Origin of the sequence: Chitinophaga sp. (genome assembly GCF_039596155.1) — a bacterium.
In the GTDB taxonomy this organism is placed as follows: domain Bacteria; phylum Bacteroidota; class Bacteroidia; order Chitinophagales; family Chitinophagaceae; genus Chitinophaga.
The window spans coordinates 1-57,671 of the sequence record NZ_JBCNKF010000033.1 but is presented as its reverse complement, the minus strand read 5'-3'; the positions used below and the strand labels follow the sequence as shown (position 1 = coordinate 57,671).

Below are 57,671 nucleotides of genomic sequence, written 5' to 3'. Positions count from 1 at the left end.
GATGATCCGCAGGATCATCACAGGCATATTTCTCATTTATATGGTTTGTTCCCTTCCTCACAGATCTCACCTTACAGACATCCTGAATTATATAGTGCTGCCAATACTACCCTGCTGGAAAGGGGCGATGTTTCCACCGGGTGGAGTATGGGTTGGAAAGTAAACTGGTGGGCACGATTACAGAATGGTGAACATGCGTTGAAACTGATCAATAGCCAGTTGTCACCGGTGGGTGAACATGGTGGTGGTACTTATACCAATCTTTTTGATGCACATGCGCCTTTCCAGATCGATGGCAATTTCGGGTGTACATCAGGCATCACGGAAATGCTGATGCAGAGTCATGATGGGGCGATCCAGTTATTGCCTGCGCTGCCGGCTGAGTGGAAACAGGGACATGTGAACGGATTGCGGGCGAGAGGTGGCTTTACCATCACGGCACTGGAGTGGAAAGATGGGAAGGTAGTGAAGCTGAAGATCCATTCTACACTGGGCGGTAATTGCAGGATCCGTGTGCCGAATGAGTTGAAAGGAAAGGGCCTGGTTGCTGCCGGTGGGGATAATTCCAATCCTTTTTACCAGGAGGTGCAGATAGCGCAGCCTATTGTGAAGGATGCTTCAAAGCTCATGAAAGTGGCAATAACGCCTACCCGGTTATATGATTTGCCCACGCAAAAAGGCAAAGAGTATGTACTCACAAATTAATTATTTATTTTTCGATTATGGTCAAACGTACATTACTATCATGCCTCTGCATGCTTTGGGCTTTTGCCGGCATGTCTCAGAAAAACGCATACCTGTTCGCCTATTTCAAGGGCAATGGTGAAGACGGGTTGCATCTCGCTTACAGCCAGGATGGTTACAAGTGGTCGGCATTAAAAGGAGATTCTTCTTTCTTAACACCTACCGTCAGTAAGGATAAACTGATGCGTGATCCCTGTATCATCAGGGGAGGAGATGGGTTATTTCACATGGTGTGGACGGTGAGCTGGAATGATAAAGGGATTGGTTATGCATCGTCAAAAGACCTGGTACACTGGTCGGCGCAGGAGTTTATACCGGTGATGGCAAAAGAAGACAGTGCGAGGAACTGCTGGGCACCAGAGATCACGTATGATGCGTCTTCGAAGACTTATATGATCTATTGGTCTACTACTATTTCAGGTAAGTTTACCGAGACAGCTGCTGCTAAAGAAAGCGGGTATAATCACCGGTTGTATTATGTGACGACAAAGGATTTTAAAACGTATTCGCCTACCAGGCTTTTATACGAACCGGGTTTCAATGTGATTGATGCGACCATTGTAAAAGAAGGTGCCCGGTATATGATGGTGATGAAAGATGAGACCATTGAACCACCTGCCAAGAACCTGCGACTGGCTTTCAGCCATAAGCTGACCGGACCTTATACAAAAGCGGGGCCTTCCATCACGGGGAATTACTGGGCGGAAGGGCCTACTACCCTGAAGATGGGGAATACCTGGCTGATCTATTTTGACAAGTATACCGCGCATAAGTATGGTGCTATCAGCTCTACAGACCTGAAGGAGTGGAAGGATATATCAGATGAGGTGAGTTTACCCAAAGGGATTCGCCACGGCACCATCTTTACCGTGACAGCAGCGGAGCTCAGCAAGTTGCAGCAACAATAACCTGCTTTAAACTATCTTAAAAAATAGGATGCATTCAAAAAGAGTGCATCCTATTTTGCTTTTATTTTGTGTTACTCCAAAAAATAATGACAATGAAATACAGGAAGCTGGGTACTACAGGAGTATCCTTATCTGCCATCGGACTGGGCTGCATGGGCATGAGCCATGCATATGGTGTGCCGGATGACAAGGAATCAATCGCAACGTTACATCGCGCACTTGAATTGGGAATTAACTTTTGGGATACTGCTGATATATATGGCAATGGTGAAAATGAAAAACTTATTTCCCAGGTATTGGTGCCCAACCGGGATAAAATATTTATTGCGACCAAGTTTGGTTTTAAATCGCTGGAGCATGGCAAGCAGGCATTTGATGGTTCGCCTGCCTACCTGAAAACTGCTGTAGAGAAGAGCCTGCAAAGACTGCAGGTAGATCATATTGACCTTTATTATGCACATAGAGTGGATCCGGCTGTCCCTATTGAGGAGACGGTAGGTGCTATGGCTGAACTGGTGAAAGAGGGAAAGGTGAAGTACCTGGGATTGTCCGAAGCATCTCCAGCTTCTATCCGTAAGGCCCACGCAGTACATCCTGTTACTGCATTGCAGAGTGAATACTCTTTACTCACACGGAATGTGGAAAACGAGATTTTGCCGCTTTGCCGGGAGCTGGGCATCACTTTTGTGCCATTCAGTCCACTGGCGAGAGGGTTGGTCACGAATACGCTGGATGTAAGTGCGCTGCCTGCAGATGATTTTCGCAAAGGTATTCCCCGTTATCAACAGGAATATGCGGATAACAATGCGAAGCTGGCAAATGGTTTTGCTGAATTGGCTGCCGGTAAGAATGCGACCCCTGCACAACTCGCGCTGGCCTGGGTATTGGCGCAGGGAGAAAACATCATTCCTATTCCGGGTACCAAGAAGCGTAAATACCTGGAAGAAAATGCAGCAGCTGTAGACCTGGAGCTTACTGCAGAAGATCTGTCAGCGCTGGAAGCATTATTGAAGAAATATCCAAATACCGGCGCCAGGTATACGGAATCACAGGAGAAGATGGCGAATAATTAACCCAAATTAAAAAGCATATAAAAATGGCAACAACTTTTAAACTTGGTGGAACACTGGAAATAAACCGGCTTGGTTATGGTGCTATGCAGCTGACAGGCAAAGGTGTATTTGGTGATGTAGATGACCGCGAGCATGCAAAGAAAGTATTGCAGGCAGCGGTAGCAGGTGGTGTGAATTTTATAGATACAGCAGAAGCATATGGTCCTGATACAAATGAAACCCTGATCGCGGAAGCCCTGCACCCTTATAAACAGGGTGTGGTCATTGCGACCAAAGGCGGTTTTGTGCGGCCTGGTCCTGATAAATGGGTGCCTAACGGCAAGCCTGATTTTATTCGTGAAAATATCGAAGGCAGCCTGAAAAGACTGAAAGTAGATACCATTGATCTGTGGCAGTTGCACCGTATCGATCCGAAGACACCGGTAGCAGAAACATTACAGCCTGTAGCAGAAGCCGTGAAGGCAGGGAAGATCCGTTATGTTGGTTTATCGGAGGTAACGGTCGACCAGATCAAACAGGTGCAGGAGATCCTGCCGATTGTATCTGTGCAGAACCTGTATAACCTGGGTGAAAGGAAATGGGAAGAAGTACTGGATTATACCACTGAACAGAATCTTGCATTTATTCCGTGGTTCCCGCTGGCATCAGGGCCACAGAAGATGGAGGATAAGATTAAGGCGATAGCTGATAAGCATCAGGCAACGACTGCACAGATTGCGCTGGCGTGGCTGCTGAAGCGGGCAGAGAATATCCTGCTGATCCCGGGAACGAAGTCAGTGGCGCACCTGGAGGAAAATCTGAAAGCTGCTGATGTGCAACTGACAGATGAAGAGTTCGAGACATTGTCAAAATAGAAAATAGGGCGAAGCCTTTAAAGAGAAGAGATTGTTTCAAAAGTAACCTGGATCTGCATGTATCTGGGTGGCTGTGGAATTGAAATTTATGCAAAGGGAATTTCAATGCCTTCAGATTACTTTTGATGCAATCTCTTGCTTTTTATAAAGAAGAAATCAAAAAAGCATATTATATTTATTTTTTAACCACGTTATTTACTCAATATGCTTTCTTATCCTGTACGTATTGCCCTGATTGCTGCCCTTGGCGGATTTCTGTTTGGCTTTGAAACTGCCGTTATATCAGGCGCGGAGAAGACCATTCAACAGTTATGGGCACTCGATTCTTTCTGGCATGGCTTCACGGTAGCTGCCAGCCTGATTGGTACGGTTCTCGGTTCGCTACTTGTCGGAGCGCCGGCCCGCACGCACGGCCGTAAAAAAGTGCTCCTCACCATTGCTATTATTTTCGTGATTTCGTCTATTGGCTGTGCTTCTGTAAGCGCCTGGTTCTTATTTGTATTGTTCCGCTTTAGCAGCGGGTTTGCAGTAGGTGCTTCTTCGGTAGTAGGACCGATGTACATATCAGAAATCGCCCCTGCTCATCTCAGGGGCCGGTTGGCAGGTATGTTCCAGCTGAATATAGTAGGGGGTATTTTCATTGCCTACCTCACCAACTTTCTTTTTATCGGTTTAGGCGACCAGGCCTGGCGCTGGATGCTGGGAATTATGGTGATCCCTTCTGTTATTTTCTGGATCCTGCTGCGTACTATTCCTGAGAGTCCCCGCTGGCTGATCCTGAATAACCGTGAGGCAGAAGCGATTCCTATTATGAACCGTTTGCTGGAAGCAGATGTCAATCGTGCGATCGCATCTATCAAAGAATCGGTACAGGCACACCATGAAAAGTTATTCCAGCGGCGGTACATGAAACCGGTGACGTACGCGGTATTACTGGCGATGTTCAACCAGCTTTCCGGTATCAATGCCATTCTCTATTATGCACCACGTATATTTGAAATGGCGGGGTTCGATCAGAGCAGGGCATATTTACAGCCAGTGTACATTGGTGCCGCCAACCTGTTATTTACCATGCTGGCGATGACGATGATTGATAAATTCGGTCGCAAGACGCTGATGTTGATCGGGTCAATCGGTATGATTGTATTCCTGGGGCTGACGGCTTATACATTTAAGGACCTGCAGCCAGCGGGTGGAGCGGCGCATGTGGCCAACAGTAATGTATTGATTTACCTGATCGGGTTTATCGCATTCTTTGCTTTTTCTCAGGGGGCGGTGATCTGGGTATTTATATCAGAGATCTTCCCGAATTCAGTGCGTTCACAGGGCGGTGCATTGGGTAGTTTTACACATTGGATCATGGCGGCAATTATTTCATGGACGTTCCCGATTATAGTGGAGAGTAGTGCGCATGGCGGATTTTATTCATTTGTGTTTTACAGTGGGATGATGTTGTTGCAGTTGCTATTTATATTGAAGATGATGCCTGAAACGAAGGGCAAGTCATTAGAACAGATACAGCAGGAATTGGGTATAAAGTAATCACCCAGTATAAATGCATTTAACCACTCCGGCCTTTGGCGGGAGTGGTTTTTTTGTGGCAAATCGCGGTGAAGGCGGGTGCCTAACTGAATTTTCATTAAATTAGAAAGAATTAACCCTTGCCACGCCATGAAACGACTCCTGTTTGTGCTACTGTTTCCCCTCACGGTAGCTGCCCAGAAAAATCCCTTTGTCCTGAAAGGACAGATCGGGCAACTGGGTCCTGATTGCCACTTATACCTGACGTATGCATCAGATGGTAAAACGATACATGACACGACTCACCTACAGGATGGTAGATTTGAATTCAGGGGTACAATCAATGAGGTGGCGGATGCCCTGATGATCTTGTCTACCCCGCAAAATGAGGGGACTATACCGCTGGATGCTATTTTCTTTTATATTGAGAAAGGAACAATGGAAATTTCCGGCAAGGATGCGCTCGTGACGGCTATATTCACAGCGGGGCAGGAGAACCTGGCGTACCAGGAATTACTGGCCCGGCTCAAACCCATTCGTGAAAAGCAAAGAAGCATTTACCGGGACTATTCCTCTGCTCCGCTGGAAGCGCGGCACCTGCCTGCGTTTCAGGCATCGATTGCTGAAGATTATGGGGCTACCCGCAATGAGGAGAAGCAGGTATATCTTGATTTCGCAGTCACTCATCCCAATTCCGTTGTCAGCATCACCGCATTACAGTGGTATGCGAATGGTTTGCCGGATGCCAAAGTCAGGGCCGTGTATGATTCATTGTCTATGGAAGTGAGGTCTGGTGCAAGAGCGAAAGTGTTTGAAAAGCTACTGAAATAATTATATTTGATTTACTAATTATCAACAAATGGCGGACTTGTCTGTTTTTTATAAAGTAGATGCTGATATAGCCTGGCAGCCAACGGATCCTGGTGTAAAAAGGAAAGTGATGGCATACAGTGAACAGCTCATGGTGGTAAAAGTGGCATTTGAAACAGGTGCAGTAGGCACCCTGCATGCGCACCCACATTTGCAGATGTCGTATGTGGAAAAAGGAACCTTTGAGGTGGAGATAGCGGGGCACAAAAAATTACTGCAGGCAGGGGATGTCTTTTCGGTGCCTTCTGAAGCTATTCATGGAGTCGTTTGCAAAGAGGAGGGGGTACTGATTGATGTCTTCAACCCTATGAGAGAAGATTTTTTACTTAGATAATCAATTGTATATCACCAAAAAGCGAATATTATGTTGTCACAAAGAATGCAGGAAGCGCTGAATAAGCAGGTTTTAATGGAGGCACAGTCATCACAGGCTTACCTGGCAATGGGTAGCTGGGCAGACATACAGCCAGGTCTGAAGGGTGTTACAAGATTCTTCTTTAAGCACAGTGACGAGGAGAGAATGCACATGTTGAAGCTGATCCATTATATTAATGAGCGGGGAGGTTTTGCCATTGTGCCGGCGCTGGCACAGCCGGTTCTCACCTTTGTATCGCTGAAAAAGGCATTTGAGGAGCTGTTTGCGCATGAGGTGAAGGTAAGTGAGGGCATTAATGAGCTGGTAGACATTGCATTACAGGAGAAGGATTATGCTACGCACAACTTCCTGCAGTGGTATGTGAATGAGCAGATAGAAGAGGAAAGACTGGCGCGGGAATGTAATGACAAGCTGGAACTGATTGGAGATGACAAAAGTGGTCTTTATCTGTTCGACCGTGACATTATGACGATGGAGCAGGAATAGGGAAAATATAACTCCTTGATATATAAGGGGGAAGTAGTCCGGGCTGGACTGCTTCCCCCTTAATTTTTTGTGCCTTTTTGATGGCTGTAAATATTAATGTATCGGTAATAATATATATTATAAATAATTAATTCAGAAAGATTTATTATTTTTATTTGCCATATACTTTTACTACATTGCTGTCTGAAATATAACGAAAAGTTAGAATGCAAAAAGAGGTTAATATAAATGATCTATGGGAGCGCTTCACGAAAGGGAGTGATGCCCGGTCATTTGAGGTTTTATTCCATGAATTAAACCCGCGCCTCATCAAATTTTGCACGTTGTATGTTCATTATCAGCAGGTTGCTGAAGAAATTGTATCCGATGTTTTTGTGAAATGCTGGATGGACAGGGTGCAGATGCAGGTGGTAGAGAAGCCGGAGACATATCTTTTTATTGCTGTAAAGAACCAGGCCCTGAATTATAATAAACGCTTTTCGAGCATCCAGGTAGTCAATATTGATGATCACGACGGAGGGGGAATCCTGATTAATGAGGCCTCACCGGAGATGGAGCTGGAGAAGAAGGAACTGATTTTCAAAATGGATCAGGCCATCGGTACGTTGCCACGCCAATGTGGTATAATATTCCGGCTCATCAAGGAGAACGGTATGAAATACAAGGAAGTAGCTGAGATTCTGAATATTTCGCACCGTACTGTGCACACACAGATGCTCCGGGCGATGAAGAAGATGAGTAAGGCGATGGATCCGTATCTGAAGAAGGCTAACAGACAGGCAACAGACAATCTTATCAGTGCTATATTAGTTTTATTCATATTTATGGGTAATTAGGACTTGGAGATATATGTTAAAATTTTTTTTAAAGCTTGTACGCATATTACCATTAAAAAATTGTCCTATATACAAAGGGTTATTCCAACGGACAATGAGCGATCGTTTTTTTGAAATGGTTATAAAGGACCTGGTTGGTGACATCACACCTCAAGAAGGCCAGGAACTAAAAAATATCATGCATGAGGATACTGTCTCTGCTAGGCAGTATGACATGTTCCGTACCTACTGGGCTCAGAATCATACTGATTATATAGATGGGCGCAGGCTTTTTGACAATGTGCAGGCAAAGATCAATGAGTTGGAACAAGCAGCAGGTACGCCGGTCATGAAGCCGCTGATGGCGCCTGTGCGCAATACAGGTCGTATTCGCTGGATAGCGGCGGCAGCATCACTGGCACTTTTGATTTCAGCAGGTGCTACTTATTATATATTCCTGCGAGGTGCCATGATGCAGAAAGTCACTGCCAAGGGGCAGAAATCTACTTTTATCATGGAAGATGGTACGAGAGTAACACTAAATGCGGACAGTAAACTAGAATATAGCGAGGACTTTGCGACTAAAAACAGGGAAGTATACCTGACGGGGGAGGCATTTTTTGATGTACATGCAGATCCACAGAAGCCTTTTATCATCCACACATCCAAGATGGATATCAGGGTATTGGGTACTGCTTTCAACGTAAAATCTTATCCGGACGAAGCTTCTTCTGAGGCTACACTGATTAAAGGGGCGATAGAGGTTACCGTGACTGACAATCCATCTGAGAAAATAATTTTGAAACCATCTCAGAAACTGGTGCTGACGAACTTTGACTCTACAAAGAGGAAAGCGGTCAGCATAAAAGACTTGGTACCTAATGTACCGGGTGTGCCAAGCATCACATCCATGACTTATCTGAATGATAAGAAAGATTCTTCGGTAGTAATGGAAACGAGCTGGTTACAGAACAAGCTGGTATTCCAGGACGAGGATTTTGGCACACTGGCCAAGAGAATGGAGCGCTGGTATAACATCAGTATCCACTTCAACAGGGTTGGTTACAGACAGTTAAGGTTCACAGGTGTTTTAGAAGGGGAGACAATTGCTGAAGCACTGAACGCATTGCACCTGACGGAGAACTTCAACTATAGAATTGAAGATTCAACAATCGTAATATATTAAAGAAGAACCAGGTAAATCAAGAAATTCCTTTCATAAGTAGTGAAAGGTGAGATGAGGACCCTATGCCGATGCCTATGACGTATTATACCTATGGAATCGCACTTTCATTTCACCAGAAACAAAGTAAAACATCTAAAATTTTGTCTATGGGAAAAGAAAGCGATTACTACTGAATAAATGCGGGGATCATTTAGATATTCCCCGCTGAAAGATGACTTATTCCAATAAAATAGCAGGCCTTTTCGCACGAGTACTGCCGTTTTAACACTTTTATCACCTTTAACATCTAAGTTATGAGTTTTTATGTACGCCCCAGGGGCGTCAAGATCCCTTACGGGCTTTTAAGGCCATTGCTGATTTTACAACTAACGTTAGGGTTCATCCTTTTCCTGAATCTGCACGTAGTTGCAAATGTTCTTTCCTCAAAAACGATTACACTGAACCTCCGCTCTGTTGAATTTAAGGAGGTACTTTCTATTATCGAACACCAGAGCGATTATCGCTTTATGTTCAGCAACAGGAATATCCCTAACAAAAGCAAAGTGGATATTAATGTGAAAGATGCACAGATCAACACTGTGATGGATATGATCCTGGATAATTCAGGTTATACCTATCAGGAGTTGGCCAACAACCTGATTGTGATTGTGCCAAGAGGTGAAAGGATCACGACTGTGAAAATCACCGGTAAGGTATTGGATCAAACAGGTGAGGCGCTGATTGGTGCTTCAGTGAAAATCAAAGGAACTACGGAAGGGGTAGCTACAGATGAAAATGGTGGTTTTACTTTAAGTGTACCTGACGATGCCATCCTCGTGGTATCTTACGTAGGTTTCAAAACACAGGAAGTTCCTGTAAACGGCAAAACTGCGTTGACTATTACTTTGCAGCCTGCAGATAAGATGATCAACGAGTTCGTAGTAACGGCGCTGGGTATCAAGAGGGAAGAAAAAGCCCTCGGTTACGCAGTTTCTACCATTACTTCCGAGCAGATTAACGCAGCTGGTAACACCAACTTTGCTTCCGCCTTATATGGTAAGGCGGCTGGTGTGAAAATCACAACAGCGCCGGGTGGTGCTACCAGTGCCGTTAACATTCAGATCCGTGGTGTAAACTCACTGAACTATAGTACCCAGCCGCTGTATGTAGTGGATGGTGTGCAGATCAGAAATAATAACGAAACCGGAGGTGCTGGTGGTAACTCAACCGGTTATTGGGATGACCCACGTATCCGCGGTAACGGTATCCTCGATATCAACCCTACTGATATCGAAAACCTGACCGTATTGAAAGGCGCGAGTGCGACAGCCTTGTATGGTTCTGATGCTGCTAGTGGTGTGGTTGTAATCACTACCAAGAAAGGCCAGAAAGGCAGAGGTCTTGGTGTTGATGTAAACTACAACTATACGAATGAAAGAATTGCTAACGGTCCTCAATATCAAAATACTTATGGTCCTGGTTATGACAGAGCGAGCAACGTTTCGTTGGGTGCTACTGAAGATGGCTGGGTAAAAGTTGGTACTGACGGAACGGTCCGACCTTTCTTCAGAGCTTATGGCCAGTTCGGTCCTAAAATGGATGGTCAGATGGTGCCTTGGTGGGATGGCTCTATGCACCCCTATTCACCTCAGCCCAATAACTATAAACAAATGTTTCAGAAGGGATACAATTCAAATTTGAATGTATCCCTTTCGAATATGAACGAAAAGGCCAATTATCGTTTCTCTTATACACGTAGTGATTATAAAGGTATTCAGATCGGTACCCTCCAGGGTAAGAACACTTTTAACCTGAACAGTACTATTAAGCTGCACAGTAAGGTAAGCTTAGATGTGGTAGGTGGTTATGTAAATACTACTGTTACAAACAGGGCCCGCCTGATGAACCGTCTCTTCAGTTCATTTGATGGTTTCTTCAGCCGTGCTGAAGATATGGCGGTAGCGTTCGATAAGTATAAAACTTCCAAAGGATACAAATGGGTACCTTATAATAATACCCAGCTGAACCCTGATGAAGCACTGGCTTACCAGATACGTCCTGAACTGCTGAACTTCCTGTGGTACCAGTTACGTAACAATGAGGTGGAAAACCAGGACCGCTTATTGTCCAGCGTTACGCTGAACGTGGATCTCGCAAAAGGTCTGAAACTCCGTACCAGGGTGGGTAATGACTTTACCAGTATCAATACGGAAGCAAAGAGCTATAACGAGTATCCAATTGCGTTCAATACGACCAACAGTACCGGTTCTTACGGTGTCACTAAAAACCGTTATGCGATCGTGTATACAGACGTACTGGCAACTTATGCCAATGACCAGACAAAAGTGTTCGGTTATAGCGTAAGTGGTGGTTTCCAGAGCCGCCAGGAGAGCTTCACAGACCAGACTTCCAATACAAGTGGTGGTTTGGTAACTGCGAACTGGTTCTCTCTTAACAACTCTTACAATACACAAACCACTTCGGAAGTGCGCAGCAAATCCCTGAAATACGCTTTCCTGGGTATTGCTAACTTCAGCTATAGAAACTATGTGTTCCTGGAAGGTACTGCCCGTCAGGAGTATTCTTCTACGCTGCCTGTGAACAGCAACTCTTACTTCTATCCTTCTGTGAACTCTTCCTTCATCTTCACCGATGCATTTGCAATGCCTAAGTGGTTAAGCTATGGTAAATTGCGTGCATCTTATGGTATGGTGGGTAATGCGCCTCCTCCATATGAAGCGAACATTGTTTACACACAGAAGCCACTCTCTACTACTACAGGATCAGTACCGGTGTTGACTGCACAGAATGCATATGGTAATGCGAACCTGAAATCTGAGAAGAAAACGGAAATGGAGTTTGGTCTTGAAACCAAAATGCTGCAGAACAGAATTGGTGTAGATATCTCTGTATATAACAGTAATGTAAAGGACCTGCTGATGCGTTTGTCTACCGCAGCATCTAATGGTGCGCTGACACGTATCACCAACGTAGGTGAGTTGAGCAGCCAGGGTCTTGAAATCGCGTTCAATGCTAATCCGCTGAAGCGCCCTAAAACAAACTGGACCACCCGTCTGAACTTCGCGTTCAACAACTCTAAAGTTGTGAGCCTGGCGGATGGTGTAAACCAGATCGTATTTAAAGGTGGTGATGCAAACTCTGTACAGATCGTTGCAGAAAAAGGCCAGACGATTGGTAATATCTATATGTACCCTTATGCTACAGATGACAAGGGGAATAAGTTAGTAAACTCCAGTGGTTTCTACTATATAGATAAGTCAAGGTATGAGAAGGTGGGTAACATTCTGCCGAAAGTAGTAGGTGGTTGGTCCAACACATTCAGCTACAAAGCCCTGACCCTGGATATCACTATTGACTATCGTTTTGGTGGTGAGATCATGTCTATGCCACAGAAGTACGGTACCAATGCCGGTATGTTCGAATCTACTATGAAATACAGGGATGAAGCACATGGTGGTTTACCATATTATGTGAACGAACAGGGTGTAGCTACGCGACTGCCTAGCCACAATTCTGTTTCTCCATATGGAAAAGTTTACCACGACGGTGTTATCCTGCCAGGTAAGAAAGATTCTGATGGTTCCGAAAACGATCAGATCGTAGAAGCGGCTAACTATTATCTTACTGTTTTTGACGCATCGTCAAATGGTTACAACGGTCCTGCAGTTATTAAGAATAGTTATATCAAATTCAGAGAGGCAGTGTTGAGCTATAACCTGTCAAGAGGAACTGCACAGAAGCTGCATATGCAAAACATCCGTTTGTCATTGATCGGCAGGAACCTGTTTTACTTCTATAGAACGCTGAAGAACATTGACCCGGAAGCGCCGGTTGGTCAGAGCTGGTTAAACCAGGGTGTTGACGAAGGTTCTACCGGTGCTACCCGTAGTATTGGTTTTAGTTTAAATGCAAGTTTCTAACTATTCTGAAGACCTAACAAACCGTATGATCATGAAGAAAATTTTGTTACATATAAGTTGTGTTTTTACGCTAGCCATTACGATGTCTGGCTGTAAGAAGCAATTGGAAGAATATTATACCAATCCCGATAAAACAACCGATCCTACCATTGAGAAACTGTTTTCCTCAATGCTGGATAATAACCGTGTACGTCCTACCTATTGGGACCTTCGTACTTTACAGTTAAACCAGATGGGAAAGTATTGCCAGATGACGGCTTTCCTGAATGAGTTGACTGCTTACTCTCAGAACGACGATTATATCCAGAATCGCTGGAATGACTTCTATACGCCGAATAACCAGGGTAATAACGCGAATGATGCTGGTAGTGGTAGTGGTCCTATGGCACAATACCGTACTATGCAGCGCCTGTATAAAGCCCTGCCTATCGATGAGCGTCCAAACATGGAAGTATTTATGATGGCGGGTAGGGTGATCCTGCTGGACCAGGCTGCACAAATGGTGGATATGTTCGGTGATATTCCGTATTCTGAGGCGGGTAGCCTGGATGCAACTGCGACTATCTCTAATCCAAAATTTGACCCGCAGGCTGAGGTGTATGATACTGTATTGACACAGTTGAAGCAAATGGCTGACTGGTTTGCAGCTGCTACGCTGAATACAGTTGCTACATCTGCTTTCGCTAACCAGGATTATGTAAATCATGGTAGTATGAGCAAATGGCGTCGTTATATTAACTCCCTGCGTCTCCGTTATCTCATGCGCCAGTCTTTCGTTTATGAAGACAGGGCGAAAACCGAGATCCAGGAAATGCTGTCTAACCCGCTGCAGTACCCGCTGGTGGATGGTGATGGAGTGGGGGACAATTACAGTCCTTACAACACGGATGTTTTAATTTTCCAGTTGACAAACTATACCAACAACCTGGATAACGCGTTCTCTGAGATCAAGGCCAATGCTGCTCCGGACTATATGCTGAACACTGTGATGCTGCCTGTGAATGACCCGCGTATTCCGCTGATGTTTGATAAATTTGGGGTGACTGTCAATAAAGTGTTTATTCCGAACAGCAATTACAGGGCAATGTCTCAACAGTGGACACAGGTGATGCAGAGTGATAGTATCAGCTATTATTCAACTGTTGACTCTACTACCTATCGTTTTAATTCCCACCTGCCGGGTATTATGATGACTGCTGCTGAAACCAACTTCCTGAAGGCTGAGGCTTTCGAACGTTGGGGTTTGTCTGGCGGTAATGCAGCGACCAGTTATAATCTGGCTGTACGCCAGGCTATTGCATTCGCTTATTATCTGCACTCAACTAATACTACCCAGTACGAAGCTGTAACACAGCCTTCAACTGCAGATGTAGATGCATTTATGGCGAAGTCTGCCGTTGCTTATACCGGTACCACTGATGAAAAGCTGGGTAAGATCTGGACACAGAAATGGCTGGCATTTGGATTCACACAGTGTGGACAGGCATGGGCTGAATACCGCAGAACCAAATATCCACAGATCACCATCTGGCAATCCACTTCTCCGATTTATTCGGTGCCTCCGACCAGGTTTACTTATCCTGCCAGTGAAAAGGCTTATAACACGAGCTATTCTGCTGTACAGGCTAATGATACCAGGAACACTAAAATCTTCTGGGATGTAAAATAACAACCGCACTTATAATTTAGATGGTGGAAGGCCGCAAGGATTTTTATCTTTGTGGCCTTCCTGTTTTAATTAAATGATATGAAGAAAGGGGTATTGTCATGTTTATTATTGAGTGGGTTATTGCCGGTAATGGCGCAGCAGAAGGCCCGGCTTGTAAGCGAAGAAATGGTGATGAAACAGCCACTGGTACCGGCAGTACATGCGTCTACGATGACGGAGCTGAAGGACGGCCGGTTAATGATGTCGTGGTTTGGTGGTAGCCGCGAAAGTGCAAAAGATGTATGCATTTATACGGCCTTATATGCCAATGGTCGATGGTCTGCGCCCGTGGTGGTGGCAGATGGTGTTGTGAATGATTCTACCAGGTATGCGGCCTGGAACCCGGTGTTATATACAAATAAGAAAGGCGAGCTGTTGTTGTTCTATAAAGTGGGGCCTAATCCACGGGAATGGTGGGGATTGATGAAGACGTCGAAAAATAATGGTAAGACCTGGTCCAGGGCAGTGCCGCTGCCGGATAGTATCCTGGGGCCGATCAGGAATAAGCCGGTATTATTATCTAACGGCCTGTTGCTACATCCTTCCAGCACCGAAAGCCTGGATGAGAAGGTATGGCAGGTGCATGTGGAGTTTTCTGATACGGAAGGGGCGCACTGGAAACGCATCAATATCAATTGTGATACGTTTGGGGTGATCCAGCCTACCATCCTTTTCCATCCCGGAAATAAGCTGCAAATGCTATGCAGGAGCAGGCAGAATGCGATCGTAGAGAGTTGGTCGACAGATAACGGGAAGACATGGTCACCATTGAGGAAACAGGCGCTGTTAAACCCCAACAGTGGCATTGATGCGGTGACATTGAAGAGCGGGGTGCATGTGTTGATTTATAACCCGGCGGTGAGTGGCAAAGACTGGTCTGATGGCAGGAACGAATTGAGAATGGCGGTATCCAAAGATGGAGAACATTGGGAAGATGTGTATGAGCTGGAGCAGCATCCGAAAGGGGAGTTTAGTTACCCGGCAGTGATTGAGGGAAAGAACGGAGAAATACATATTAGCTATACCTACGATAGGAAGAATATTAAACATGTAGTTGTTAAGTTATAGTGAAAATCACCCTGAAAGGGGTGATTTTTTTGTATACTTGTTTTAGCAAACGAATCAAATCATGTCTCAACAACCTGAAGTCTGGATGCGCGGTCCCATTCCCGGCATACCCAACCTGCTCCAACCGGTAGCCCATGCCCTTCTGCAGGCGCAGGAAGAAATCCATGAAAACCTGAGAGACTTCCCGGTGTCCAAACTCTGGGACACTCCATTCGGTTGTGCTTCTGTTGCTTTCCATTTACAACATATCAAAGGCGTGCTCGACCGCCTCTTCACTTATGCTGCATCCCAATCGCTGACTGAGTCACAACTGAGTGAGCTTGCTGCGGAAGGCAAAAAAGATCCCCACATTTCAGTACAATCTCTGCTCGCCGCTCTCGATGCACAGATTACCATTAGTCTCGCTAAACTACAGGCCACAGAAGAATATGCGCTCGCAGTACCACGCGGCATTGGCAGAAAACAAATTCCTACTACACTCGGTGGTTTATTATTCCATTCAGCAGAACATACTATGCGCCATACCGGTCAGTTAATCGTGACAATAAAAATATTAAAACACCAATCATAACGGGGATGGTTGTATTTTAAATAGCATGCTTCATCGCTAAGCATCTAATTGTTAATGAATTTTAAACATTGTTAACACAATTTAAAACTCCGGTTATCAGTTTTGGATTGTGAAAAACTTCTCTATTTTTACTACCGATAGCTACATCTACAATCTATATAATGAGAACTGATATAGTATCGATAGCAGCAGCGTAATAGATAAACTTGTAGACAGCATTGTATTAATCGACGTTATTGAACTTGGAGTTACATTGTTTTTAATCAGTCACCGAACTAAAATCTAAATGGAGATGTTGATTGAATCTGCGTAATACCTACCATTTTCTTTTTCAAAAAAAATATGTGCGGATTGAAAGACCGTAGCACAATGTGAGTATTGTTTTTTGTGGTGCCGAACTAAACTAACATCTTTTGTTCACGGGCTATTCCTGGCGTGGGCAAAGGGGGATTCATGTGTCATTTAAATCATAATAGCCTGCGTTGAAATTGTTATTTCATCGCACAGGAAGTGTATTGCTATTTTTTACCAACAATTGTCTTTGCTGCAGAAACAGGCTGCAGCGAACAGGGGATATATGTGCCAACTTTAAAAGGATTCGCTTAATAGTTCTGCTTAATACCAAAATCAAAGTATCATGAAGAGAAGACTCGTTTTTCTTTCTCGGATATGCCTGCACAGTATATGGATGTTATTCCTCTCCATGCTGGCATTTTCCCAGTCCCGCACCATTACCGGTAAGGTAGTGGAGGCAGGTGGACAAAGTCCCTTACCCGGTGTGACCGTTCAGGTAAAGGGTGCTACTATCGGCACCCAGACCAGGATTGACGGTTCCTATTCCCTGAATGTTCCCGGTGGTAGTGTTACCCTGGTATTCACCTTTGTAGGTTATAAGACTACAGAAATGCCTGTAGGGTCTTCCAATACTGTCAATGTTAGTTTAACCGCTGATGTGACTGCACTGAAAGATGTGGTGGTAGTGGGTTATGGTACACAGAAGAAACAGGAGGTGACTTCTGCCATCACTTCTATTGAACCAACCGATTTCCGTCAGAGCGGTGCGCGTAATGCACTGGATCTGATCCAGGGTAAGGTAGCTGGTCTGCAAATCACCCGTACCGGTGGTTCTAACCCTAATACCAGCCCTGCTATCCAGTTGCGTGGTGTAACTTCCTTAACCGGTAGTATGTCGCCACTGATCGTGATCGATGGTATTCCTGGTGGTAACCTCGATCTGCTGCAACAGGATGACATCGCCAGCATCTCTGTACTGAAAGATGGTTCTGCTGCTGCGATCTATGGTACCCAGGCGAATGGTGGTGTGATCATCGTGACGACTAAGAAAGGTACAAAAGGCCCGGCCCGTGTTACGTACAACAACTACTTCCGTAAAGAGTATAAAGCACGCCTGCCTAAGTTCCTCACGGCTGATGAATATGCAGCGAAGATTGCTGATGGTGAGATCAATGCGACTGACAAAGGATACAGAACTGATTTTGTAGATCTGCTGGTCAACCATAATAACTTAACACAGAACCATAACCTGGCCATTTCAGGTGGTGGTGAGCAGTCTAATTATCGTGCAAGTGTGTATTATCTGAACCAGGAGGGGATCCTGAAAGCGAATGAGCGCCAACAATACGGTGGTCGTCTGAGTATCACTTCAAAAGGTTTGAATGACAGGTTAACTTCTCAGTTTAACCTGGCTACCAACTTTAATAAAGCCAACCTGCTGACGGATGGTGGTAACCTGCAGGGATATTATACTTTCAACCCGACGTACTCTCCTTACAATCCTGATGGCTCCTGGTATTTTGAGCAAACCAGCACCAATGAGCTGGCCAGGTTGCATCAGCAAACGGATATCCGCCAGCAGCAAACGACTTCAGGTGATGCAAGGGTATCACTGGATGTAGCAAAAGGGCTGAAGGCATCCATTTTTGGTTCCGTGACCCGCGACAGTTATCTTGAAGGCGGGTATGCTGACCTTCTTTCTGAACTTTCTGTTGAGAACTATGATTCCACCGGTTATGCATTTCAATCTACTTTCCTGAACGTCAGGTATGCTGTAGAACCTACCCTGGAATATAATATCACCGTTAACAAGAACCACAACTTCACTGCTATTGGTGGTTATAGCTACCGGTATGAAGTAGAGCAATATTTTGATGCTAATAACTACGGTTTCGTTAATGATATCTTCCAGGAAAATAACCTTGGAGCAGGTAACATGTTGCTGACCGGTAAAGCAGGTATGAGCAGCTACAAAAATGATAACAAGCTGATCGCATTCTTTGGCAGGATCAACTATAACTACAAAGATAAATACATGGCCAGTGTGATCCTGCGCCATGAAGGTTCTTCCCGTTTCGGTGCGAACAACAAGTGGGGAAATTTCCCGGCGTTGTCCGTAGGTTGGAACATGCGTGATGAACCGTTTATGCAGGACGTTACTTTCCTGGATGACCTGAAATTAAGAGCAGGTTATGGTGTGACTGGTAACTCTGGTATCAACAACTATAGCTCTCTTGTAACGATGGGTACGGGTGGTAACTATATCAACCCGGATGGTGTATGGCGCCAGACTTATGGTCCAAACAAAAATCCTAACCCGAACCTGAAATGGGAAAAGAAATCGGAGTACAACATAGGTGTGGACTTCAGTTTCTTTAAAGGTCGTATCACCGGTGCGGTGGATGTGTACAAACGTGTTACAAAAGACCTGCTGGAAAACGTAACGACCCAGCTGCCGCCATTTGTGACCAACAGCATCTATGCAAACGTAGGGCAGGTATCTTCCAAAGGTGTGGAAATTACACTGAGTGGTTCACCTGTGAGAACGAGAGATTTCTCCTGGAATATCGACATGGCATTCAGCAATTCAAAAAATACACTGGATCGTTATTCTAATGAGCTGTATACGATCAAGTACCAGTCTTATGCTGATATTGGTGGTTATGGTGCATTGGGTAATGCGATCCGTACTTACGAAGGTGACCGCATTGGTAACTTTTATGGTAAACGCTTTGCAGGTTTAACAGATTCCGGCGACTGGTTGTTCTACAAGGCAGACGGTACGAAGGCGCCTGCAGACCAGCTGGACAGCGAAAAGGATTTTGCTGTGATCGGGAATGCTGTACCTAAGGTATACCTGTCTTTTACGAATACCTTTAAGTATAAGAACTTTGATCTGCGTGCATTTTTCCGGGGCAAGTTCGGATACAATATCCTGAATACGATGGAAATGTTCTATGGCTCAAAAGCTTCTCTGCCCAGCAATGTACTCAAAACTGCATTTACGAAAAATGGTAAGATCACCGGGGGCTATCAGTACTCTGACTACTACATCGAGAAAGGTAATTTCATGAAACTGGATGAGTTGACACTGGGATATACTGTTCCATTCAAGAGCAAGAAGACTTTCCAGAGCATGAGACTGTACGTAACCGCTTCCAACCTGTGGCTGATCACGAAGTATACCGGTAATGATCCTGATTACGTAAGAGATACAGGTCTGAAACCAGGTGTTGATGCTTTGAATGCTTCAGATGACCGTACACCTTACATGGGCACCCGTGGCTTTATGTTTGGATTGAATGTAGGATTCTAAAATGTACCCATTTAAAACTTGTCGAATGAAACGATTTAAAAAGATAGCTGTATATACAAGTCTGGCTTTACTTCCGGTACTGGCAAACAGCTGTACAAACCTGGATGAGAAAGCGTACGATACACTGCTCACAAATAATTTCTACAATAATAAGAATGAGGTAGTGTCTGCCGTACTCAGACCCTACACACATGCAAATGCATGGATCACTCCCGGTCAGAGTGGCTGGTGGCGCCTGAGCGAACTATCCGGCGATCAGCTGGCATGGCCGCAGAAAGGTCGTCATGGTTACGACAATGGTCAGTGGATCCGTTTGCATTATCATACCTGGACGGTAGATGAATCTACTGTACTGAACTGTTGGAACCTGTTGTGGACAGGTTTAGGTTTCTGTAATGATGCGATCGGCAATATCGAAGGGCGTGATGCTGCGAAGATGGGGCTTACACAGGTAGAAAAAGATGGTTTCACCGGTGAGCTGCGTTTACTGCGTGCTTTCCACTACCTGCGTTTGATGGATATCTATGGTAATATCCCGATCGTAACAACGGTAGGTGAGCCTGTGAGTCCTGAGACGAAGCCGCGTGCGGAAGTATTTTCTTTCATTGAAAAGGAAATCAAAGACAATATTGATAAGAGTCCGAACCTGTCAAAAGCATTGTTAGGTCGTATGTCAAAAGCAGGCGGGTATGCTATGCTGGCTGAATTGTACCTGAATGCGGAGAAGTGGTCTGGTACTGCACGCTGGGATGATTGTATTGCTGCCTGTGATGCGCTGATCAATAATACAGCCGGTGGTATGAATGGTGCACTGGCACTGGATACCAACCTGACAGATACGTATAAGCCATCCAATGATCTGTCTAAAGAGATCATCTTCTCTATAGCATATGATTATATTATTTCCAACTTCTCACCGCAGTGGCCGGGTGATTTCTATCATTTCAACCAGGGTCAGATCAATGGGAATCCGATCAATGGGAATGATGGGGTAGTGGTGATACCAGGTGTATATACCACTTTCGAAGATGCGGATAAGCGTAAGAAAGAATGGCTGCTGATAGGCCCACAATGGAAATATGGTTCTGCAGACACTATACCGGTGATTTGTAGTGGTGGTAATGAGTACGATGGTAAGCAACTGGTATTTGTGGATAACATCCGTAAGAATGCACAGGGTAGTACAGTGTCTGATATGACGCAGGGTGAAGAGAATAGTGGAGTGCGTTTTAACAAATACAGGCTCGGTCCATTGACAGATCCGAATTACCGTAGTTGTGACTGGGCTGTGTACCGGTTATCATGGATCTATTTTGTAAAGGCGGAGGCGATCATGCGTAAGAATGGCGGTGTAGCAACACAGGAAGCGGTGGACCTGGTGAATACAATTAAGAAGCGTGCCTACAGCGCTGCTGACTGGCCTGCACATGCCTATACTACGACTACGCTTACCATGGATGAACTGCTGGCTGAACTGGGTCGTGAGTTTATCTTTGAAGGGTATAGAAGACAGGAACTGATCCGTTTTGGAAAGTACACCACGAATACGTGGTGGGATCATAAGCCCTCTGAGGCATACAGGGAGTTGTTCCCGATTCCGAGAACGCAGTTGCAGTTGAACGCGAATCTGAAACAGAATGATGGATATCCTAACTAGGGACCGTTCTAATGAATAGTTAACAAAAAAGGTTTTGCCAGCGGCAAAACCTTTTTTGTTAGTCGAATAATGACAGTTGGGTGCTATTGCCGCGAATTGTTATCATCTCTCCAAAATTCGATAGAGAGATACCCAATAACCTGATCGGTTTATCTTCATGATCTACGGCTGCCAATAACTTTTGCGCCGTTTTTACGATGATCTCCACATCATCTGTTGCAAAGGGTAAAGACTGATTCCGGGTGATCTGCTTAAAATCGCTATACTTCACTTTGAGTGTAATTGTCCGACCTTTTAAATTGTGTCTTTTAAGCCTTGTGGTGACCAATCCTCCGATTCTTTCCAGTTCCCTGTTCATCGCCTCTACCTCCGTTAAATCGACCGGAAAAGTATCTTCTGCACCTGCTGATTTTGTTTCTCTGTGTGGCTGCACTTCCCGGTCATCTATTCCTCTTACGATGCGGTAATAAAAAGCCCCTGGTTTCCCAAAATACTGTTTGATCTCGTTCTCTGACAGCCGTTTCAGATCGGCTCCTGTATGTAAGCCCATTTTCTTCATTTTCTCCGCTGTCACTTTGCCCACACCATGAAACTTTTCCACGGGTAGCTGCTCCATAAAACTGGTGATCTGGGAAGGGCCAATGAAGGTGAGGCCATCGGGTTTATTCATATCTGAGGCAATCTTTGCCACGAATTTATTGATAGACACGCCTGCGGATGCAGTGAGCCGTAGTTCGTCCTTAATGGCCTGTTTGATGAGTCTGGCAATCTCAATAGCTGATCCGATCCCCTGTTTATCCACACTCACATCCAGGTAGGCTTCATCCAGCGACAATGGTTCGATAAGGTCAGTATACCGGCTGAAAATTTCCCGGATATGCCTGGAGGCTTCTTTATAGACATCAAATCTTGGATAAACAAAGATCCCGTCAGGGCAGAGTTGTCCCGCTCGCCTCGAAGACATGGCAGAACGGACGCCGAATTTACGGGCTTCGTAAGAGGCGGTGGCTACTACACCGCGGCTATTGGGCGGGCCTCCTACAATAACAGGTTTGCCGCGGTATTCCGGATGATCCCGCTGCTCTACGGAAGCATAGAAAGCATCCATATCGATATGAATGATCTTCCTCTTTTTATTTTCTTCCTGTTCCATGGCACCTGTCTATAAGGTGCAAAGATACATTAATCATTAACCATCACCGCCAGATAATCTTTCTCAAATGGCTCGCCGTAAAGGGTCTCATATTCATGCTTAAAGGTCCTGAAAAGGCTTCTGGCCGTTGCATGCTGGTGCATGGCAACCAGTGCCCTGCATTTATACATCACGGCTTCTTCGCAGAGGGAATCAAAATGTAACATACTATCGCAGGTCTGTATCACCTCTTCCGGTTGTAAATGCTCTGCATGTTCATCCAGGTGCCTGGTAAAAATATGCAGCAGTTCTGTGGTCAGGTCCGATTTAAATTTATCCAGCCAGCTATAATCCGTCTCCATGAGTAATCCTCCCCTGCCACATACCTGCACTAATTGAGAGATATCATTTTTGAGTATCAGATCATGGCAGTGCCGGACGTCTACATAGATCTGCCCGTCGAAGGTTAATTGCCATTTTCCATTTTCTTTCACCAGGCTGTAATCACCTAATTTTTCCAGGATATTTTTCAGCTTCACCATATTCACTGACCGGTTATTTTTTGCGTCTTTCACCGATCTTCCTGTCCAGAGAATTTCATTAATCTTTTCGGAGGAGATCCCTTTTCTTCCGAAAGAAGAATGTAAGCATATTAATAAGAATAGTTCTTTCACCAAAGGACTGAACAGTTTAGTCACATCATTGCCTTCTTTGTCAATGACTGTGAAATGTCCTAATAAATATACAGCAGCTTTTTGCTTTTCCACGGGTGCAGGCAACTCCAGTATCCTGAATGCCGGTATTTTTTTAGGAGGTTCCGGCAGCTGATACATTGTGATGACGGGTGTCGTTTTTTCCTGTTTCTTTCTTCGCAGGGAGAGTCCGATAAATAGGGCGGTTAATGCAGTTAATCCCCAGATCAGGTATTGGTAATCTCTTTCCACGATACCTGTATCAGGTATTAATAATGCGGGTGGGAAAAGGATCGTGTTAATCTTTATTTCAGTAACGTTATTCTCGGCGTTGTATAAGGTTACTGCGATTAATTCCTGTCCTCTGGGGTAATAATATAGAGAAGCAGTGGATTTGATGTCGTAAAACCGGTAAGGTAATTTATTGCCGAGTTGAATATATCCCGGTTTTTCCAGGGAGCCTTTGATTAATTGTAAGGAAGATTCCATCCTGTCATTAGCATAGGCTAATGCATAGAATGCTTTCTCTTTTGTATCTACCACCATGGTATTGCCGAAGGCCATGGGCCTGTCTGGTTTTTCCAGGGTATAGATTTTTTTGAAGGTATGGTTCTTTACATTGAATAGCAGCAGATCGTAAAAATTTTCCGGGTTTAGCAGCTGGTCGCCGGTGGCACTGCCGTGTCCTCCCAGTATGTATGCAGAATCGCCGTTTCCAGTAGTACCTAATGCGGCCATGTATCTGGGAGCAAATTTATCTCCTTTTGCAACGACTGTTTTCCACTGATCATTAGCGGTGTTGTATTGCTGTACTTCTGCCGTGTAATGATAATGTCCATAACCACCGAGCACGTAAAGGCTACTATCGTAGGAGGAATAGAAGTGATTATGCTGCCAGAATCCGGTGACTTTATCTCCTTCTGCGGGCTTGCTCCATGTACGTTGTGCTGCATCGTACCAGGCTACCTGCTGATCATCCACAAAGTAGTTCATGAGTTGATGACGCTTTGTGTCGTACTCTGTCACATTGCCGGCGGCCAAAGCCCTGGGTTGTGCCAGTGGTATAGCATTGAGCCTGTTGCCATTGCAGGCGAACTGGTAGAGGGAGTCCTGGCCTGTGATATATAGTATACCTTTCTCCTGATCGAATGTTACGCCTGCGTTACCATTTACTGTTAGTGTTTGCCGCGTATTCCATTCAGTATATGCTTTTGCCAGCCAGATAGGATGTTCTACAACGGCTTTACTATGATGAATGAGGTCGATATCCTTTTCTCCATCATGTTGTCTCAATGCCCAGTGGTATTGCGTTGTGCCTGCCTGTGCAATCTGTACATCACGCAGTCGCATAGCGGGCAGGTCGTATGTATTACTATATTTATTATGATTGGTACCAAATACAATATGCAGCTGGTTGCCTAAAGGAGCGGGCATCGTAGTACTTCCCGCCGGCTGGCCGTTTATCTTTAGTGTAGCAATACCCGTTTGCTCATTGAATGAAAACTGCAGGTGATACCATTTTCCTACCACTTCTGATGGTGGGAACTTGAAAAGAATACCTGTGTATTCATCTCCTGAAACGAGATTAATGGACTGTGTCTGGTTACTATATATAAGATCTGTGTTCTGGCCCTGTTCATTGGTGATTCTGAAAATGTAACCGAAATATGAATCATATCCTGGTGCAAAAGAGAGATCAAATGAAAGGTCAAGATCATTTTTTATAGTCAGTGGTTTGTCTGGAAAAAGATTTAGTGAAGTACGTAACTCCTGTGCTATTTTCTTACCTGCAAACTCAAGTCCATACACATTCTGCGCATACATGCCGGCTGGCAGTAATGCGAACAATGACAATAGAAAAGTAGTAATAAATATATGGTTCTTTACTACAACAGATGCGGGAAGCCCTGGCATACTCCGATTGGCTTTTTAAATAACGTGGCAAATTAGTTTTTGGTTGTCTATTAAACGCAAATGGTAAGTTAAGTTAACTTTAAATATCCTTCAGCGTTAACTGAAAATAGTTAATTATTCCTGAGAATCATAATTTTTTTCGATTAATGCCCGCGTTAATCCCTAATTAACCGCCCTGTTCACCTTCCGAAACTTCTTTTGCAGTACAAAAAAAATTACTCCTCATGAAAAGATGGTTATGCATCCTTCTATTTACATGTTGCGTGCTGAACACATATGCACAGTCGCGTATTGTGAAAGGCCGGGTGACTGACGAAAGCGGGCAACCGATTATTGGTGCAACAGTAAAAGTACTGGGCACTGCTATCGGAACTGGTACTGACGAGAAAGGTCAATTCAGTCTGAATGCAACAGAAAATCCAACTTTGGTGATCAGTTCAATCGGCTTTTTGTCCGACACAGTGCCAGTAACTGCACAGGCTGATGTTCGTGTAAAGATGAAAAGCAATGTGTCGTCCCTCAATGACGTCGTTGTGGTGGGTTATGGTACACAGAAAAAAGTAAACCTGACAGGTGCTGTTACACAGGTGACCGGTAAGGTGCTGGAAAACCGTCCTATTCCCAACCTCAGCCAGGGGCTGCAAGGTGTGATCCCTAACCTGAACCTCACTATGGGCGATGGTAAACCTATCCAGTCGCCTGCCTATAACATCCGCGGTACGACCTCGATTGGCCAGGGTGGTAATGCATTGGTACTGATCGATGGGGTAGAAGGCGATCCAAGTATGCTGAATCCTTCTGATGTAGCAAGTATTTCTGTATTGAAAGATGCATCGTCTGCTGCCGTGTATGGTGCGAGAGCTGCCTTTGGTGTTGTGCTCATCACGACGAAGACACCTACTAAGGATAAAGTGACGGTGACCTACTCATCCAATTATTCCAGCAAGAAACCGACCACTGTTCCTGACATGGTATCTAACGGTTACCAATATGCCAGTGGTTTCAATGATGCATGGTCTGCATGGAATGATTATGCACAGACTCCACAGAATATCAACAAAACCCAGAAGTTCTCAGCCGCTTACCTGCAGGCGCTGAAGGAACATAATGATAATCCTGCGCTGCCTAAAGCCGAAGTGGATGCAAATGGTAACTATGTATATTATGGTAATACTGATTGGTATGACCTGTTATATAAGAACCACACCGCGGCGATGGACCAGAATCTGTCTGTTTCCGGTAGCAGTGGAAAGGCTTCCTATTATATTACAGGTCGTTATTATGGTCAGGACGGTCTCTTCCGTTTTAATTCTGATGACTATAAAATGTATAACATGCGCGCTAAGGGTACTATTCAACTGACGCCATGGCTGCAGGTATATAATAATACAGAATATGCTAACCGTTCTTACCATAACCCGCTGAACGTAGGTGAAGGTGGCGGTATCTTCAGAAACATGGCAGATGAGGCGCATCCCACTTCCATGTTGTTGAACCCTGATGGTACACTTACTTATTCTGCTGCTTATACAGTAGGTGATTTCTATTATGGTAAAAATGGTATCAACCTGGCCAGGCAGATGTTCAGGAATACTACCGGATTTAATGCCAATGTATATAAAAACAAGCTGCGTATCATTGGTAACCTGACCTGGCAAAACATCACAGACGATCAGAAAAGAAGAAGAGTACAGGTGCCTTACAGTGCAGCACCAGGTGTAACAGCCTATGTGGGTACAGGCTATAATGACCTGATGAATGCAGATTCATCTACCAAATACCTGGCTACAAACCTGTATGCGGAATACGAAACTAACATTGGTCCTGACCATTACTTCAAGGCAATGGCGGGTGTGAACTATGAGCAGTCTACCGGTAGCGGTTTCTCGCTCACCAGAAATGGTTTGATCTATAGTGATGCCAATGATATGAACCTGGCATTGGGTAGTAATATCGCTACTGCCGGTGGTTACGAGAAATGGGCGATCCAGGGTGAGTTCTTCCGTTTGAACTATGCCTTTAAAGAGCGTTACCTGTTAGAAGTAAATGGTCGTTATGATGGTAGCTCTAAGTTCCCGGCCAACCAGCGTTATGCATTCTTCCCGTCTGTATCCGGTGGCTGGAGAGTGTCGAAGGAAGCATTCTGGAAGGTACCTGCCAAAGCGATCTCTGACCTGAAAGTACGTGGTTCATGGGGTTCACTGGGTAATGGTAATATCAATTCCTATGCATTCCAGGAGAAATTTGCGATCACCCAGAGCGGTCGCGTGATCAATGGTGTCAGACCACAGCAAACGGGTCAGCCTTCTGTTATTCCCAATGGCCTGACCTGGGAAACTTCTACGACCCGTAACATTGGTCTGGACCTGTCAGCCCTGAATGATCACCTCACTTTCAGTGGTGATATGTATACCCGTGTGACAACCGACATGTTTACCGTAGGTCAGACACTGCCTGCTGTATTTGGTACTGATGTACCAAAAGGTAACTATGCCGACCTGAAAACAAAAGGGTGGGAAATTTCCCTGACCTGGAGAGATCAGTTCAACGTAGCTGAAAAGCCACTTCATTATTCCATCAATGCCAATCTTGCTGACTACTCAGCGACTATCACTAAATATAACAATACCAACAGCAAGCTGACTGACTACTATGCGGGTCAGAAGGTGGGTGAGATCTGGGGTTATGTGAATGATGGTTACTGGACAGCTGACAACGTAGGTCAGGCTGCTGCATCACAGGCGCTGTTCAAAGCTTCCACCAGTGGTCAGTGGTTGCCAGGTGATATTAAGTTCAAAGACCTGAATGGAGATGGTGTGATCAACAATGGTACAAACACGGTGGGTAACCCAGGCGATATGAAAGTGATCGGTAATTCAACGCCCCGTTATACTTATGGTGTAGGTGTAAATGCTGACTGGAACAACTTCTTCTTTGGTGTATTCTTCCAGGGTGTAGGTAAACAGGACTGGTGGCCTGGTAACGAGAACGATGTATTCTGGGGTCAGTATAACAGACCATACAACTACATGCCGAAGTCACAGGTAGGTAAGATCTGGTCAGCAGAGAATCCGAATACTTACTTCCCACGCTATCGTGGTTATGTAGCGCAGAATGGTTCCGGTGAACTGTATGCGAAGCAGACAAAGTATTTACAGAACGTAAGATACCTGCGTATGAAGAATATCCAGGTGGGTTATAACCTGCCTAAGTCGCTGGTCTCAAGAGCGAAACTGCAGGCAGCGAAAATCTACCTGTCAGGCGAGAACCTGTTCTCCTGGTCTCCGCTCTACAAGGTTACCAAAGATCTGGATGTGGAGAGCATTGGTCGTTCCGACATGATCACCAACCCGAACCCTACGGATAACGCGGGTAACGGTAACAACTATCCAATCCTGAAGAGCTTCACCTTAGGTTTAAACATTACCCTGTAAAATTTAAAACGAGCAACAATGCAAACATATATTACCCGGTTGAAATGGACCTCGATGGCCCTGGTGTTGTGGGTACTGGCAGGCAGCTGTTCAAAACAACTTGATCAGCGTCCTGTATCTACTGCGGACAAAGATGCGATTTTCGGTAACGAAGCCGGTCTGAAATTATATGCCACTTCATTCTATGATGTATTGCCTGCTATGGGCGATGTATTCAGGGGAGATGCGATGGCAGACTATAGTGCAGTCAATGCTGTTCCTGATTTCCTGCGCGACGGTGCTTACAACTCCCGTGTGCAGGCAGAGATTGATAACTGGAAATGGACCAAACTGCGTAACATCAACTATTTCCTGGCTAATAACAACAACCCGGCGGTATCGGCTACCATTCGGAATAATTATAATGCGCTGGCGCGTTTCTTCCGTGCGTGGTTCTACTTTGATAAAATAAAAAGGTATGGTGATGTGCCCTGGATCGGTACCCCAATGGGCATAGCCGATAGCGCACTGTATGCAGCGCGTGACAGCCGCAAGCTGGTAATGGACTCCATTATTGCAGACCTGGATTATGCCTGTGCTAATATCACTTTGGGGACAGACGCAACTTCCAGCCAGATCACGAAGTATACTGCTTATGGCCTGAAATCCCGCATATGCCTGTTCGAAGGCACCTACAGGAAGTACCACACATCGCTGGGTATGACGGCAGATGCGCCTGCTTTACTGCAGGCAGCGGCAGATGCTGCTAAGGTAGTAATGGACCAGGGTGGCTATAGCCTGAATCAGTCAGGTGGTACCAGTGGTTCTTATCGCCAGCTGTTTATCAGCGCAGCACCGGTAGCATCGGAGGTGATGCTGGCAAACGTTGCAAGCAGTACCCTGTCTGTATTCAACGATGCCAACTGGTATTATACCAGTGCTACTTATGGTGTGCGGCTCAGCTTAACGCGTAAGTTCATCAATACTTACCTGAATATTGATGGTACGCCATTTACGAATGTAGCCGGGTATGATACCAAGCCATTTGCAGAAGAAACAAAGAACAGGGATCAGCGTTTGTCACAGACTATTCGCATGGGTAGTTATACCCGTACCGATAATGGAAAAACTGTTGCTGCTCCACCGGTATTTTCTTATACTTACACCGGTTATATGCCTAAAAAATGGAGTCTGGATGACACCTATTATGATGGCGGGAGTAACAATACGAATTCCATTTGTATCATGCGTTATGCAGAAATACTGCTGAACTATGCGGAAGCCAAAGCTGAACTGGGTACACTGACGGATGCCGATTGGGCAGCGACAGTAGGTGCACTCAGGGCAAGAGCTGGTATTACCAGTGGAACTGCAGCAAAACCAACCGTAGCTGATCCGTATCTAACGACTAACTATTTCAACAAAGCAGGCGATCCTACCGATGCGACTATCCTGGAGATCAGGAGAGAGCGTGGTATAGAACTGGTATTGGAAGGTTTCCGTTTCTATGACCTGGTAAGATGGAATGATGGTGAACTGCTGGTGCAGCAATGGAATGGTATGTATGTACCGGCATTGGATGTACCTATGGACCTGAACGGTGATGGTGTAATGGATGTATGTTTCTATCAGACGCTGCCAGCCAACCAGGTGAAGGGGGTGACTTACATCAGCGTAGCACCAACCGTGAATGGTGTAACCAATCCTACACAGTTATCGCATGGTACTTATGGAGAGATCAAGTGGCTGGATAACATTGCGCGGGTGAAGTGGGCAGACTTCCGCTACCTGTATCCATTACCATATACAGAGCTGCAGCTGAACAACAAACTTGTGCAGAATCCTGGATGGGAGAATTTGTAATTAATATTTCATAAAATAGATGCAGATGAAAAAATGGTTCTTAATGATGGTTGGCTTTGCCGTAATGACCACGGCTGTAATGGCGCAGCAATTTACGGTAGGCACTTACAACATGCGCAACAACAACCATGACAATGGTGATGTGGAGCGTGGTGATGGATGGCAACAACGTTATCCGGTGATAGCTTCGTTGATACAATTTCATGGGTTTGATATTTTCGGTACACAGGAGTGTCTGAAAGATCAGCTGGAGAATATCAAAGAAAGCCTGCCGGGTTATGCTTACATCGGAGTAGGTCGTGATGATGGAAAAGATAAAGGAGAACATTCTGCTATCTTCTATAACACCGCTAAATTTAAACTGCTGGAAAAGGGAGATTTCTGGATGTCTACAGTGACTGATAAGCCAAACAAAGGATGGGATGCGGTGCTGCCAAGAATTTGCTCATGGGGTAAGTTCAGGGAAGTGAAAACCGGCTTCACCTTTTTCTTCTTCAATCTTCACATGGATCATGTGGGTGTGGTAGCCAGAGCAGAAAGTGCAAAGCTTGTGATGGAGAAGATCAGGACAATGGCAGGTACGACGCCAACTATCCTGACGGGTGATTTCAACGTAGATCAGAACAGTGAATCTTACCAGCTGATCAATACCTCCGGCTTACTGAAAGATGCCTATGAAACCACTGCTGTTCGCTATGCGCTGAACGGTACGTTCAATGCATTCAAGTCTAATAGTATGACGAACAGCCGTATTGATCACATCTTCCTGACCAAACAGTTCAAAGTACAGAAGTATGGTATCCTGACAGATTCTTATCGCAGCAAAGATGCGGATGCAGCTAAAACTGATGCAGGCAACTTCCCTAAAGAAGTTGGGCTGGAAAAGTACACTGCAAGGGAACCTTCAGATCACTTTCCTGTAATGGCGGTCATTAGCTTAAAATAATTCCTGCTATCCTGTGAAAACCGGAGGTGGTCTCAAAAGTAATCTGAACGTATCGGGCATCGTTTATACGAAATATCGTGCATCAGGTACCCGGATACAACCGGGTAAAAATTACTTTTGAGACACCTCTTTTTTGTTTTATTACTTCAATAAATATTTGTGCGACCTGCGGTACTTATTCCACTTTTATGGCTGTGTTGCTGTCGCCCGGCAGCACCAGCGGGAAATGAAAATTATATTGACCCGACAATTGGTAATATTTCCCCATTACTACAGCCCACAAGACCACAATTACACCGGCCTAACCAAATGATCAGGGTATATCCTTTAAGAAAAGATTATACCGATGATGAGATCACAGCCTTTCCCTTACAGGTAGTGGGGCACAATGCAGGCGAGGTGTTTTGTATCAAGCCGGTGACAGATAGTACGCGATGGGAGCGAAAACAATTGTATGATCATGAATCAGAAGAAATACATCCGTGGTATTATCGCAACTGGCTGGTGGAAGATCAGATCCAGGTAGAATATGCACCAGGTAGAAAATGTGGCATGTACAGGTTTACATATCCTGCACATGCTGCACATCGCTTGTTGTTATCTCCTGTGGATAACTGGGTGCTGAACGGGAATGGAGAGATCACCGGGACGAGTTTGTATCATGGAGATACAAAGGTGTATCTGTATGGACAGTTTGATAGTCCTTACGATGCGGCACTGACGTTTAAGGATAGTATCGTTTCTTTAAAATATGCGATTTCATATATCAGTGTGGCAGCAGCGAAGGTGAGTTTTGAACAGGAACTGGCGGGAAAGGGATTTGCAGAGATCAGGAAGACAGCGGAGGCTGCATGGCACCGGGTGATGAACCAGGTAACGGTAGAAGGTGGCACAGTGGCGCAGCGTCGTGCATTTTTCACTGCGCTGTATCGTAGTCATGAGCGCATGGTAAATATCAGCGAGGAGGGCGCTTATTACAGTGGTTTTGATAAACAGGTGCATGCAGATGTACGACCTTTTTATGTAGATGATGCTGCGTGGGATACTTACCAGGCATTGCATCCGTTGCGGATGATCCTGCATCCGCACCAGGAGGAAGATATGCTGGCATCTTATGTACGGATGTATGAGCAGAGCGGCTGGATGCCGCAGTTCCCGCGGTTATTCGGGGATCACGCGTGTATGAACGGATTTCATTCAACGATTATATTTTTAGATGCATATAGGAAGGGATTGCATATTGCGGATATGGAGAAAGCCTACGAAGGGATGAAGAAGAATGCATTGCAGGCTACGATGCTGCCATGGAGAAATGGCATACTAACGTCGTTGGATGTATTTTATGCACAGCATGGATATTACCCGGCATTACATCCGGGTGAGAAAGAAACGGTGGCAGAAGTGGATACGTTTGAGAAAAGACAGTCAGTAGCCGTGACATTGGGGCATAGTTATGATGATTGGGCGCTGGGGCAACTGGCGAAGGAATTGAGGCATGACAGTGATGCGGTATTTTTTGGGGCCCGGGCCAAAGCATATATGAATGTATGGAATGAGGAGAAGCATTTTTTTATGCCGAAAGATGAGAAGGGGCAATGGATAGATATAGATCCGGGATGGGATGGTGGTGCCGGGGGCCGGGATTATTACGATGAAAATAATGGCTGGACGTATCAGTGGCAGGTAGCGCAGGATATTCCGGCATTGATTGGATTGATGGGAGGGCCGCGTGCATTTGCGCATCGGTTGGATACGTTGTTCCATGCCGTGCTGGGCAGACAGCGGTACCAGTTCTGGGCGAAGTTTCCGGATGCGACGGGGTTGATAGGGCAGTATTCGATGGGAAATGAGCCGGGATTTCATATTCCTTACTTATATAATTATGTAGGGCAGGGCTGGAAGACCCAAAGGATGATACGATCGTTGCTGGATATATGGTTTAAGGACAATGAGTTTGGGATACCAGGAGATGAAGATGGTGGCGGTATGAGTGCATTTGTCGTGTTTTCATCCATGGGATTTTATCCTGTCACGGCGGGGGAGCCGGTGTATACGATTGGCAGCCCTGTGTTTAGTAAGGTGGTGGTGCACCTGGAGAATGGAAAGGATTTTACGATGGTGGCACACAATTGTTCAGCAGTAAACAAGTATGTACAGGGAGTGAAGATGAATGGAAAGGAGCGGAAGGCGTTGTTCTTTACACATGCGGAGTTGATGGCAGGGGGTACATTGGAATTAGAAATGGGGGATAAGCCTGCCCGTTTGTAGGGTGTGATAATTACCGAATAAGTACATGTACTCAGCTTCCAGAAGGGTAAAAAATAGCTCCCTACTGGTTAGACGTTGATAAACAATAAGTTGTTTATACAATATTAAAAAACGCTATATAAATCTCGTTTGGCGCATAGGTTTTAAGAAACTAATCACCCATACATTGCGTATATTTTGAATGTATTTATACGCTCATTTTTAGTTTACCTATGATACACTTACAAGACAGCACTGTTTACGTAGCAATCTTCGGAGTTTTGGCCTCCTTGATTGTTTTTTTAATGACACGACATTTCTTTTCAAAGCATGGCAAGACTGACTATATCAAGAAGTTAGAGATTGCCAATAATGAAATGTTGTATTCCATCAGACCGTTGCTGGTAGAAAAAAAGGTTCCCTCAAAAGAGATCTTAATGGCCGTAAGATTTTCCACCGCTAAGAAGTACGGTGTTGAACAGAATGATCTTTATGATGAATTCTCTCTTACCAGCGATTTAATCAATGAAACAATAGCTAACTCGTTCCTTACATCGGATCAGAAGTTAGAGTTCTGCAATCTTTTACAATCGATCAAGTAAAAGAGCGTCGTGTAAAACAAATTGAAAGGTCCTTAAGATTTTTTCTTAGGGGCCTTTTTGTTTGTGGTCGTGGTGGCTGGTTTTTTAGTTGTCGCAGCTGGTTTTGTTTTTGCAGCGGTTGTTGTTGTCGCAGCTGGTTTCTTCTGTAATCTTTTCAGTTCTTTGTTAGCGAGTTCTTTCGCTTCGGTGTCTCCGTATTTCAATGCCTGTTCGTAGTACTTCACGGCATTGGTGGTGTCTTTCTTTTTATTGTAGATGTTTGCGATGTTGTTGAGAACGATGAAATCTTTCGGCTCGATAGCGGTTGCTTTCAGGAAGTACCTGAGGGCCATATTCAGGTCACCTTTCATTGTGTAGACGATACCCAGATCTGACAGGCTTTCCACATGTTTAGGATAGTATTTCAGTACTGTTTCGGCAATTTCTTTCATGTTGTCGGCCTGGCTTTTACCGGAGTTGTAGATGGTAGCTACATATTCCTGGATGGCGCTGAGCATGAATTCTTCGGGTTTTTCCAGTGGTTTATTATCAGTCCACTTCCATTTATTTTGAATGGTGGTGGAGTAATTGAGTACGTTGACCAGTTCCTGGGTAAGGGCTGCGTATTTAAAGGTCTCACCGAGCATATATACTTTACCGAAGCGCATATCGAGGCGGTCGGGATATTTGGCTATACCGGCGTTGATGTATTTGAATCCTCTGCCTAAGGGTTCGGGCCGGTAGCCAATTTCGCTGGTATAACCGGCTTGTTTTTTGGCTTTGGGCTTTGTGTCGGCGTCTGGGTGAGGGACTTTGGTAACAATTTCGGTTTTACTTCTGCTTACGTAGAAATTGAAGTAGGCAATGTACAATTCTGCATCATTGGGACGGCCTTTTTCCCACTTTTCTAACAACTTCTTTTGTTTAACCGTATCCCCCTGTTCACATAATTTTTCGAACTCCTGTTTGTAATTCTGAGCCAGAATGGAAGTGGTGGTCAAAGAGCATAATAGAAGAAGCGTAAATAAATGTTTCATAGTCATCATAGGATCTAGGACGGATAAATAATCAAGCTAATCTTCTGTACAGGGGAGCCCGGAAACAGATGGAATAACATTGTTTTTACTACAATCTGGCAGTAGCTGACTCTAGCTCATGCCAATTTAGACACCAAAGTATCTGATTGCCTGTAATTTCTGATTTAAACTATTGATTTTACAAATATAAGTATATTATAACGTATAGGAAGTTTATAATTTTATTTTTGGATAGGGCTGCTTATTAAGTGGTCGTTATCCGTTGTGTTCGGCCAGGCGCTGTAGCAGTGGCAGGAAAGCTTCGATCAGTGTCAGCTCTTCGGTGGAGAAGAGTTGATCCATGGCCTTTATGAGCCATTCTTCCTTGATCCGGCGGTTCTCGTCGAGGTGCTTTTTACCGGCTTCGGTGAGTGTGATGAGTACTTTTCTTTTATCGGACTCGTCGGCGGTGCGGCCTACGACACCGGCTTCAACTAATCTGTTGATAATCTGAGAGATAGCCTGGGCGGAGATGCGTTCCAGGTCTGCCAGGGTGGAGGGAAGCATGCTGCCATGCTGGTCGAGTAACCCCATAGTGAGTAGTTCGGCATTGGAGAATGCAGATGAAATATTTTGCTTACGCAGTTGCCTGTTGAGGCGGGTGATGGTGCTGCGCAACGAGGCAGCTACCTCATAGGTTGTAGACATTTTGCAAAGGTACTTTAGTTTTTTTGAATTTCCTTCAAGATGAGGAATAACTCATTATTAGGTGATTTATACCTGATATTGCCCTTAAAGTTCCCTATTTTGGTCCTTTTTAAGGATGTTTTTAACGTTTTAGTCTGTTTAGTTCTCTAAAAAGTTGTATTTTTGTAAAGTAGCTTTATCAATTTAGTTTAGCATATGAGGATAGTTAGGTCATTTATTTACAATTCATCCATATTTCGTTCACTTAAACACAAGAACTTCAGATTACACTTTACGGGTCAATCCATCTCACTGATAGGTACCTGGATGCAAAGAGTGGCTATTAGCTGGTTAGTGTACAGGATCACGGGCTCTACGTTTTTATTAGGACTGGTGACCTTCCTGAGTTTAATCCCTTCCCTCGTGTTGGCGCCTTATGCGGGCAGCTTTATTGACAGGCATGATAAATACAAGGTTGTGTTCATTACCCAGATCGGGCTGATGGTGCAGGCGGGTATCCTGGCGCTTATTGTCTGGTTGAGTTATTATAATATTATGATGATCGCTACCCTGAGTCTGGCCCAGGGTATTATTAATACGTTTGATACGACAGCCCGCCAGTCGTTGATGGTGGACCTGGTAGATAATAAAGAAGATCTGCCCAATGCGATTGCACTGAACTCTTCCGCCTTTAACGCAGCGAGATTGGTAGGGCCGGCATTTGCTGGTTTTATACTGAGTGCATTTGGTGAGGATATCTGTTTCCTGATTAACTTCCTTAGCTTCTTCGTGGTAATTGGTTGCCTGTTGCAGATGAAACTGAAGGTTGTGCGGCAGGAAAAATCGGAAGAGAACATCTGGGCTGATTTGAAAAAGGGGTATGATTACCTGCGTGAATCACCGGATCTTTCTTCATTGATACTTATGCTGGCAGCTTCGAGTCTGCTGGTGATTCCTTATACAACCTTATTGCCAGCCATTGCAAAAGATGTATTTAATGGGAATGCAACAACGTTTAGCTGGTTTGAAAGTGCTGCGGGATTGGGTGCGTTGTTTGGTGCGATTTACATGGCTATGTTAAGACCGGGTAAGGACCTGAATCAGTTGACTATATTCTCCAGTATCTTATTTGCGGTAGCAGTTATTTGTTTAGGTTTTTCTTCTCATATGTGGGTAGCGTTGATTGCAACAGGTTTTACCGGTGCGGGTTTGATGGTGCAGAACTCTACTATCAATACTTATTTGCAGACACATGCATCATCTGAGATGAGGGCAAGGACATTGAGTTATTACATCATGGCGTACCAGGGTGTGTTGCCGATTGGTAGTTTGGTGATGGGGAGCCTGGCAGAGAGGTTAGGGGTGAGTGCGGTTGTATTTTCAGAGGGTGTTGCCGGTGTGTTGATTGTGATCGGGTTTATTTTGCACCAGCGGAAATTGCATGACGGAGATTGGATGCGGTCGATGAATCCTTTGAGATTCAGGCATTGATGAGATGGTATTGGTGATTAGGTTTTCTTTATTTGAAAATTAAAGTGCAGTGATTTGATTGGCTGATATGAAATGGAGCGGTAATTTAAAAGCAATGCACTAGTAAGAGAAATGTTACTATTCTTTATTGGAAGATTGAAGCGCGGTGATTGGACTGGCTGATATGAAATGGAGCGGTAGTTTAAAAGCAATGCACTAGTAAGAGAAATGTTACTATTCTTTATTGGAAGATTGAAGCGCGGTGATTTGACTGGCTGATATGAAATGGAGCGGTAATTTAAAAGCAATGCACTAGTAAGAGAAATGTTACTATTCTTTATTGGAAGATTGAAGCGCGGTGATTGGACTGGCTGATATGAAATTGAGCGATAACATTCACGTAATTTACCCCTAATAGAATTATCGCTACCTATGACGATTTATTACGCTTCAATAAAAAATTAAATATACTTAAGGGAATGAGATCAGCAACAATTGTGAAGGATGCATATCCAACCCTTTCGCTAATTTGAAAAGTGTTGTAAAACTCAGGTTTTTCTTCCCGTTCTCAATTCTTGAGATATCCCCCTGATTCACACCACTGGTCACTTCCAGGTCTAACAATGTAAGCTGCCTATCCTTCCGGAGTTGCCGGAGATTATTGCCGAATACGGTTAATATTTTTGCCTGTTCAGGAGCCATTATTTTGTGGCGCCAAATTGATGCAATTGCGTAAAATATTTATTGGGCGTTCACCCAAGATTTGAGAAAATGATTTACATTAGGCTTGTTTTTATTGTGAATATTCGAGTGAACTACAATATTTTAATTGGGGTAGTTTCAATTCAGGCATGTTAAGACCAAAACTACACGTATATACCCCATTCCTATATCTCTAATGCGAAATTTTTATGACGGGACGCAAAATTACAATTGATAGCGCTGTTATCTATATGAGAAAGTTGCAGGGCACGGCTCATATGCGTATACGCTACAAGGAAGATGAGTTTTTGTTATTAAGAGAGAAAGGGCAGGCGCCCACATTTGAGACAGCACCCGATTTACCGGCAGCAGCACTGGAGAAAATTATCTGGGCTGTATCACATTATTTCCCGCTTAGGGAGCGGGATAGGTAGACTGGACCAACTCAATTTTTCTGCCGTCGGGATCTGCAACAACGACGGTGTAGCCCCAGGGGGTGTTCGCTCCCGGTGTTACGATAGTTCCACCTGATGATAATATGGATTGCATTATAAGAGCGGGGTTGTCAACTGAAAAGCCAAGCCTGGTACTTGCATCAGGTGACGTTTGAGATTTTAAAAGCGGGTAAATTTCTAAAACAGGTGTCGTTCCTTTGCTGGCGTAATGCATAGGTCCATTGCCATGTTGGTGATATTCAAATTCAAATCCCAAAGCGGTATAGAACCGGGCCTGTTCGTGCAGTTTGTTTGTGCGGATGACGATGAGCGTGCATTGAATCATGCTATAAAGGTAGATGAGAGGAGAGTAGGGCAGACGAAAATCAATATATTTTTTGAAATACTTTCCCTATTTTACATTCCACCAAAACGCGCACGTTATGAAATTGTTTCGGATGGTACTGCCGTTCTGTTGCTGCTTTTTATACAATACGCTGTACGCCAACAACGAACCTATAAAAAACCTGGGTATTGAAAACGGCCTGTCTAACAACGCCGTTATGAACGTATACCAGGACTACAAAGGCTTTATGTGGATCTGTACCTACGATGGCCTCAACCGTTTCGACGGTTACAAGTTCCGCATATTCCGCAATAAGATCGGTGATACCACTTCCCTCAACGATAATGGGAATTTCACCGTAGAAGGCGATTACCTCCACCGCATCTGGCTCGGGGGGCGCAAAGGCATCAGTGTCTTTAATCCTGTCAATGAACAATTCAATACGGCCCGCTTTACTCCCTATGAGCAGACGGCCCCACGCCCGGAAATCGGCGTTATCCACATCATCCGCGCCGGTGATAATGGGAAAACAATCTTAGCGGGTACTGAACGTGACGGGCTCTTACTCTTTCACGATAATGTATATGCCGGTATCCAGATCCCCGTCATACAGGGGACAACTACCATTACCAACTACGAAGTAACCGGAATTGACTTCGATCACAATACGGCTTATGTATTTGTACAGGACGTCGGCCTCTGTAAGTATAATGTACAGACACGCGCCTTATCCGTTATCAATCAAAACTTCCGTCAGGCCAACTGCCTGCGCAGTGATCAGAAAGGTGGCCTGTGGCTGGGTACTGACAACGGCCTCTTTCGATACGACCTCACCAGCAATACTTATTCAGAAAATTATATCCAGTCCCACAACAAAGTAGTAGGCCTGTGCATGGATAAAAATGGCAGCATGTGGGTGGCTTCCGATGGAGCAGGTGTCTTCATCGTTTCTTCGCGTGAGCATATTAATAAGTGTCAATTAAACAGTAATGCCGTTTATGCCGTTTACGAAGACAGGGAAGGTCGTATGTGGATTGGTACTTTAAGAGGTGGCATCAGTATTATAGCGCCCCGGCGAAATCCTTTTGAGCTCTATCGGTTCACTGGTGAGAACAGCGTTTGCAATTTCATCCTTTCTTTCTGCGAAGGCGATAATAACGACGTCTGGATCGGCACGGATGGCGGCGGGCTCAAACACTGGGACCGGTCTCATAATCAATTCACTGCCTTCACCGCCGACGCTGCCAAGCCCAATGCTGTCAGCAGCAATTTTATCACCTGCATCCTCCGCGATGTACAGGATGATATCTGGGTGTCTACCTGGTTCGGAGGTATCAACAGGTATAAGAAAGGGAGCAATTCGTTCGAGCATTTTCAGTGTAATAATCCCATCACCCACGCTTCGGAAAACAATGTATGGGTGGTCTACGAGGATACGCAAAAGCGGATCTGGGCCAGTACTACGAACAATGGTACGCTCTATACGTTTAACAGAACTACCAGCCAGTTTGAACTCTTTGATAACAGTCTTGTCAACATTCAATGCCTGGCAGAAGATGCGCAGGGCCAGCTCTGGGGAGGTAACTACCAGGACCTGATCGCCATAGACCGTGTGCACAAACAACACAGGGTTTTCCACATTGGTTATACCGTTCGCAGTATCCACGAAGACAAAAAAGGGAATTTCTGGGTAGGCACGGATGGTGGCGGGTTATTACAATTCAATAAACAGACCGGCCGCTTTATCCGGTACACCGAAACGGATGGTTTACCGAGTAATGCTATCCTCCGGATACTGGAAGACAACAGCGGGGACCTGTGGCTGAGTACCTTCAACGGGTTGGCGAGGTTCGATCCGACGACAAAAAGCTGCCGTAATTTTTCACAATCTGATGGCTTGCAGAGTAACCAGTTCAGCTACAATGCGGCTTTGAAACTTGGCACGGGGGAATGTATGTTCGGTGGTATCAAGGGCTTCAACGTCTTTTTCCCGGATAGTATCTATGCCCAGAACACGCAGCCCCCGGTATTTCTCACAGGTATCAGGATTAACAATACCCCTGTAGAACAGGAAGGAAAGTACATCTCTAAAAGTGCCCTTGAAAATGTGGAAGAACTCAGGATACCCTATGATAAAGCGGCAATTTCCCTGGACTTCGTGGCACTTGAATACACTTCTCCTGACAAGATCAGCTATGCTTACCGGCTGGAAGGCTGGGATAAACAATGGAACTATGTCGGGGAAGTACGTACCGCTAATTATACCCGCCTCCAGGAAGGCACTTATATCTTCAAGATCAAAGCCACCAATGCGGAAGGGCGCTGGGGAAATGAGATCAGTACCATTCGTATCATCGTATTACCACCCTGGTACAGAAGCTGGTGGGCGTATCTATTATATATGTTGGCAATAGGTGGCCTTTTGTATGTTTTCGTGCGTTACCGCTCCCGGCAGGAACGTTTGCACTATGAAATTCGGCTGGCATACCTGGAAAATGAGAAAGAGAAAGAACTGAATGAGAAGAAGTTGTCATTCTTTACTCATATTTCGCATGAGTTTAGAACTCCTTTAAGCTTGATTATCAATCCTCTTAAGGCATACACCCAGGACCCAGAACTCAGTATTGTCTATAGAAATGCACGCAGACTACTCAGTTTAGTTGATCAGCTACTCTTGTTCAGGAAAGCCGATTCGGGTGGAGATGGATTGAAAATCAGTCGATTGGATATTGTGGAGCGCTGTAAAGAGGCATTTTTGTGTTTTTCTCAGCAGGCAAGGCTCAAAAATATAGACTACCAGTTCGAAGGCGGTCAAAGTCCCATCGAGATGTATGTAGATGATGAGAAAATGGAGGTGGCACTTTTCAATCTCCTGTCCAATGCTTTCAAATTTACCCCTGACGGCGGGAAGATCACGTTTAAGATCCGTGAGTTGTTCACAGAAGTGGAGATTTCCATCCAGGATACGGGGTGTGGTATTCCAGCTTCCACCGGCGACCGCATCTTTGACAAGTTCAGCAGGGTCGGGGGGCGTCAGACAGGTTTTGGAATTGGGCTTTACCTGGTCAAACACTTTATTGAAAGTCATGGTGGTAGCATCACTTACCATAGCCGGCAGGAGGAGGGCACGACTTTCGAGATCCGTTTACGTAAAGGGCTGGGCCACCTGAAAGGCTATGACTTTGCTACGAGCGAACGCTCCGCCATTTTGCAGGAGTTGATGGAAGAAACCGCCCTGCCAGTGAAAAAAGAAGAAAAAATCCAGCCGGAGGAAATGGTCTCTGAAAAGAGATCCCTGCTTTGCATAGACGACAATGCGGATATCAGGGCTTATCTGCGGCAGTTATTTTCTGACCATTATATAATATATGAAGCGGAGAATGGGGATGATGGTTTTATGATGGTGCAGGAACAGCTTCCGGACCTGGTGATCAGTGATGTGCAGATGCCGGGTATGGATGGCCTTGAACTTTGTGCAAAGATCAAAGCTACAGAGGCCCTCAGTCATATTCCAGTGATCCTCCTCACATCGGCCCATGATCTGAAAATCAAGGGAATAGAAGAAGGGGCGGATGATTATATCACGAAACCATTTGACAAGGACCTGTTGCTGGCCAAGGTGCAGACCCTCCTGAAAAACAGGAACCTGCTTCGCCAGTACTTCCTGGACAGCATTACATTACAAAAGAGTACGGTAAAAGTGCCGGCAGCCTACCGGGACTTTCTTAATAACTGCATCAGTATAGTAGAAGCCAACCTGGGAAATGAGGATTTCTCGATTAAGACCTTTACCCAGGCCATTGGTATGAGTCATTCCAGCCTATATAAAAAGGTAAAATCCATTTCCGGGCAGACCATCAATGCCTTTATCCGGTCCATTCGCCTGCGCAAAGCGGCTATGTTGTTACTAAAAGAAGATTATACCATCAACCAGGCTGCTTTCGAGGTAGGCATCGGGGATGTTAAGTACTTCCGGGAGCAGTTTGTAAAACTCTTCGGTATGAACCCTTCCGAATATGTGAAGCGGTATCGTCATTCCTTTAACCAGGATCTTACAATTGTTAAAGAAGGGTTAAACTAACGAATTTACCCCCTCTTTTAAATGATTTACCCCCCTTCTCAAGGGGGGTAAAGTCCCTAATTTGCCCACCATAACCAATCAATGATTAGCTGAAAATCAGCCTTTTACTCATTCAAATAGAATTCCGTTATGAAAAAAGTCTTGCACAGGCACGTGCGGCAGTTGCCCTTGTTTCTGCGACTGTCATTGCTTTTAGTACTCATGTTCCCTGTATTTATTGCACAGGCCCAGGAGGGCAAAATTTCCGGTAAAGTGATTGCCGGGGGGCAACCAGTTCCGGGTGTAACCGTGAAAGTAAAGGGGACCAATCAAGGGGCTGTGACCGATATAAATGGTCACTATGCTGTAACAGCAAAACAGGGAGACACCCTGATTTTTAATCACATGTCTTACACTACTCAGTCAATTGCCGTAGCAGGTCCTACTGTGAATGCAACCCTGAGTGAAGTGACCCAGAATGTGGGTGAAGTAGTGGTAGTAGGTTATGGTACCCAGAAGAAGGAGACTTTAACCGGATCTATCTCCGTCGTAAAAGGTGCGGATATCGTAAAGAGCCCGCAGCCGAACGTATCTAACTCCCTTGCGGGTCGTTTCTCAGGTGTGATTGCCAACAACCGCGCTGGTGAACCGGGTTATGACAACTCCAACATTTACATCAGAGGTCTGGGTACTACGGGTAACAACGATGTACTGGTGGTTGTAGATGGTGTACCTGGTCAGATTGGGGGTTTATCAAGACTGGACCCTAACGATATTGAAAGCATCAGCGTACTGAAAGACGCTTCTGCTGCAGTATATGGTAGCCGTGCGGCAAATGGTGTGATCCTTGTGACCACCAAGAGAGGTAAACTCGGTAAGCCGGTGATCAATTACACCTTCAACCAGGGTTTCTCTTCACCTACCCGTTTGCCAAAGATGGCGGATGCTGCCACTTTCGCTACTATCCAGAATGAAATTGCGTATTATACAAGCCCGGCTGGGGGTATGAACCAGTTTTACAGTGCCGAGCAGATCCAGAAGTATAAAGACGGTTCTGATCCGCTGAACTATCCAAATACAGACTGGCAGAAGGTAGTGTTGAATAAATCAGCTTCACAGCAGCAGCATAACCTGTCTGTATCCGGTGGTACTGACAATGTAAGGTATTACACTTCCCTGGGTATGATTAGCCAGGATGGATTGTACAGACATGGTGCTACCAAGTATGATCAGTATAACTTCCGTTCTAATATCGATGCAGATATCACAAAGCGATTGAAAGTAAGTCTGTACCTGTCAGGCAGAGAAGAAGACCGTAACTACCCGATTACAGGTGCTGGTGATATCTTCCGTGCTATCTACAGGGCGTATCCTACTGTGGCGCCTTATTTCCCTAACGGTTTGCCTACTTATGGCATTGAGGGATCAAACCCTGCATTGCTGGGTACCAGCATTGGTGGTACTACCCGCAATCCTACGCAGGTGTTCAACGGTATCCTGAAAGGCGCCTACCAGATTCCCGGGGTAGAAGGGCTGTCACTGGATGGATTTATGTCTGTAGACAAATCATGGAGTTTCCAGAAGGCATTCAGCAAACCATATGCTGTGTATATCCATGATGCTGCTACTGATACCTATGAGAAGAAAATTCAGGGAGGTTCAAATGGTCTGGCTACTTTGGCGGAAGGGCAGTTGAACAGGGCTATGATCGTGTCCAATATTAAACTGAATTATGCCCGCCAGTTTGGTGCCCACAATATTGCTGCATTTGTGGCATATGAGCAGAGTAAGACATCTCAGGATTCACTGGGTGCTTATCGTCAGAACTATCCATCTACTTCTACACCGGAGTTGTCACAGGGTGGTCCTGCTGCCGCAGATAAGAATAACTCAGGTAATAGTTACAATTTTACCCGTAAGAGTTATTTCGGCAGACTGGCATATAACTATAAAGAAAAATATCTCGTAGAAGCGCAGGCGCGTGTGGATGGTTCTTCAGCTTTCCCTGCGGGGCATCAGTATGGTTTCTTCCCATCTGTATCTGCTGGTTACCGCATTTCACAGGAGCCATTCTTTAAGGATATTAGTTTCATCGATGACCTGAAGCTCCGGGGTTCTTATGGATCATTGGGTAATGACAATATCTCCCTGTTCCAGTACTTTGACAACTACTCTTTCAATAGCCAGTATGTGATAGGCGATGCGGTACATGCGGGTATTGACCTGACCAAGCTTGCTAACCAGGCAGTGACCTGGGAGGTAGCAAAGAAACTGGACGTAGGTCTGAATGCAATTTTCCTGAAGCATTTCAACCTTGAGTTTATTTATTTCCAGCAGAAACGTTCCAAGATCCTTACGCTGCGCAATGCATCTATCCCTGGTTCATCTGGTATCGTGAATCCTAATGGTTCTGATCCGCTTGTACCTGCAGAGAACATTGGCCAGGTGAACAGCGGTGGTATTGAAGCCACACTGGGATATAGCAATGTAACGAATGGTGGTTTCCGCTATGGTATCAACACCAACTTTACTTACGCTAAAAGCAAGATCATTTTCATCGACGAAGCATCTGGTACGCTGCCTTACCAACGTCAGACCGGCATGCCGATGAATACGTCTTTATTATATAATGCAATCGGCATTTTCAGAACACAGGATGATCTGAACAAGTATCCACATCTGGCAAATGCACAACTGGGTGACCTGATCTACGAAGATTACAATAAGGATGGAAAGATAGATGCGAACGACCAGACCAGGACTAAATATGGCAACATTCCTGAAATCACTTATGGTATAGTACTGAATGCTGCGTACAAAGGTTTTGATGCGGCAATGGTATTTGCAGGTCAGACACATGTAAGCCAGTATGTACTGCCAGAATCCGGTACGATCGGTAACTTCTACAGTAGCTGGGCAGATAACCGCTGGAGTCCAACCCACACGAATGGTACTTATCCAAGAGTAGATACGCGTTCATCATCCTCTGTAAATGGTGGTTTGTATGCGAATAACTTCTGGTTGAACAATGCATCATTCCTGCGTTTGAAAAACGTGGAACTGGGTTATACGATCAGTCCCTCCATGCTGAGCAAAGCGAAGATCAGTGCACTGCGTGTGTATGCAAGTGCTTACAACCTGTTTACCATTACTAAAGTGAAAGATTACGATCCGGAAGGAAACAGCAACAGCGGGCAGTTCTATCCGCAACAGCGTATTGTGAACCTGGGCCTGAATGTTAAGTTTTAATTCTGAAAAATTGCAGTCATGAGAAAGATTCAATATTTTTTATACCTTCTTGCCATAGGATTTGTGTCCTGTAAGAAGAACTACCTGGACATTGTGCCCACGGACCGCGTGTCTGATGCTGCGGTACTATCTGATTCCCTTTTATTTGTCGACTATGTGATCAACCGTTATATGGGTGTGAAATTGCAGGACAAAGAAGCAGAGGGTGTGCCTCCGGGATTTGGAAGAGGATTTGAGTATGCAATGTGGAGTTCCCTCACGGATGAATCCATGTATAATAATGATGATAACACCTGGTTGGTACAGCAGGGTTTACTGGCACCTGAGAACACAGGTATCACCGGTACACTGTGGGCCAGGAGTTATCGTAGTATCAGGGAAGTGAACTACGCCCTGAACAATATAGCAGGTGTACCGATGAGTGAAGGGTTGCGGAATAAGCTGAGAGGTGAACTGCACTTTATCCGTGGGTTCCGTTATCATGATCTGATCCGTAACTATGGTGGTGTGGTGATGATGGGTGATAAGGTATATAACCTGACTGATAACCTGAGTGATGCTGCCTTATATACACGTGCTACCCTGCAGGAGTCTATGAACTACGCGATAAAGGAGCTGGATTCAGCGGCTTATTACTTACCGGCTGCGAACAGTGGTGACTGGGCATTGGGCCGTGCAACCAAAGGTGCGGCGCTGGCATTGAAGTCAAGACTGGCACTGTATGCCGCCAGTCCGCTTTACAATGTTGGTTCATGGGCGGATGCTGCGGCTGCTGCAAAAGCAGTCATGGATCTGGGTCAGTATACGATTGATGCTGATTATAGTGGATTATTTAAAAATGCATCCAGCAACGAGATCATCTTCGAGAGACTGTTCGTGATAGGAGCAAGACATACCTGCCTGGAAATTGCCAACGGACCTAATGGGTATGGTGGCTGGGCTGGTAACACACCGTTACAGAACCTGGTAGATGCCTATGAAATGAACAATGGTAAACCTATTACGGATGCAAGTTCCGGTTATAGTGATGCCAAGCCGTATCTCAACAGGGATGCACGTTTTTATGCAACTATCCTGTACAATGGTGCAAGTTATAGAAACAGCACAATTGAAACATTTACACCGGGTGGTAAGGATAGCCAGGATGGTAACTCTAACTGGAATACTTCCAAGACAGGTTATTACCTGAAGAAGTTCATGGACGACAGCAATCCGATCGATAACCCGTGGAATGTGGCAGGGTTGCAGCCATGGATCTATATGCGCTATGCAGAGATCCTGCTGAACTATGCAGAAGCACAGAATGAGGCAGTGGGTCCGGATGCATCAGTATATGCTGCAGTGAACCAGGTGCGTCAGCGTAGTAGTGTGAACCAGCCTGCACTGGCCGCGGGGATGTCACAGGATCAGATGAGAACAGCGATCAGGAGAGAAAGACAAGTGGAACTGGCATTTGAAGAACATCGTTTTTATGATGTGAGAAGGTGGAAGATCGCTACGACTACAGAGAATGTACCGGCTTATGGTATTTCTGTTACCAAAAATGCAGATGGTACATTCACTTATACCAGGAAGACAGCACTGGCAGGACGTTCATTTGCTGATAAGCATTACTGGCTGCCAATACCGAGAGCTGAGATCCTGGCATCCGGCAACAAGCTGACACAGAATACAGGATATTAATAAGTAGGGTGTAGCTATAACCCAGCTACGCTGTCAAAACATCATCAATAGTGCACCAAAAGGGCACTAGTATATCACCTCAATATCCAATCGATATTGAGGTGATATTATGATGAGCCATTAGTGTTCTTGTAATGTACTTATAGAGAAGATGTTTTATTAAAATTTCGATACAGGATGAAAAAATTTAGCGTAGCAATCATCGCCCTGATGGCATTATGGATACAGGGGATGGCGCAGTCTCAACACACATTTGCGTTAGGTGACAGTGCTTTTTTACTGGACGGGCATCCTTTTCAGATGATTTCCGGGGAGATCCATTATCCCCGGGTACCGCGTGAAGCATGGCGCGCCAGGATTAAAATGGCGAAAGCGATGGGATTAAACACGATTGGTACTTATGTATTCTGGAATGTGCATGAACCGGAGAAGGGGCATTATGAGTTCTCAGGTAATAATGACATTGCCGAATTTGTAAAAATTGCCAGGGAAGAGGGAATGTATGTGGTATTGCGTCCAAGTCCTTATGTGTGTGCGGAATGGGAATTTGGTGGCTACCCTTACTGGTTACAAAATGAAAAGGGGCTGGTGGTGAGAAGTAAAGATCCTAATTACCTGGAGGCTTACCGCAACTATATCCATGCGGTGGGTAAGCAGTTAGCCCCCCTGCAGGTGAATCATGGCGGGAATATCCTGATGGTGCAGATAGAAAATGAATATGGTTCTTTCGGTGCTGATAAGGAGTACCTGGATATCAACAGGAAGATGTTCATCGAAGCTGGTTTTGATGGGTTGCTGTTTACCTGTGATCCCGAAGCAGCGATTAAAGATGGTCATTTACCGGGCTTATTACCGGCTATTAACGGACAGGATAACCCTGTGAAGGTAAAGCAACTGATCCGCGAAAATCATGGCGGTAAAGGGCCATTTTATATTGCTGAATGGTATCCTGCCTGGTTTGACTGGTGGGGTACAAAGCATCATACCGTGCCTTACCAGGAATACCTGGGCAGATTGGATAGTGTGTTGAGTGCCGGTATTTCTATTAACATGTATATGTTCCATGGTGGTACTACCCGTGGATTTATGAATGGTGCGAATGCGAATGATCATTCTCCTTATGAGCCGCAGATCAGTAGTTATGATTACGATGCGCCATTGGACGAGGCAGGCAATGCGACGGAGAAATTTATGCAGTTCCGTGCGGTGATTGCAAAGCACCTGCAGCCGGGACAGCAACTGCCTGAAGTACCTGCAAAAAGGGCGGTGATCACGGTGCCTGCTGTGCAGCTGACACAGGCTACTGGTGTGTTCAATTTACTGCCACCAGCCGTGAAGCATCCTACTCCATTAACATTTGAAGATTTGAAACAGGCTTATGGTTTTGTTTTGTATAGAACGACTGTGGACGGCGGTAAATCCGGTGTACTGAAGATCGATGCCCTGAGAGATTATGGAATTGTGTTTGTGAATGGTAAGAGAGTGGGGATACTGGATAGAAGATTAAAGCAGGATAGCTTGCAGGTGACCCTGCCAAAAGGAAAGGTACGACTGGAGATCCTGGTGGAGAACCTGGGAAGGATCAATTTCGGACCTTATTTATTACAGAATAAGAAAGGTATTACATCGCGTGTGGTATTTGGCGGAAAAGAGCTGAAAGGATGGGAAATGTATTCTCTGCCATTTAATACTGTACCTGTTGTGAAAGCAGGAAAATCAGGTGTGAATGAACCGGTACTAAAAGAAGGTAGTTTTAAATTGAATGCAGTGGGCGATACTTACCTGGATATGAGCCAGTGGGGAAAAGGGGTAGTATGGGTAAATGGGCATAACCTGGGTAGATACTGGGAAGTGGGGCCGCAGCAGACAGTATTTGTACCCGCGGAGTGGTTGAAAGCAGGGGAGAATAGTATTGCGGTATTAGAGTTGATAAAACCGGAAGTACAGGTCGTGAAGGGAATAGATCATGCTATTTTGGATGAGGTAAAATAAAAACGTGAAACAATCGGTAACAGGCCCTCCCTTATGGGAGGGCTTTTGTATTTTATATGGTTTGCCCCTGGGTGTAACCTTTTAATATCATGTACCGTTTAAATAAAAAACCTCATCCCCATGTATGTAGCATCAACCAGAATGTTGCCGGCAGCGCTGTTGGCCGTCTATCTCTTTGTCCTAAGCAGTTGTCTCAAAGACAAATGTTCTAACAGCATCCCTTCAAAAGTTTACACGCCTGTTTTTACTTCCCTGGCGTCCATCAGATCGGCTGTGCGAAGTGAGTCGCCCCATGACATTGCATCGCCCGGGAAGATCTACCTCTACGGGAAATACATTTACCTGAACGAACTGAACAAAGGTATCCACGTCATTGACAACACCCAACCTTCTTCTCCGCAAAAGATTGCATTTATTAACATTCCGGGCAATGTAGATCTTGTTATAAAAGATGGCATCATGTACGCGGACAGTTATATCGATCTTGTGGCGCTCGACATAAAGGATCCGCACAATATTCACGAGGTAAAGCGTCTGGAAGGTGTGTTTCCTTACAGGCAATATGAATTCGGCATTGTATCTGATGTGGGGCAGGGTATTATCACGGGGTTTAATGTAAAAGATACCGTACTTACCAACCTTTGCAATAATACAAGCTGGAATGGTGAGTATTTATATACCAGCACTAATAACAGTGTGACGGTCCCGAACAAATCGTCGGCGAATGCCCCTTCTCCCACCGGAAAGGCGGGTTCTTACGCGCGTTTCGGATTGGTGGATAATACCTTGTATACGGTGGCTACCGGCAGTATACAGGTCTTTAGTATACAGTCTCCACAGACGCCTGTGCAGAAGGGTCAACTCAGCGTCAATGCAGAAATTGAAACGATCTTTCCTGCTGGTCAACATCTCTTCCTGGGCACCACTACCGGTATGCTGATCTATGATATCAGTAATCCGGAAGTACCTGCTGCATTAGGACGTTTTGCACATGTACGTGCCTGTGATCCTGTCGTGGTAAATGGCAGCACTGCTTATGTTACGCTTAGGGCGGGTAGTAATTGTGGTGGCATCACCAATGAGCTGGATGTGTTGGATGTAAAAGATGTAACGAATCCTGTGCTGTTGAAAATCTATACCATGAATAGTCCTTTTGGTGTAGGTGTTGATGGGAATAAGCTCTTTGTGTGTGAGGGGCCTGCTGGTTTACGATTTATGGATGCGACAGATCCGTTGAATATCATTACAAAGAGAGCCATTACAGACATCAATGCGTATGATGTGATTCCTAATGATAATATCCTGTTAGTAACAGCCAAAGGTGGTTTTTACCAATATGATTATTCAAATTTGAGTGAACCAGTATTGTTGAGTAAGATCAGCGTTGTCTCTAAATAATCATTATGAAATATATACTGTTGTTATGTGTTGCGTTGCTGGCAATGCAGGGGCTGACTGCACAGCGCAAACTGGATGTATTGTATTTTAAATCCGGGAGTGTGATCAGGGGGCATATTTTTTCGAATGAAAATGGGGTGGTGAAGATGGAGAACAGGGTAAAAGATACCCTGGTGTTTAAAGAGGGGGAGATAGATAGTATAAAGCAGGAGAAAGTATATCCTAGAATCAGCTCCAATGGTTTTTATAATATAGATGAAGGGGGATTGCAGTTATCGGAGAGAAAGGGTTCTGTGTGGAGATGTATAGTCGGATACCGGTTTGCCTATCAGTACCAGGTAGGAGTGGGTATTGGGTTAGATGATTATCAGGCAAGGTCAGTACCGGTGTTTGGCGATTTTCGTTATGATTTCAGTAGGGCGGAGCGGACGTTCTTTTCATATGCAGGAGGCGGGAAGGCTTTCCCATGGCTGACCCGTAAGCAGTGGAGCAGTCAAAATTCAAGAGAGCCGGATAAGAACGTGGCGGGGGCGTATGTGCATGCGGGGCTGGGATATAAGTTCCGATGGCGGTATAATAGTTCGTTTCATATTTCGGCGGGATATTCGCATGCGGCTTTCAAGACCAGGACGTCGATCATAGATTGGCCCACACAGCAGCCGACAGGGAATTTTTCAACGACGGATTATTCCTTTAACAGGTTGACGTTGATGATGGGCGTAACGTTATAAACAATAATAAAATGCTGTTGCCGATGGTAGCAGCATTTTTGCTTTTTGATGTTGGCATATTGCATGGACAGGTAAATTGACAACTGTTTAATAGTAACATCCCGTGTTAGTTACAATTTTATGAACCTTAATACCTTTGGTGCATTTTGTCGTATTGTAAATAATTCTATATTAGAATATTTACTTTTTTTGTTGAAAAAATTATGAAATAATAAACCAGTTGTATATATTTATAACAACAACCAAGATCAGAATCCAAACAACCAAAATCAAAATCAATACTTTTTACCTGGCTGACATTGTGATGAAAACTATTGATGACCGCTGTGAAGACCTTTCTTTTACAGTATTACTATTTAACTTATTGCGAAACAGATGAACAAGTCATTTAACAAAATGGCTGGAATTAAAAGATGAACCGTTTACCGTGAGATTATCTAAATCGTAGTAACCCGTTGCTGTGCTGTCGCGCATACCTCCGCCATTAAGGGTATGCCTGATTTTACTATTATAATTTGTTTATGAAAATATAAGAAACAATGAAAAGACTGCTATGGTGGGCCATGCCGGCAACCCGCTGGTAGCACTGTTTGACCAAAAGGATATCTACTGTCATTTTAAAACACAATTATGAGAATCAAGGGTTTTCTATGCCTTCTGGTACTGATGTGCCATGTCTATACATTTTCATTATTTGCGCAATCAACCAAAGTAACCGGTACCGTTAAAGATGAATCGGGGCAGGCAATTCCAGGGGCCTCAATCAAAATCAAAGGGGGTGGGGGCACTGTCGCTGATGCAAATGGGGCCTTCTCGATCAGCGCCAGTAAGGGACAGAAATTGTTTATCACGGCTGTTGGCTTCGAAACAAAAGAAGTCACTGTAGATGGTGCACCTGTTAATGTACTCCTGGGGAATGACAAAAAGATGTTAACCGAAATTGTTGTCACCGGGACGGGCACGCCCACCAGCAAGAGAAAGCTGGGGATTGCTGTAGAATCTGTTTCGGCCGAAAAACTGGCTGGTGCTTCTACCAGTATTGACCAGGCATTGGTTGGTAAAATTCCAGGTGCACAGATCTCTACTGTGAGTGGTAACCCAAGTGATCCTGTGAATATTCTCCTGAGAGGTGTGAACACCATACAGGGTGGTACCCGGCCGCTCATCATGCTGGACGGTTTGCAGGTAGCTGCGACTGATTTTAATAGTTTAGATCTTGCTAACGTAGAAAGAGTTGAAGTGGTACAAGGTGCCGCTGCTGCTGCAGTATATGGTGCACAGGGGGCGAATGGTGTGATTCAGCTTTTTACTAAAAAAGGGAAAGCTGGCAAAATTGCCGTTAACTATTCCACCAGCTACTCCTTTAATAATTATATCAACAGTGGTGGTGTGACCAAAGCCAACAAACATCCCTGGTTGACTGATGCGAATAATAATGTAATAGATGCCAATGGTACTATTCTTGCCCTTGATCAGTATGGTGATTATTCCGGTATCAGCTATACTTATGGCGGTGCCACCCGTTATGCGATGTTGAATCCTAAGAATGTTGCGGATAAGCCTTACAACATGAACCTGAAATACTATGACCACTTTAAGGAAATGTTCTTAACAGGGAGTACCTGGAATAATGCGATCAGTTTTAGCGGGGGCACGGACAAGTCCGATTTCAACGTCGCTTTTGCGAATAATCATACACTCAGTCCCGTTATGCACAACGGTTATGTAGACCGTACTAACCTTACGGCTAATATCGGTACAGAAATTTTCAAAGGATTCAGTATCCGCTCCACTACACAGGTGATCTACACCAAAAATACACTGACACCGGGTCTCGGGGCTCCGGGTGGTTACCTCTACGGCAGGGGTAACAAGGCAGGCAATGTCGGCAACATCTACAGTTTCTTAAACACTTCTCCTTTCTTCAGTTTAAAGTGGAAAATGGCAGATGGACATTCACCTGCCTTTCAGACTGCCGATTTCTTAAGTATCAATGCCTTCAATCCGTACTATGTACAGGAGTATGCGGATGGACTGGACGACAAGATCGATCTGGTACAAAGCGTGAATGCGAACTACAAGATCAATCACTTCCTGGAACTGGATGCTAAGTATGGCATCAACTACAGAACAGAACGCGCAACATGGACCTACCTTAACCAGACCGGTAATGCGAATGCAGAATACTGGGACACTAAGTCTTATTATTTTGCCACAGACCGCACCGGTGAAATTGATCAGTGGAATTATACCACTACTTTCCAGAACTTCCTGGGTAGTGCTTATTTCAGAACTGATTTTAAGAAAGACTTTGGCTGGAACCTGCCGATCCAGACCACTACACTGGCTTCTTATGATTATCGCCAGCGAAAATACAGGGAGTATGATATCTATGGTTTAGGACTGCCTACAACAGCGCCTATTAACCTTGCTTCTGCTTCCGCGATTTATGTAGCACCGATGTCTACTTCTACTACTGAACCTACCAATGGCGACTACCAGGAGACGTTTGTTACTTTCGGTTACCTCGTTAATCAAAAGATTGATATCGGCGACTGGGCTGGTGTAGCGGGTGGATTCAGAAGTGACTGGTCTTCTACATTTGGCAGTGGCTCCAAGCCATTTACTTTTCCTCATGTGAACGGTTATATTCTCCCTTCTTCCTTTAACTTCTGGCATGGCCTTGAACATGCTATTCCTTACTTCAAGATCCGCTCTGCATATGGTGAAGCGGGTACACAGCCGGGTGTGTTTGACAGGTATCCTACATTGAACCAGGGTGCACTGGGCAGTGGCTTGTATTACTCTAATCCATCTACTGCACAGAATCCAAATCTGAAAGTGGAAGTGTCCAAAGAGTTTGAAATAGGTACCGACTTTTCTGTTGCATTGTTCAACGGAGATTGGTTAAGTGCTGTGAACGGCGCCTTCACTTTCTGGAATCGTAAAGCACAGAATGTGATTTACCGGGTAAGTGCACCATTGTCTTCCGGTGGTACATCTGTATTAACGAATGCCATCGACATGTCTTCAAAAGGTATACAGTTCCAGGTGAACTTACCGGTGTATAAATCGAGGAACTTTTCCTGGGATTTCACTACCAATTTTGGCAAGCAGACTTCTATGATTGACAAGATCAGTGGTGGTGCAGATATTATCCTGACATCTGCGGCGGGTAGTACTGCCCTGACACTGACAGCGGGCCAGAAGATCGGGCAGATCTATGGTTACAAAGCATTGAGAAGTCTGGATGCTGTGAAAGGAGATGGCTCTAAATACATTAACGAGGCGGACAAAGGCAAGTATGAAATAGTGGAAGGCCGTGTGGTAGATACTACTACCAAAGCTATACAGTTTGCCGAAAGCGCGACTGCTTTCGGTGATCCGAACCCTAAATTTAACGCATCATTTATCAACCAGTTCACCTTTAAAGATTTCCTCACATTCTCCTTCCAGTTTGACTGGGTATATGGTAGTCACCTGTACAACCAGACCAAAGAGTGGATGTACCGTGACGGGATAGATGGAGATTTTACCAAACCTGTTACCATCAATGGTAGAACTGCGGCATACACTGCTTACTATGGCAGTGCTTATTCCAGCTCCTGGGGAAGTTTGTATGGCCCGGGTAACAATGCCACCAAGGATTATTTTTATGAAGATGCCTCTTTCCTGCGGCTGAGGAACGTTTCCTTAGGATTTGACCTGGCAAGATTCCTCCATTCACAGAAATTCAACAGACTGCAGGTGATCTTCACAGGCAGAAACCTGCTGACTGTAACGAAGTATAACGGTTTTGATCCTGAGATCAGTTCAGGCGCTGCCAACTCTTCTTTCGACAGGGGTATTGACCATAGCACTATTCCTAACATGAGATCATATCAGGTAGGCTTAAATGTAGGATTCTAAATTTTTATATTAAAAGGGAACATCATCATGAGTAATAATAAATATATCTTATCTCTTGTTTGCAGTTTGCTATTATTAGGTACCGCCTGCAAGAAAGAACTGAATGTGGGCAATCCCAACCTGCCTACGGTAGGGGGGAATGTGAATACAGAATCCGGTTTGATCTCACTGGCAACGGGGGGAGTGTATATCAATGGTTTTAAGACAGGTGACGACTGGCTGGGGGATAGCTATTTTTCTTTACCTTTTGGTTATGCGGAGTTATTGGGGGATGTAGTGGGTGCGCAGGCTTCGAACCAGTTGATCAGTACCATGAGCATTCCGCAGTACTTTATACTTGACGATGGTACTAAGACGGAAACAGGTATTTCCAATCCGTCGCTGATGCGTGCGAATAATACCCGTGCGCAGACAGGGTCTGGTTACAACCCTACTTACTACCAGTGGCTGAATATGTATGCCATGAATAATACGCTGAACCAGGTATTGAGTTTAGTGGATGGCATCACTTTCAGTGGAGATGGTACCAGCCGGGCCAATACCATCAAAGCCTGGTGTTACTGGTGGAAAGGGTATGCCTATGCACAGATCGGGTCCCTGTATTATTCCGGGTTAAGGGTAGATACCTTTGGTGCTACGACTAACCGGTACCTGGTAAAAGACAGCATTATTTCGTTGTCCAATGAATTTCTCAATAAGGCTGCCAACCTGTTAAAGACGGGTATCAGCAGTTCCAGTGATTATTCCGCAGTGCTGACACAGCTGATTCCTTCTTTTTGCCAGGTAGGTCATGGTGGGGTGCTGACAACTGATATGTGGTTAAGGAATATCAACACCCTGTTGGCGAGGAACCTGCTGGTGAATAAACTGGCACCTTTTGTAAATAAGAGCCTGAATGGATCTATTACGACCACATCTACCACACCGATGACGACGGCTGACTGGAATGAGGTGCTGGCGTTGGCTACAGATGGTATCAGGAATGGGGATTTTGTATTCACGGGCAGAAGTGCTGCTGCGAATGGCTTTTTTACAGCATCGGGCGGCACCGCCTCTGTGTTGACGACAGGTGTAAATACATCGACTACTTTCAGGCTGGGAGAGCGGTTTATGCAGAACTTCCATGATGGTGATAAGCGTGTGGCGAACAACTTTGATACGGCTACCAAGTACCTGGATGATTTATCTTTTGGTACAAGGTGGAGCATTATTGATGGTGGTAAAGGGACTTCAGGGGTGTATGTATATGGCAGTACGGCGATAGGTGGTTATGAACAATATATAGCGGGTAGCTATGAAGAGAATGCGCTGATGCTGGCAGAAGCGAATCTGCGTTTGGGTAATACGGAGGCAGGCCTGGCGTATGTAGATGCGGTGAGAGCGTACCAGGGAGCGGGTGTGAGTGTGGTGACAGGAACGGGCTTGTCAGCAGTGAATGCGATGCAGGAGTTGGTGATGGAGAGAAGGGTATCGCTGGTGTTCAGAGGATTGTCATTCTATGATATGCGTCGTTGGGGATGGTCGTATGATATTGGATCAGGTGGAGGTAGTTATGGTAATAACTTCCTGACGGCGGCAGGAAAACTGAATAAGAATGTGACGATCAATTTCAACTTTATGGATTACTGGGATGTGCCGGCGGATGAAGCGGATCTGAATCCGGGAGGAGAGGGAAGTGCGGCGACGAAGAATCCGAATTACTAATGTTTGATAGAGGGTGTCTCATAAGTAAATGAGGCACCCTCTCATTTTTTTGAGTTATATAGCATTTTAAGGGTCGCCCTATATTGATTTTTGGGTAATCGTTTTGAGAAGGAAAGTTTTTCAAATAGATCCCGA

The 57,671-nt window shown here is 45.0% G+C and carries 37 protein-coding genes (1 of these 37 running past the window's edge); 31 read left to right on the top strand and 6 right to left on the bottom strand.

Annotation, left to right across the window (positions count from 1 at the left end; genetic code table 11):
- The 16 genes from ABDW33_RS25705 to ABDW33_RS25630 form a co-directional block, all read left to right on the top strand.
- Window positions 1-705: the 3' portion of a glycoside hydrolase family 95 protein gene (locus ABDW33_RS25705; protein ID WP_343692972.1), read on the top strand. The gene continues 1,728 nt to the left of window position 1, outside the view; the window shows 705 of its 2,433 coding nt (coding positions 1,729-2,433); the start codon falls outside the window, past its left edge; the stop codon is at window positions 703-705.
- Window positions 706-722: 17 nt separating this feature from the next.
- Window positions 723-1,652 (top strand): glycoside hydrolase family 43 protein, encoded by a 930-nt coding sequence (locus ABDW33_RS25700; protein WP_343692971.1) that lies wholly within the window; start codon window positions 723-725, stop codon window positions 1,650-1,652.
- Window positions 1,653-1,744: 92 nt separating this feature from the next.
- Window positions 1,745-2,725 carry an aldo/keto reductase gene (locus tag ABDW33_RS25695; RefSeq protein WP_343692970.1) on the top strand — a complete coding sequence of 327 codons (981 nt, stop codon included), beginning with the start codon at window positions 1,745-1,747 and terminating at the stop codon, window positions 2,723-2,725.
- Window positions 2,726-2,748: 23 nt separating this feature from the next.
- Window positions 2,749-3,579: an aldo/keto reductase gene (locus tag ABDW33_RS25690; RefSeq protein WP_343692969.1), complete on the top strand. Its 831-nt coding sequence runs from the start codon at window positions 2,749-2,751 to the stop codon at window positions 3,577-3,579.
- A 204-nt stretch (window positions 3,580-3,783) separates the two neighbouring features.
- Complete coding sequence (locus ABDW33_RS25685; RefSeq protein ID WP_343692968.1) at window positions 3,784-5,121, top strand: sugar porter family MFS transporter; 1,338 nt, start codon at window positions 3,784-3,786, stop codon at window positions 5,119-5,121.
- 129 nt (window positions 5,122-5,250) lie between these two features.
- Window positions 5,251-5,931 carry a DUF4369 domain-containing protein gene (locus ABDW33_RS25680; protein ID WP_343692967.1) on the top strand — a complete coding sequence of 227 codons (681 nt, stop codon included), beginning with the start codon at window positions 5,251-5,253 and terminating at the stop codon, window positions 5,929-5,931.
- A 28-nt stretch (window positions 5,932-5,959) separates the two neighbouring features.
- The gene (locus tag ABDW33_RS25675) at window positions 5,960-6,304 is read left to right on the top strand and encodes a cupin domain-containing protein (protein ID WP_343692966.1); all 345 of its coding nucleotides are present in this window, start codon (window positions 5,960-5,962) and stop codon (window positions 6,302-6,304) included.
- Between the two features lie 30 nt (window positions 6,305-6,334).
- Window positions 6,335-6,832, top strand: a complete 498-nt coding sequence (locus tag ABDW33_RS25670) for a ferritin (RefSeq protein WP_343692965.1) — start codon at window positions 6,335-6,337, stop codon at window positions 6,830-6,832.
- A gap of 206 nt (window positions 6,833-7,038) precedes the next feature.
- Window positions 7,039-7,668: an RNA polymerase sigma-70 factor gene (locus ABDW33_RS25665; RefSeq protein ID WP_343692964.1), complete on the top strand. Its 630-nt coding sequence runs from the start codon at window positions 7,039-7,041 to the stop codon at window positions 7,666-7,668.
- Between the two features lie 94 nt (window positions 7,669-7,762).
- Entirely contained in the window at window positions 7,763-8,833 is a 1,071-nt protein-coding gene (locus ABDW33_RS25660; RefSeq protein ID WP_343692963.1) for a FecR domain-containing protein, read from the top strand.
- A gap of 293 nt (window positions 8,834-9,126) precedes the next feature.
- Window positions 9,127-12,753 carry a SusC/RagA family TonB-linked outer membrane protein gene (locus ABDW33_RS25655; protein ID WP_343692962.1) on the top strand — a complete coding sequence of 1,209 codons (3,627 nt, stop codon included), beginning with the start codon at window positions 9,127-9,129 and terminating at the stop codon, window positions 12,751-12,753.
- Window positions 12,754-12,784: 31 nt separating this feature from the next.
- Window positions 12,785-14,422 carry a SusD/RagB family nutrient-binding outer membrane lipoprotein gene (locus ABDW33_RS25650; RefSeq protein ID WP_343692961.1) on the top strand — a complete coding sequence of 546 codons (1,638 nt, stop codon included), beginning with the start codon at window positions 12,785-12,787 and terminating at the stop codon, window positions 14,420-14,422.
- A 78-nt stretch (window positions 14,423-14,500) separates the two neighbouring features.
- Window positions 14,501-15,529, top strand: coding sequence for a sialidase family protein (locus tag ABDW33_RS25645; protein WP_343692960.1), 1,029 nt, complete (start codon window positions 14,501-14,503; stop codon window positions 15,527-15,529).
- A 61-nt stretch (window positions 15,530-15,590) separates the two neighbouring features.
- Window positions 15,591-16,100: a DinB family protein gene (locus tag ABDW33_RS25640; protein WP_343692959.1), complete on the top strand. Its 510-nt coding sequence runs from the start codon at window positions 15,591-15,593 to the stop codon at window positions 16,098-16,100.
- Between the two features lie 637 nt (window positions 16,101-16,737).
- Window positions 16,738-19,710 carry a TonB-dependent receptor gene (locus ABDW33_RS25635; protein ID WP_343692958.1) on the top strand — a complete coding sequence of 991 codons (2,973 nt, stop codon included), beginning with the start codon at window positions 16,738-16,740 and terminating at the stop codon, window positions 19,708-19,710.
- A gap of 25 nt (window positions 19,711-19,735) precedes the next feature.
- Complete coding sequence (locus ABDW33_RS25630; protein ID WP_343692957.1) at window positions 19,736-21,367, top strand: RagB/SusD family nutrient uptake outer membrane protein; 1,632 nt, start codon at window positions 19,736-19,738, stop codon at window positions 21,365-21,367.
- A 58-nt stretch (window positions 21,368-21,425) separates the two neighbouring features.
- Here the strand turns inward: ABDW33_RS25630 and dinB are convergent, their stop codons facing one another.
- The gene (gene dinB, locus ABDW33_RS25625; RefSeq protein WP_343692956.1) at window positions 21,426-22,520 is read right to left on the bottom strand and encodes a DNA polymerase IV; all 1,095 of its coding nucleotides are present in this window, start codon (window positions 22,518-22,520) and stop codon (window positions 21,426-21,428) included.
- Window positions 22,521-22,549: 29 nt separating this feature from the next.
- Window positions 22,550-25,105 (bottom strand): hypothetical protein, encoded by a 2,556-nt coding sequence (locus tag ABDW33_RS25620; RefSeq protein WP_343692955.1) that lies wholly within the window; start codon window positions 25,103-25,105, stop codon window positions 22,550-22,552.
- A 224-nt stretch (window positions 25,106-25,329) separates the two neighbouring features.
- Between ABDW33_RS25620 and ABDW33_RS25615 the strand changes: the two genes are divergently transcribed.
- The 5 genes from ABDW33_RS25615 (at window position 25,330) to ABDW33_RS25595 (ending at window position 34,176) form a co-directional block, all read left to right on the top strand.
- Complete coding sequence (locus ABDW33_RS25615; RefSeq protein ID WP_343692954.1) at window positions 25,330-28,539, top strand: TonB-dependent receptor; 3,210 nt, start codon at window positions 25,330-25,332, stop codon at window positions 28,537-28,539.
- 18 nt (window positions 28,540-28,557) lie between these two features.
- Window positions 28,558-30,381: a RagB/SusD family nutrient uptake outer membrane protein gene (locus tag ABDW33_RS25610; RefSeq protein WP_343692953.1), complete on the top strand. Its 1,824-nt coding sequence runs from the start codon at window positions 28,558-28,560 to the stop codon at window positions 30,379-30,381.
- Between the two features lie 25 nt (window positions 30,382-30,406).
- Window positions 30,407-31,327 (top strand): endonuclease/exonuclease/phosphatase family protein, encoded by a 921-nt coding sequence (locus ABDW33_RS25605; protein ID WP_343692952.1) that lies wholly within the window; start codon window positions 30,407-30,409, stop codon window positions 31,325-31,327.
- Between the two features lie 159 nt (window positions 31,328-31,486).
- Entirely contained in the window at window positions 31,487-33,595 is a 2,109-nt protein-coding gene (locus ABDW33_RS25600; protein ID WP_343692951.1) for a GH92 family glycosyl hydrolase, read from the top strand.
- Between the two features lie 284 nt (window positions 33,596-33,879).
- On the top strand, window positions 33,880-34,176 hold the full coding sequence (locus ABDW33_RS25595) for a hypothetical protein (protein ID WP_343692950.1): 297 nt from the start codon (window positions 33,880-33,882) through the stop codon (window positions 34,174-34,176).
- Between the two features lie 32 nt (window positions 34,177-34,208).
- On the opposite strand, the gene ABDW33_RS25590 is transcribed toward ABDW33_RS25595, so the two are convergent.
- Together ABDW33_RS25590 and ABDW33_RS25585 are read right to left on the bottom strand one after the other, a co-directional pair.
- Window positions 34,209-35,192 carry a tetratricopeptide repeat protein gene (locus tag ABDW33_RS25590; protein ID WP_343692949.1) on the bottom strand — a complete coding sequence of 328 codons (984 nt, stop codon included), beginning with the start codon at window positions 35,190-35,192 and terminating at the stop codon, window positions 34,209-34,211.
- 255 nt (window positions 35,193-35,447) lie between these two features.
- On the bottom strand, window positions 35,448-35,879 hold the full coding sequence (locus ABDW33_RS25585) for a MarR family transcriptional regulator (RefSeq protein WP_343692948.1): 432 nt from the start codon (window positions 35,877-35,879) through the stop codon (window positions 35,448-35,450).
- Between the two features lie 195 nt (window positions 35,880-36,074).
- Here ABDW33_RS25585 and ABDW33_RS25580 point away from each other — a divergent pair, with 195 nt between their 5' ends.
- Window positions 36,075-37,349: an MFS transporter gene (locus ABDW33_RS25580; RefSeq protein ID WP_343692947.1), complete on the top strand. Its 1,275-nt coding sequence runs from the start codon at window positions 36,075-36,077 to the stop codon at window positions 37,347-37,349.
- 450 nt (window positions 37,350-37,799) lie between these two features.
- Here the strand turns inward: ABDW33_RS25580 and ABDW33_RS25575 are convergent, their stop codons facing one another.
- Window positions 37,800-38,030, bottom strand: coding sequence for a helix-turn-helix transcriptional regulator (locus ABDW33_RS25575; protein ID WP_343692946.1), 231 nt, complete (start codon window positions 38,028-38,030; stop codon window positions 37,800-37,802).
- Between the two features lie 209 nt (window positions 38,031-38,239).
- Here ABDW33_RS25575 and ABDW33_RS25570 point away from each other — a divergent pair, with 209 nt between their 5' ends.
- Complete coding sequence (locus ABDW33_RS25570) at window positions 38,240-38,464, top strand: hypothetical protein (protein WP_343692945.1); 225 nt, start codon at window positions 38,240-38,242, stop codon at window positions 38,462-38,464.
- Here ABDW33_RS25570 and ABDW33_RS25565 read toward each other — a convergent pair.
- A complete protein-coding gene (locus ABDW33_RS25565; RefSeq protein ID WP_343692944.1) occupies window positions 38,445-38,810 on the bottom strand; it encodes a VOC family protein in 366 nt (121 codons plus the stop codon). The genes ABDW33_RS25570 and ABDW33_RS25565 overlap by 20 nt on opposite strands.
- Window positions 38,811-38,907: 97 nt before the next feature.
- Here ABDW33_RS25565 and ABDW33_RS25560 point away from each other — a divergent pair, with 97 nt between their 5' ends.
- From ABDW33_RS25560 to ABDW33_RS25525, 8 genes are all read left to right on the top strand, one after another.
- A complete protein-coding gene (locus ABDW33_RS25560; protein ID WP_343692943.1) occupies window positions 38,908-42,891 on the top strand; it encodes a two-component regulator propeller domain-containing protein in 3,984 nt (1,327 codons plus the stop codon).
- A 129-nt stretch (window positions 42,892-43,020) separates the two neighbouring features.
- Entirely contained in the window at window positions 43,021-46,119 is a 3,099-nt protein-coding gene (locus ABDW33_RS25555; RefSeq protein WP_343692942.1) for a TonB-dependent receptor, read from the top strand.
- Between the two features lie 18 nt (window positions 46,120-46,137).
- A complete protein-coding gene (locus ABDW33_RS25550) occupies window positions 46,138-47,802 on the top strand; it encodes a RagB/SusD family nutrient uptake outer membrane protein (protein WP_343692941.1) in 1,665 nt (554 codons plus the stop codon).
- 177 nt (window positions 47,803-47,979) lie between these two features.
- Complete coding sequence (locus ABDW33_RS25545) at window positions 47,980-49,794, top strand: beta-galactosidase family protein (RefSeq protein ID WP_343692940.1); 1,815 nt, start codon at window positions 47,980-47,982, stop codon at window positions 49,792-49,794.
- Window positions 49,795-49,914: 120 nt separating this feature from the next.
- Window positions 49,915-51,192 (top strand): hypothetical protein, encoded by a 1,278-nt coding sequence (locus ABDW33_RS25540; protein ID WP_343692939.1) that lies wholly within the window; start codon window positions 49,915-49,917, stop codon window positions 51,190-51,192.
- A gap of 5 nt (window positions 51,193-51,197) precedes the next feature.
- Window positions 51,198-51,923: a hypothetical protein gene (locus ABDW33_RS25535; protein ID WP_343692938.1), complete on the top strand. Its 726-nt coding sequence runs from the start codon at window positions 51,198-51,200 to the stop codon at window positions 51,921-51,923.
- Between the two features lie 630 nt (window positions 51,924-52,553).
- Window positions 52,554-55,832 (top strand): SusC/RagA family TonB-linked outer membrane protein, encoded by a 3,279-nt coding sequence (locus ABDW33_RS25530; RefSeq protein ID WP_343692937.1) that lies wholly within the window; start codon window positions 52,554-52,556, stop codon window positions 55,830-55,832.
- A 27-nt stretch (window positions 55,833-55,859) separates the two neighbouring features.
- Window positions 55,860-57,536 carry a RagB/SusD family nutrient uptake outer membrane protein gene (locus ABDW33_RS25525; RefSeq protein WP_343692936.1) on the top strand — a complete coding sequence of 559 codons (1,677 nt, stop codon included), beginning with the start codon at window positions 55,860-55,862 and terminating at the stop codon, window positions 57,534-57,536.
- The last annotated feature ends 135 nt before the right edge of the window (window positions 57,537-57,671 follow it).

Coding starts and splice junctions, on each gene's coding strand:
- ABDW33_RS25645 (WP_343692960.1), top strand. CDS start 14,501: ATGAAGAAAGGGGTATTGTCATGTTTATTATTGAGTGGGTTATTGCCG.
- dinB (WP_343692956.1), bottom strand. CDS start 22,520: ATGGAACAGGAAGAAAATAAAAAGAGGAAGATCATTCATATCGATATG.
- ABDW33_RS25610 (WP_343692953.1), top strand. CDS start 28,558: ATGCAAACATATATTACCCGGTTGAAATGGACCTCGATGGCCCTGGTG.
- ABDW33_RS25585 (WP_343692948.1), bottom strand. CDS start 35,879: ATGTCTACAACCTATGAGGTAGCTGCCTCGTTGCGCAGCACCATCACC.
- ABDW33_RS25690 (WP_343692969.1), top strand. CDS start 2,749: ATGGCAACAACTTTTAAACTTGGTGGAACACTGGAAATAAACCGGCTT.
- ABDW33_RS25670 (WP_343692965.1), top strand. CDS start 6,335: ATGTTGTCACAAAGAATGCAGGAAGCGCTGAATAAGCAGGTTTTAATG.
- ABDW33_RS25570 (WP_343692945.1), top strand. CDS start 38,240: ATGACGGGACGCAAAATTACAATTGATAGCGCTGTTATCTATATGAGA.
- ABDW33_RS25575 (WP_343692946.1), bottom strand. CDS start 38,030: ATGGCTCCTGAACAGGCAAAAATATTAACCGTATTCGGCAATAATCTC.
- ABDW33_RS25565 (WP_343692944.1), bottom strand. CDS start 38,810: ATGATTCAATGCACGCTCATCGTCATCCGCACAAACAAACTGCACGAA.
- ABDW33_RS25530 (WP_343692937.1), top strand. CDS start 52,554: ATGAGAATCAAGGGTTTTCTATGCCTTCTGGTACTGATGTGCCATGTC.
- ABDW33_RS25680 (WP_343692967.1), top strand. CDS start 5,251: ATGAAACGACTCCTGTTTGTGCTACTGTTTCCCCTCACGGTAGCTGCC.
- ABDW33_RS25695 (WP_343692970.1), top strand. CDS start 1,745: ATGAAATACAGGAAGCTGGGTACTACAGGAGTATCCTTATCTGCCATC.
- ABDW33_RS25555 (WP_343692942.1), top strand. CDS start 43,021: ATGAAAAAAGTCTTGCACAGGCACGTGCGGCAGTTGCCCTTGTTTCTG.
- ABDW33_RS25655 (WP_343692962.1), top strand. CDS start 9,127: ATGAGTTTTTATGTACGCCCCAGGGGCGTCAAGATCCCTTACGGGCTT.
- ABDW33_RS25615 (WP_343692954.1), top strand. CDS start 25,330: ATGAAAAGATGGTTATGCATCCTTCTATTTACATGTTGCGTGCTGAAC.
- ABDW33_RS25640 (WP_343692959.1), top strand. CDS start 15,591: ATGTCTCAACAACCTGAAGTCTGGATGCGCGGTCCCATTCCCGGCATA.
- ABDW33_RS25580 (WP_343692947.1), top strand. CDS start 36,075: ATGAGGATAGTTAGGTCATTTATTTACAATTCATCCATATTTCGTTCA.
- ABDW33_RS25535 (WP_343692938.1), top strand. CDS start 51,198: ATGAAATATATACTGTTGTTATGTGTTGCGTTGCTGGCAATGCAGGGG.
- ABDW33_RS25605 (WP_343692952.1), top strand. CDS start 30,407: ATGAAAAAATGGTTCTTAATGATGGTTGGCTTTGCCGTAATGACCACG.
- ABDW33_RS25540 (WP_343692939.1), top strand. CDS start 49,915: ATGTATGTAGCATCAACCAGAATGTTGCCGGCAGCGCTGTTGGCCGTC.
- ABDW33_RS25675 (WP_343692966.1), top strand. CDS start 5,960: ATGGCGGACTTGTCTGTTTTTTATAAAGTAGATGCTGATATAGCCTGG.
- ABDW33_RS25700 (WP_343692971.1), top strand. CDS start 723: ATGGTCAAACGTACATTACTATCATGCCTCTGCATGCTTTGGGCTTTT.
- ABDW33_RS25630 (WP_343692957.1), top strand. CDS start 19,736: ATGAAACGATTTAAAAAGATAGCTGTATATACAAGTCTGGCTTTACTT.
- ABDW33_RS25665 (WP_343692964.1), top strand. CDS start 7,039: ATGCAAAAAGAGGTTAATATAAATGATCTATGGGAGCGCTTCACGAAA.
- ABDW33_RS25590 (WP_343692949.1), bottom strand. CDS start 35,192: ATGAAACATTTATTTACGCTTCTTCTATTATGCTCTTTGACCACCACT.
- ABDW33_RS25595 (WP_343692950.1), top strand. CDS start 33,880: ATGACACGACATTTCTTTTCAAAGCATGGCAAGACTGACTATATCAAG.
- ABDW33_RS25620 (WP_343692955.1), bottom strand. CDS start 25,105: ATGCCAGGGCTTCCCGCATCTGTTGTAGTAAAGAACCATATATTTATT.
- ABDW33_RS25550 (WP_343692941.1), top strand. CDS start 46,138: ATGAGAAAGATTCAATATTTTTTATACCTTCTTGCCATAGGATTTGTG.
- ABDW33_RS25545 (WP_343692940.1), top strand. CDS start 47,980: ATGAAAAAATTTAGCGTAGCAATCATCGCCCTGATGGCATTATGGATA.
- ABDW33_RS25635 (WP_343692958.1), top strand. CDS start 16,738: ATGAAGAGAAGACTCGTTTTTCTTTCTCGGATATGCCTGCACAGTATA.
- ABDW33_RS25685 (WP_343692968.1), top strand. CDS start 3,784: ATGCTTTCTTATCCTGTACGTATTGCCCTGATTGCTGCCCTTGGCGGA.
- ABDW33_RS25525 (WP_343692936.1), top strand. CDS start 55,860: ATGAGTAATAATAAATATATCTTATCTCTTGTTTGCAGTTTGCTATTA.
- ABDW33_RS25560 (WP_343692943.1), top strand. CDS start 38,908: ATGAAATTGTTTCGGATGGTACTGCCGTTCTGTTGCTGCTTTTTATAC.
- ABDW33_RS25650 (WP_343692961.1), top strand. CDS start 12,785: ATGAAGAAAATTTTGTTACATATAAGTTGTGTTTTTACGCTAGCCATT.
- ABDW33_RS25660 (WP_343692963.1), top strand. CDS start 7,763: ATGAGCGATCGTTTTTTTGAAATGGTTATAAAGGACCTGGTTGGTGAC.